The sequence below is a fragment of the Pseudomonas sp. 06C 126 genome (genome assembly GCF_001855215.1).
Taxonomy (GTDB): domain Bacteria; phylum Pseudomonadota; class Gammaproteobacteria; order Pseudomonadales; family Pseudomonadaceae; genus Aquipseudomonas; species Aquipseudomonas proteolytica.
This window is the reverse complement of sequence record NZ_MIFU01000119.1, coordinates 1-57,671: the sequence shown is the minus strand read 5'-3', so window position 1 is coordinate 57,671 and position 57,671 is coordinate 1. Positions and strand designations below refer to the sequence as shown.

Annotated in this window: 43 protein-coding genes and 1 pseudogene (1 of these 44 running past the window's edge); 14 read left to right on the top strand and 30 right to left on the bottom strand. The window is 60.6% G+C overall.

What is annotated here, in order from left to right:
• Positions 1-388, top strand: partial view of a lipid A hydroxylase LpxO gene (gene lpxO / locus BHC62_RS22915; protein WP_070996255.1) — the end only. It extends 512 nt beyond the left edge of the window; only the last 388 of its 900 coding nucleotides appear in the window; its start codon lies beyond the left edge, outside the window; its stop codon occupies positions 386-388.
• A 397-nt stretch (positions 389-785) separates the two neighbouring features.
• Here the strand turns inward: lpxO and ligD are convergent, their stop codons facing one another.
• Both ligD and BHC62_RS22905 read right to left on the bottom strand, forming a co-directional pair.
• Positions 786-3,203 (bottom strand): DNA ligase D, encoded by a 2,418-nt coding sequence (gene ligD, locus BHC62_RS22910; RefSeq protein ID WP_070996254.1) that lies wholly within the window; start codon positions 3,201-3,203, stop codon positions 786-788.
• 24 nt (positions 3,204-3,227) lie between these two features.
• The gene (locus BHC62_RS22905; protein ID WP_029290551.1) at positions 3,228-4,052 is read right to left on the bottom strand and encodes a Ku protein; all 825 of its coding nucleotides are present in this window, start codon (positions 4,050-4,052) and stop codon (positions 3,228-3,230) included.
• A 197-nt stretch (positions 4,053-4,249) separates the two neighbouring features.
• Here BHC62_RS22905 and BHC62_RS22900 point away from each other — a divergent pair, with 197 nt between their 5' ends.
• Positions 4,250-4,567, top strand: coding sequence for a hypothetical protein (locus BHC62_RS22900; RefSeq protein WP_070996253.1), 318 nt, complete (start codon positions 4,250-4,252; stop codon positions 4,565-4,567).
• Positions 4,568-4,586: 19 nt separating this feature from the next.
• Positions 4,587-5,744, top strand: a complete 1,158-nt coding sequence (locus BHC62_RS22895; RefSeq protein ID WP_070996252.1) for a PQQ-dependent sugar dehydrogenase — start codon at positions 4,587-4,589, stop codon at positions 5,742-5,744.
• A gap of 30 nt (positions 5,745-5,774) precedes the next feature.
• Here BHC62_RS22895 and BHC62_RS22890 read toward each other — a convergent pair whose 3' ends face one another.
• Complete coding sequence (locus tag BHC62_RS22890; protein ID WP_070996251.1) at positions 5,775-6,254, bottom strand: nuclear transport factor 2 family protein; 480 nt, start codon at positions 6,252-6,254, stop codon at positions 5,775-5,777.
• A gap of 32 nt (positions 6,255-6,286) precedes the next feature.
• Positions 6,287-6,850 (bottom strand): TetR/AcrR family transcriptional regulator, encoded by a 564-nt coding sequence (locus tag BHC62_RS22885; RefSeq protein ID WP_070996250.1) that lies wholly within the window; start codon positions 6,848-6,850, stop codon positions 6,287-6,289.
• A 124-nt stretch (positions 6,851-6,974) separates the two neighbouring features.
• Here BHC62_RS22885 and pssA point away from each other — a divergent pair, with 124 nt between their 5' ends.
• A complete protein-coding gene (pssA, locus tag BHC62_RS22880; RefSeq protein ID WP_029290564.1) occupies positions 6,975-8,318 on the top strand; it encodes a CDP-diacylglycerol--serine O-phosphatidyltransferase in 1,344 nt (447 codons plus the stop codon).
• Between the two features lie 158 nt (positions 8,319-8,476).
• Entirely contained in the window at positions 8,477-12,316 is a 3,840-nt protein-coding gene (locus BHC62_RS22875; protein WP_256324416.1) for a hypothetical protein, read from the top strand.
• 29 nt (positions 12,317-12,345) lie between these two features.
• Here BHC62_RS22875 and BHC62_RS22870 read toward each other — a convergent pair whose 3' ends face one another.
• The 5 genes from BHC62_RS22870 to efeU form a co-directional block, all read right to left on the bottom strand.
• The gene (locus BHC62_RS22870) at positions 12,346-13,545 is read right to left on the bottom strand and encodes an MFS transporter (RefSeq protein ID WP_029290568.1); all 1,200 of its coding nucleotides are present in this window, start codon (positions 13,543-13,545) and stop codon (positions 12,346-12,348) included.
• Positions 13,546-13,847: 302 nt separating this feature from the next.
• Positions 13,848-14,660, bottom strand: a complete 813-nt coding sequence (gene efeO / locus BHC62_RS22865) for an iron uptake system protein EfeO (RefSeq protein WP_029290570.1) — start codon at positions 14,658-14,660, stop codon at positions 13,848-13,850.
• A 25-nt stretch (positions 14,661-14,685) separates the two neighbouring features.
• The gene (gene efeB, locus BHC62_RS22860; protein ID WP_070996345.1) at positions 14,686-15,975 is read right to left on the bottom strand and encodes an iron uptake transporter deferrochelatase/peroxidase subunit; all 1,290 of its coding nucleotides are present in this window, start codon (positions 15,973-15,975) and stop codon (positions 14,686-14,688) included.
• A 14-nt stretch (positions 15,976-15,989) separates the two neighbouring features.
• Positions 15,990-17,192 carry an iron uptake system protein EfeO gene (gene efeO / locus BHC62_RS22855; RefSeq protein ID WP_070996249.1) on the bottom strand — a complete coding sequence of 401 codons (1,203 nt, stop codon included), beginning with the start codon at positions 17,190-17,192 and terminating at the stop codon, positions 15,990-15,992.
• A gap of 9 nt (positions 17,193-17,201) precedes the next feature.
• On the bottom strand, positions 17,202-18,035 hold the full coding sequence (efeU, locus tag BHC62_RS22850) for an iron uptake transporter permease EfeU (protein WP_070996248.1): 834 nt from the start codon (positions 18,033-18,035) through the stop codon (positions 17,202-17,204).
• 209 nt (positions 18,036-18,244) lie between these two features.
• Between efeU and BHC62_RS22845 the strand changes: the two genes are divergently transcribed.
• Positions 18,245-19,261 (top strand): AraC family transcriptional regulator, encoded by a 1,017-nt coding sequence (locus BHC62_RS22845; RefSeq protein WP_070996247.1) that lies wholly within the window; start codon positions 18,245-18,247, stop codon positions 19,259-19,261.
• A 170-nt stretch (positions 19,262-19,431) separates the two neighbouring features.
• On the opposite strand, the gene BHC62_RS22840 is transcribed toward BHC62_RS22845, so the two are convergent.
• From BHC62_RS22840 to mexE, 3 genes are read right to left on the bottom strand one after another with little or no spacing between them, the layout of a single operon-like run.
• Entirely contained in the window at positions 19,432-20,847 is a 1,416-nt protein-coding gene (locus BHC62_RS22840) for an efflux transporter outer membrane subunit (protein ID WP_070996246.1), read from the bottom strand.
• Positions 20,844-24,023: an efflux RND transporter permease subunit gene (locus tag BHC62_RS22835; protein ID WP_029290583.1), complete on the bottom strand. Its 3,180-nt coding sequence runs from the start codon at positions 24,021-24,023 to the stop codon at positions 20,844-20,846. The genes BHC62_RS22840 and BHC62_RS22835 overlap by 4 nt, the downstream gene beginning before the upstream one ends.
• Before the next feature lie 15 nt (positions 24,024-24,038).
• Entirely contained in the window at positions 24,039-25,286 is a 1,248-nt protein-coding gene (gene mexE, locus BHC62_RS22830) for a multidrug efflux RND transporter periplasmic adaptor subunit MexE (RefSeq protein WP_070996344.1), read from the bottom strand.
• Positions 25,287-25,778: 492 nt separating this feature from the next.
• Here mexE and yddG point away from each other — a divergent pair, with 492 nt between their 5' ends.
• Complete coding sequence (gene yddG, locus BHC62_RS22825) at positions 25,779-26,669, top strand: aromatic amino acid DMT transporter YddG (RefSeq protein WP_070996245.1); 891 nt, start codon at positions 25,779-25,781, stop codon at positions 26,667-26,669.
• Here the strand turns inward: yddG and BHC62_RS22820 are convergent.
• Together BHC62_RS22820 and BHC62_RS22815 are read right to left on the bottom strand one after the other, a co-directional pair.
• The gene (locus BHC62_RS22820) at positions 26,666-27,622 is read right to left on the bottom strand and encodes an arsenic resistance protein (RefSeq protein WP_070996244.1); all 957 of its coding nucleotides are present in this window, start codon (positions 27,620-27,622) and stop codon (positions 26,666-26,668) included. The two genes, yddG and BHC62_RS22820, sit on opposite strands and share 4 nt — an antisense overlap.
• On the bottom strand, positions 27,619-28,710 hold the full coding sequence (locus BHC62_RS22815; RefSeq protein ID WP_070996243.1) for a YafY family protein: 1,092 nt from the start codon (positions 28,708-28,710) through the stop codon (positions 27,619-27,621). The genes BHC62_RS22820 and BHC62_RS22815 overlap by 4 nt, the downstream gene beginning before the upstream one ends.
• 100 nt (positions 28,711-28,810) lie before the next feature.
• Between BHC62_RS22815 and BHC62_RS22810 the strand changes: the two genes are divergently transcribed.
• The gene (locus BHC62_RS22810; RefSeq protein ID WP_083335476.1) at positions 28,811-29,815 is read left to right on the top strand and encodes a hypothetical protein; all 1,005 of its coding nucleotides are present in this window, start codon (positions 28,811-28,813) and stop codon (positions 29,813-29,815) included.
• A gap of 21 nt (positions 29,816-29,836) precedes the next feature.
• On the opposite strand, the gene BHC62_RS22805 is transcribed toward BHC62_RS22810, so the two are convergent.
• The 7 genes from BHC62_RS22805 to BHC62_RS22775 all read right to left on the bottom strand — a co-directional run bounded on the left by BHC62_RS22805 (position 29,837) and on the right by BHC62_RS22775 (position 39,873).
• On the bottom strand, positions 29,837-30,463 hold the full coding sequence (locus BHC62_RS22805; protein WP_029290593.1) for a LysE family translocator: 627 nt from the start codon (positions 30,461-30,463) through the stop codon (positions 29,837-29,839).
• A gap of 95 nt (positions 30,464-30,558) precedes the next feature.
• Positions 30,559-31,791, bottom strand: coding sequence for a carbohydrate porin (locus BHC62_RS22800; protein WP_070996343.1), 1,233 nt, complete (start codon positions 31,789-31,791; stop codon positions 30,559-30,561).
• Positions 31,792-31,899: 108 nt separating this feature from the next.
• A complete protein-coding gene (locus BHC62_RS22795) occupies positions 31,900-34,305 on the bottom strand; it encodes a glucose/quinate/shikimate family membrane-bound PQQ-dependent dehydrogenase (RefSeq protein WP_070996242.1) in 2,406 nt (801 codons plus the stop codon).
• A gap of 550 nt (positions 34,306-34,855) precedes the next feature.
• Positions 34,856-37,321, bottom strand: a complete 2,466-nt coding sequence (locus tag BHC62_RS22790; protein WP_083335474.1) for a TonB-dependent siderophore receptor — start codon at positions 37,319-37,321, stop codon at positions 34,856-34,858.
• A 97-nt stretch (positions 37,322-37,418) separates the two neighbouring features.
• A complete protein-coding gene (locus BHC62_RS22785; protein WP_070996241.1) occupies positions 37,419-38,381 on the bottom strand; it encodes a FecR domain-containing protein in 963 nt (320 codons plus the stop codon).
• Entirely contained in the window at positions 38,378-38,893 is a 516-nt protein-coding gene (locus BHC62_RS22780) for a sigma-70 family RNA polymerase sigma factor (RefSeq protein ID WP_029290602.1), read from the bottom strand. Before BHC62_RS22780 ends, BHC62_RS22785 begins: the two co-directional genes overlap by 4 nt.
• A 416-nt stretch (positions 38,894-39,309) precedes the next feature.
• Complete coding sequence (locus BHC62_RS22775; protein ID WP_070996240.1) at positions 39,310-39,873, bottom strand: recombinase family protein; 564 nt, start codon at positions 39,871-39,873, stop codon at positions 39,310-39,312.
• A 317-nt stretch (positions 39,874-40,190) separates the two neighbouring features.
• Here BHC62_RS22775 and BHC62_RS22770 point away from each other — a divergent pair.
• A pseudogene (locus BHC62_RS22770) lies at positions 40,191-41,257 on the top strand (fatty acid desaturase).
• Between the two features lie 131 nt (positions 41,258-41,388).
• Positions 41,389-42,534: a serine hydrolase domain-containing protein gene (locus BHC62_RS22765; protein ID WP_070996239.1), complete on the top strand. Its 1,146-nt coding sequence runs from the start codon at positions 41,389-41,391 to the stop codon at positions 42,532-42,534.
• 50 nt (positions 42,535-42,584) lie between these two features.
• On the opposite strand, the gene BHC62_RS22760 is transcribed toward BHC62_RS22765, so the two are convergent.
• Positions 42,585-43,982, bottom strand: coding sequence for an MFS transporter (locus BHC62_RS22760; protein ID WP_070996238.1), 1,398 nt, complete (start codon positions 43,980-43,982; stop codon positions 42,585-42,587).
• 129 nt (positions 43,983-44,111) lie between these two features.
• Between BHC62_RS22760 and BHC62_RS22755 the strand changes: the two genes are divergently transcribed.
• A complete protein-coding gene (locus tag BHC62_RS22755) occupies positions 44,112-45,002 on the top strand; it encodes a LysR substrate-binding domain-containing protein (protein WP_070996237.1) in 891 nt (296 codons plus the stop codon).
• 37 nt (positions 45,003-45,039) lie between these two features.
• Here BHC62_RS22755 and BHC62_RS22750 read toward each other — a convergent pair whose 3' ends face one another.
• The 6 genes from BHC62_RS22750 to BHC62_RS22725 all read right to left on the bottom strand — a co-directional run bounded on the left by BHC62_RS22750 (position 45,040) and on the right by BHC62_RS22725 (position 53,050).
• On the bottom strand, positions 45,040-45,702 hold the full coding sequence (locus tag BHC62_RS22750) for a hypothetical protein (protein WP_070996236.1): 663 nt from the start codon (positions 45,700-45,702) through the stop codon (positions 45,040-45,042).
• A 200-nt stretch (positions 45,703-45,902) separates the two neighbouring features.
• Positions 45,903-48,428 (bottom strand): TonB-dependent siderophore receptor, encoded by a 2,526-nt coding sequence (locus BHC62_RS22745; protein WP_070996235.1) that lies wholly within the window; start codon positions 48,426-48,428, stop codon positions 45,903-45,905.
• A gap of 100 nt (positions 48,429-48,528) precedes the next feature.
• Positions 48,529-49,470, bottom strand: a complete 942-nt coding sequence (locus tag BHC62_RS22740; protein ID WP_029290611.1) for a FecR domain-containing protein — start codon at positions 49,468-49,470, stop codon at positions 48,529-48,531.
• On the bottom strand, positions 49,467-49,952 hold the full coding sequence (locus BHC62_RS22735; protein ID WP_070996234.1) for a sigma-70 family RNA polymerase sigma factor: 486 nt from the start codon (positions 49,950-49,952) through the stop codon (positions 49,467-49,469). The genes BHC62_RS22740 and BHC62_RS22735 overlap by 4 nt, the downstream gene beginning before the upstream one ends.
• A gap of 311 nt (positions 49,953-50,263) precedes the next feature.
• Complete coding sequence (locus BHC62_RS22730; protein ID WP_070996233.1) at positions 50,264-51,676, bottom strand: amidase; 1,413 nt, start codon at positions 51,674-51,676, stop codon at positions 50,264-50,266.
• Between the two features lie 84 nt (positions 51,677-51,760).
• A complete protein-coding gene (locus tag BHC62_RS22725) occupies positions 51,761-53,050 on the bottom strand; it encodes an MFS transporter (protein ID WP_070996232.1) in 1,290 nt (429 codons plus the stop codon).
• 97 nt (positions 53,051-53,147) lie between these two features.
• On the opposite strand from BHC62_RS22725, the gene BHC62_RS22720 reads away from it, so the two are divergent.
• Positions 53,148-54,131, top strand: coding sequence for an Lrp/AsnC family transcriptional regulator (locus BHC62_RS22720; RefSeq protein ID WP_070996231.1), 984 nt, complete (start codon positions 53,148-53,150; stop codon positions 54,129-54,131).
• A 28-nt stretch (positions 54,132-54,159) separates the two neighbouring features.
• Positions 54,160-54,699 (top strand): ATPase AAA, encoded by a 540-nt coding sequence (locus BHC62_RS29105; RefSeq protein ID WP_029290620.1) that lies wholly within the window; start codon positions 54,160-54,162, stop codon positions 54,697-54,699.
• 7 nt (positions 54,700-54,706) lie between these two features.
• Here BHC62_RS29105 and BHC62_RS22710 read toward each other — a convergent pair whose 3' ends face one another.
• Together BHC62_RS22710 and BHC62_RS22705 are read right to left on the bottom strand one after the other, a co-directional pair.
• Positions 54,707-55,705 carry an NADP-dependent oxidoreductase gene (locus tag BHC62_RS22710; RefSeq protein ID WP_070996230.1) on the bottom strand — a complete coding sequence of 333 codons (999 nt, stop codon included), beginning with the start codon at positions 55,703-55,705 and terminating at the stop codon, positions 54,707-54,709.
• A 60-nt stretch (positions 55,706-55,765) separates the two neighbouring features.
• Entirely contained in the window at positions 55,766-56,554 is a 789-nt protein-coding gene (locus tag BHC62_RS22705) for an SDR family oxidoreductase (RefSeq protein WP_070996229.1), read from the bottom strand.
• A 178-nt stretch (positions 56,555-56,732) separates the two neighbouring features.
• On the opposite strand from BHC62_RS22705, the gene BHC62_RS22700 reads away from it, so the two are divergent.
• A complete protein-coding gene (locus tag BHC62_RS22700; protein ID WP_070996341.1) occupies positions 56,733-57,308 on the top strand; it encodes a TetR/AcrR family transcriptional regulator in 576 nt (191 codons plus the stop codon).
• The last annotated feature ends 363 nt before the right edge of the window (positions 57,309-57,671 follow it).

The window sequence follows — 57,671 nt, the reverse complement described above, 5'->3', positions numbered from 1 at the left end:
ACCCAACGATCCAGGCTGCTACATCAATGTGGACGGTGAGAACTACTACTGGCGTGACGGCGAGGCGGTGATGTTCGATGAGACTTACATCCACTACGCCGAAAACACCACGGCGCAGAACCGCATCATTTTGTTCTGTGACATAGAGCGCCCGATGAAATATCGCTGGGCGGCGGCGTTCAATCGTTGGTTCAGCCGCAACGTCATGGCCGCCGCCGGCTCGCCCAACGATGCCGGGGACAAGACTGGTGGGTTGAACCGCGCGTTTACCCGCCTGTACAAGATCCGCCTGCGGGGCAAGGAGCTGAAAAAGCGCAACCGCACCCGTTACTACCTGGAAAAGTGGGCGATCTTTGCCGGCCTGGCGGCGATTTTCATACTGATCTGATCGTCATCCCCTCGCGTCAAACAGACCTCCCAGCCGCCTGAAACCGACTATCAGCCGCTGGCTTTCTGTGGCGAGCGGGCTTGCCCCGCGCTGGGTGGCGAAGCCGCCCCAAGAGCCTCACTACGTTGTGCCAGGCACACCGAGGTGGCCGGTTTTAGGGCCGCTTCGCAGCCCAACGAGGGTGTAGCCCCCTCGCCACAGTGGGCGTTGCGGCAGCTTGGAACTTACTGTGGATCGCAGGTTTTGTGTGGCGAGCGGGCTTGCCCCGCGCTGGGTGGCGAAGCCGCCCCAATAGCCTCACCACGTTGTGCCAGGCACACCGAGGTGGCCGGTTTTAGGGCCGCTTCGCAGCCCAACGGGGGACAAGCCCCCTCGCCACAGGTGTCTGTAGGCTTGCTTAGGGCGAGGGCGGCTGCGCGCCGAGTTTCTGCCACATCTTCTTGCCGATTCGCTGGCGGTTGGCATAACCCGCCCAGGGATCGGCTTTCAGGCCATGCAAGCGTTCCTCTAGATTAGCCACGTTCCACTGCTGGGCGCTGCGTAGGCTGGCGAGTTCCTGTCTACTGATCGGCACCGAAACCGGCAACCCCGGGCGGGCGCGTACCGAATAGGCGGCGACGGTGCTGGCGCCACGACCATTGCGCAGGTAATCGATAAAGATCTTGCCGATGCGGTTCCCGGGGCCGCTGGTGGCAGTAAAACGCTCGGGCAATTGCTGGGTCATGAACACCGCGATGGCCTTGGCGAAGGCTTTCACTGTCTCCCAGCCATCCCGGCGCGCCAATGGCACGATCAGGTGTAGCCCTTTGCCTCCGCTGGTCTTGATATAGGCGGCCAGGCCCAACTCATCCAGCACCGACAGCACCAGTTGTGCGGCTTCGAGCATGCTTTTCCAGGGCAACGCCGGGTCGGGGTCCAGGTCGAGTACAAACAGGTCCGGAGTCTGGATCTTGTCAACCGTTGCCCCCCAGGTGTGCAGCTCAATGGTGCCCATCTGTACGGCGCCGACCAGTGCCGCCACGGTGTGGATTTCCATCAGGCGCGCATGGCCGGGGTCCAGGTTCGGGTCCAATTGAGTGATATGGGGGACGGCCAGGCGCTCGCTGTGTTTTTGGAAAAACTGCTCGCCTTCGATCCCTTCGGGCGCCCGCAGTAACGCGACGGGGCGGTGCCGCAGGTGGGGCAGGATCCAATTGCTGATGCTCTGGTAGAACTGCGCCAGTTGCGCTTTTTGTGTGCCGCTGGCCGGATCAATGATTCTCTCGGGGTGGCTAATGCTGATCTTCGACGCACGGTTTTGGGGGAGTACTTGCTCGCGCACGATCTGCTCCGGGGGTTTATCGCTGCGCAGGCCCACAAAGGCCGCCTGGCGCACCAGGCCTTCGCGGGTCCACTCGGCAAATTGCACTTCGGCCACCAGTTGCGGCCTTATCCACCGCACGCCGCGCGCCTGGCTACCGCTCAAGGGGTTGGCCAACGGTGAGGATTGCCGCGCAAGGGGCTGCATTTTTTTATACAGCGCTTGCAGGGTGGCCTGGTCGAAGCCAGTTCCCACGCGCCCGGCATACAGCAGGGCGTTGTCAGCATGGACGGCCAGCAACAACGCCCCGAAGCCGCCGCGCGATCCCTGGGGCGGGGTGTAGCCGACGATCACGAACTCCTGGCGCTGGCGGCATTTGAGTTTTATCCAGTCGGCGCTGCGCACGCCGCTGTAGGGGCTGCCGGCGCGCTTGCCGATCACGCCTTCGAGCCCCAGGCTACAGGCGCTTTGGAGGATATCGCGATGATCTGCCGCGAAAGCCTCGGAAAAGCGCAGCAACGGGCTCTTGTTGCCATCCAGTACCGCCTTGAGCGCTGCCCGCCGATCCTGCAGCGCTGTGCCGCGTTGGTCATGGCCGTGCAAAAACGGTGCGTCGAACAGGTAGTAGACGAGGTCCTGGCTGTGACCGCTGTCAAAGGCCTGCTGCAACCCCTGGAAATCCGGCAGTCCATCGTGACCGAGGCTGACCACCTCGCCATCGAGCCAGCAGTCCTTGAGTTTCAGCGCCTCGATTGCCTTGACCTGGCGGGGCAGGCGATCGCTCCAGTCGTGGCCGTTGCGGGTGAACAGGTGCACGCGGCCTGCGCGTACCCGCGCCAACATCCGGTAGCCGTCGAATTTGATTTCGTAGTGCCAGTCGCCCGCCGGCGCACGGTCCGCCAGAGTCGCCAGTTGCGGCGTCAGTTGGTCGGGCAGGGCGGTTTTTGCCTGGCCTAGCGCCGCACCGCCAAAAACGCTCTTGGGCTGGGCCTGGACAATGTCGTAATCGCTGATCGAACGTGCCTGTTGATCATTCTCCTTGATCAGCAGCCATTGCTCCTTGTCGCCGCTGCCCTTGAGCCGGGTACGCACCAAGGTCCAATCCCCAGCGAGCTTCTCGCCGACCAAGGTGAACTTCAGTTTGCCGGCGGTGTAGGCCTTGTGCGGGTCCTCATGGGGTTGCCAGATGCCACGGTCCCAGACAATCACATCGCCTGCGCCGTACTGCCCGGCGGGGATACTGCCTTCAAAGCCTGCGTAGCTCAACGGATGATCTTCCACATGCACCGCCAGGCGCTTTTGGCTGGGATCCAGGCTCGGCCCCTTGGGTACGGCCCAGCTTTTAAGGACACCATCAAGTTCGAGTCGAAAGTCATAGTGCAGGTTGCGGGCAGCGTGTTTCTGCACCACAAACGCCAATGCGGACGGCGCGCGCCGGCCAGGGCTCGACGATGATGGCTCCGAAGTGACCGCGAAGTCGCGCTTGCGTTGGTATTCACTCAGTGGCTTGGCCATGGCACGTTCCTCTGGGCTGCCGGCTCAGGAGGCCTTGGTGGTTTTTTTGCGCGCAGCGGGTTTACCGGCCAGGCTGCGCTTGAGCAGTTCCGTGAGGTCGAGCACGTCTGCCGACTTGCGCTCGTCTGCGCCGTCTTGTGCCTCAACGGTTTCAATCTTGCCGGCCTTGGCCTTCTTCTTGACCAGGGCCATGATCTTGTCCTGGAAACTGTCGCGGTAGTTCTCCGGTTGCCAGTCGGCACTCATGTCTTCTACCAGGCGCCTGGCCATGTCCCGTTCGCCCTTGGCCAGGGTTGGCTTGGTCACGTCCTCGCCCAACTCCAGTTCGTCGAGGTCGCGTACTTCGGCGGGCCAGCGCAGCATCACGAGCACCAGCGCCGATTCCAGGGGCATCAGGGCGGCCAGGTGTTGCTTGGTATGCAGCACCACGTTGGCCAGGGCAACCTTGGCGGTCTTGTGCAGGGTTTCCCGCAGGAGGGCGTAGACCTTGCCGCCGCGTTTGTCGGGGGCCAGGTAGTAGGGCGTGTCGATGTTCTGCAGGGGGATCTGGTCGCTGTCGATAAACGCGATGATCTCTATGGTTTGCGTGGCCTTGGGGTGGGCGGCGCGAATTTCATCTTCGCTGAGCACCACGTAGCGGCCTTTCTCATAGGCCACGCCCTTGACGATATTGTCTTTGGTGACCTCCTTGCCGGTGGTCTTGTTGATGCGCTTGTAGCCCACCGGGTCCATGCTGCGCTTGTCCAGCCAGTCGAAATCCACGCCCTGGGCAGACGTGGCCGACACCAGCGACACGGGGATGTGAACCAAGCCGAAGCTGATTGCGCCTTTCCAGATTGCCCGTGGCATAGGAGTGCTTCCTGATGGGGAATGGTCTTCAGGTGACCCGCAGCGGCTGGCAAAAGTTTCGGTGGTCGGCTGGCTGGAAGCGCGGCGTTGGAAAAGCCGTGTTACACCTGCCCGGAAAGTATTTAGTTACCAAACCCGAACCCTGCGCGTAGCGTGCTATCGAATGCAGGTATTCCTCGCCCCAGAGAGGCTTTGTCATGAACAGCCGTACGCGCAGCCTTGTGGTGTTGGCCCTGGGCCTTGCCTTGAGTGGCGGGGTGCAGGCCCAGAACCTGCCCGGCAACAACAACCCGTATAACAGCCCGATCAAGCGGGCCAACCCCAACAGCATGCAGGGCACCCAGCCCAATACACCGGCGACGCGTGGCACCTATACCGCGCCGGTGCCTCGCCCGCCGACCCTGGAAAACGGCGGCATCGGCAATCGTTATCCGCAGCGTGATGCCGCTCCCGCACGTCCTGCCACCCAGCCCTCAGCCCCGACGCAAGATGCCAATGGCAATCGTCGGCCCTGAATAAAAGGAACCCCACGGTATGTTTCTACGCACAACCCTTTTAGCGACCTGTTGCGCCAGCGCCCTGGCCACCGCGCTTCCGGCGCTTGCCGGCGATACCCGGCAGTTTCCCAGTGAGCAAGGCAGTGTCACCGCGACGGCTATCGTCAAAGGCCTGGACCACCCATGGGCAGTGGCGTTTTTGCCAGACCAGCAAGGCTTCCTGGTCACCGAACGGCCGGGTGCGCTGCGCTTTGTCAGCCGTGACGGCAAATTGTCCGCGCCGCTCAGCGGCGTGCCGCAAGTGTGGGCCAAGGGGCAGGGCGGTTTGCTGGATGTGGTGCTGTCACCGGATTTCAAGGAGGACCGGTTGGTCTACCTGTCCTACGCCGAAGGTGGCGGCCAGGGCGGCACGGCCGGTACGGCGGTCGGGCGTGGCCGTTTGAGCGATGACCTGAGCAGCTTGAAGGACTTCCAGGTGATCCTGCGTCAGGCACCCAAGCTTTCGACGGGCAATCACTTTGGCTCGCGCCTGGTGTTTGACCGCGATGGCTACCTGTTTGTGACCCTGGGCGAGAACAATGATCGCCCTACGGCCCAGGACCTGGACAAGCTACAAGGCAAGGTCGTGCGGATCTACCCGGACGGTCGCGTACCGGATGACAACCCGTTTGTCGGCCAACCCGGGGCCAGGCCGGAGATCTGGTCCTATGGCCAGCGCAACCCCCAGGGCGCGGCGCTGAATCCCTGGACCGGCACCCTCTGGGAAAACGAACACGGCCCGCGCGGCGGTGATGAAATCAATATCATCGAGCGTGGCAAGAACTACGGCTGGCCCCTGGCGACCCATGGCATCAACTATTCGTTGTTGCCGATTCCCGAAGCCAAGGGCAAGACTGCCGAAGGCACGGTCGCCCCCCATCATGTGTGGGAAAAGTCACCGGCCATCAGTGGCATGGCGTTCTACGATGCCGACCGTTTCAAGGCTTGGCAGCACAACCTGTTTATAGGCGCCTTGGCCAGCCAGGAGCTGATCCGCCTGCAGTTCGATGGCGACAGGGTGGTCCACGAAGAACGCCTGCTGGGTGAGTTGAAGGCGCGCATCCGCGATGTACGCCAGGGCCCGGATGGTTTCCTGTACGTACTCACGGATGAGGCTGATGGCGTGTTGTACCAGGTGGGGTTGAAGCAAGATTGACTGGCACTGCAGGGGCCGGCAAGCCGGCTCCTACAGCCCCAGCTCGGACAGCCCCGGATGATCGTCCGGGCGTCGCCCCAGGGGCCAGTGGAACTTGCGTTCGCTCTCCTTGATGGGCATGTCATTGATGCACGCATGCCGGTTGGACATCAGGCCGTCCTGGTCGAACTCCCAGTTCTCGTTGCCATAGGAGCGGAACCAGTTGCCGGAATCGTCGTGCCATTCATAGGCATAACGCACGGCGATACGGTTACCGGTAAAGGCCCACAACTCCTTGATCAAGCGATAGTCCAGTTCCCTGGCCCATTTGCGTGTGAGGAAATCCTTGGCTTGCTCACGGTTATGGGCGAATTCGGCGCGGTTACGCCATTTCGTGTCCAGGGTGTAGGCCAGCGATACGCGCTGCGGGTCACGGGAGTTCCAGCCGTCTTCGGCGAGACGGATCTTTTCAATGGCCGATTGTTCGGTAAAGGGCGGCAAGGGCGGACGCACTTGTGCATTGGCGGTCATTTGATTACTCCTTTGGATTGTCAGTCGTTAATTCAAAGTGCCAATAACAATTGCGCCATGCATTGCGCATTATCAGCGGCAGTTTCATCGCCCATTATCAGGGCCATGGTGATGGCGCCATCGACCAGGATCAGCAGTTGCGCGGCCTGTAGCTCCGGGGCCGGGGTGCCATGGGCGTTGCACAATTCAAGCAGGTACTCGAACAGTTTCTGTTTGTGCGCCTTGGCCAACAAACGGACCGGGTCTTGCGGGTTGCCGGTCTCGCCGCTGGTGTTGATAAAGGCGCAGCCGCGAAAGTCCGCAGAGGCGAACCAGGCCTTGAGCGCGCTGAACACGCCAAGCAGGCGCGCACCGCTGTCTGGCGCTTGTTCGACCTCGCTGCGCAGCCACTGCAGCCAACGCTCGTCGCGCCGCTGCAGGGCGGCGATTACCAGTTCATCCTTGTTGGCGAAGTAGCGGTAGATGCTTTTCCTGGAGACACCGGCGGTTTTCACCAGTCGTTCCATGCCGGTGGCCGCAATGCCGTGCCGGTAGATTAACTTTTCGGTGACATCCAGAATAATGTCGCGGGTTTCAGTAGTGGTAATATCGTTCATGCCGCCAACAGTAGAACGATCGTTCTTCATGGTCAATGAATTATTTTCCATGGTTCGTGGGCAGACCTGGGCACCCCCATGGTGTAAGCTCTCGGGCTCTTCGGATTCGATCATTGCGAGCCCTATGCCGTCGTTATTCAAACGTTCCCTGTTGCCCAAGTTGCGCGGTTTCCCCCTGGCTACCGATGCGATCGAGGTGCTGTCCGGCGCTGCCGAGTTTCGCCGCTGCCTGCTGGAGAAAATTGCCCAGGCCCAACACCGTATCTATATCGTCGCCTTGTACCTGCAACAGGACGAAGCGGGCCAGGAGGTGTTTGACGCGCTGCATGCCGCCAAGGCGGCACGGCCTGAACTGGATATCGTGGTGATGGTCGACTGGCTGCGCGCCCAACGCGGGCTGATCGGCGCGGGCAAGCAGCCGGGCAACAGCGCCTGGTACCAGGCGATGACCCAGTCACACTCGACGCAAGTGCCGGTGTATGGGGTGCCGGTACAGACCCGCGAGCTGTTTGGCGTGCTGCATCTTAAGGGCTTTGTGATTGACGATAGCGTGCTGTACAGCGGCGCCAGCCTGAACAATGTGTACCTGCACAAGTTCGACAAATACCGCTTCGACCGTTATCACCTGATCCATAACAAGCCACTGGCCGACTCCATGCAGCACCTGGTGGAACACGGCCTGGTCGCCTCCAAGGCGGTCCACCGCCTGGACCTGCCCAACCTGCCCACCACTCGCAGCCTGCGCAATGACATTGGCGACTTGCGCAGCCGGCTCAAGCACGCGACCTATGACACCACGGCCGGTCAGGCTGGCATTGGCGGGTTGTCGGTCAGCCCGTTGCTGGGGGTGGGCAAGAACAACCCGCTGAGCCGGGTGATCTGCGAGCTGATCGCCAGTGCCCAGCAGCAATTGACCATCTGCACCCCGTATTTCAACCTGCCGCTGCCGGTGACCCGGGAAATCAACCGTGCGTTGGCCCGTGGGGTGAAGATCGACATCATTGTCGGCGACAAGACCGCCAACGACTTCTACATCCCGCCCAGCGAACCGTTCAGGATCATCGCCGCACTGCCGTATCTCTACGAAATCAGCCTGCGCCGCTTTGCCAAGCGTCATCAGCGCATGATCGACAGCGGCCAGCTCAACCTGCACCTGTGGCGCGATGGGGATAACACCTATCACCTCAAGGGCATGTGGATCGACGAGCGCTATACCTTGCTCACCGGCAATAACCTCAACCCCAGGGCTTTCCGCCTGGACCTGGAAAACGCCTTGCTGATCGATGATCCCCAGGGCCAGTGGCTGGCGCCACGGCGTAGCGAGCTTGAGGAAATTTTCCGGCACGCCACACGGATCCAGGGCTACCAGCAGTTGGAAACACTGGTGGATTACCCCGAAGCCGTCGGCAAGTTCCTGCGCCGGGTCAGCCGGGTCCGGGTCGAGCGCTTGTTGTATCGGATCCTGTAACTGACCTGCCATTTTCTCGGCACACTTGAAACACTTAGCACAGTCTTTGGTGTATTCGGACTCTTCCTATAACCCCTCTAGGTTGGGTCTTGTAGCGTTGCATTGACAGTTCTTACGGAAAAGAACTCTCGCCCTCCATTAGGTGAAGAGAACTGGAAATGTCGACACACAGTGTAAAGAGTGCAGGCACGCCGTTTAACGTTGTGACAGGTGCAGGGCAGGGCTATCGACAGCCTGAGCCGACAGCCTCGATGCCGTCGTCCGAAGCGCCGTCTGCGCCCGAAGGCCAGGACTGGCCAGCATCCGAGCAAACCCCACACAACCCCTCGATGCCTGGCAGGCTGACGCAAGCAAGGATCGAGTTGGCGGCGCAGCGCAAAAAACGCGACGCGACGCCATTGCCTGCTTTTCCATCGTCCGTCGATGCGGCGAAAGGCGATGAAAAGCTGCAGGACACCCTCACTCATTGGGTGACCACCGGCAAGCTGAAACGCAAACCCATCCCCGACAATGCTTCGATCAAACCTTACGTGGACCTTTATCGCGACGCGGTGAACGAGCCGGCGGTGCAGGACTGGCTTGCGAGCAAAGGCTTCAAATGGTCGACCGTGCGCATCGACCGCGACGGCGTAGAGGGCATAGTGATTCGCGATGGGGTCGAGACCAAGCAGCGATTTACCACCAGCGATGGGTCTGGTTGGTGGGAAGTGAGTGGCAAGGTCAGGGCGGCTGTGCGCTACCTGTCTCCCAGCGATCTGGGGATTCTGCTACCAGACCCGAAAACGGGCGACTTTAATCACGTTGACGTCATTCTCGATTTTTACGGCGTCAAGACACCTAACGAAAGCGGCGGTGCCGCGCAGCTTGGCAGGCAGCTTACAGAGGACGGCTGGCCCGGGATTTCCGAGCAAAAGCGCACCGATTGGCGTGAGCAGTTCGACCAACTCGTGCAGCAGAGCCGCGACCAGGATGTTCGTACGCGCCTGGCTCCCCAGCTGCAGGCGCTGGTCGATGCAAAGGCTGAGGGCGCCGATCTTGACCTGACTGCGCAGGCTGTGGATATCGACCCCCAGTCGAGCCTGGCACAGAAAAGCCATCAGCCACGGGCGAGTTTTGCTCAGTTCCTGGCATCCCCGGCCTTCAGAACGTTCGTCGATAAAATCGGTTTTGGCCAGGGCGATCACGTTTACCGCATTCGCGACGGGCAGTTGGAACTACGCGACCGCGCCAATCATTGGACTAATCTGCAAGCCTTTCTCGATGACGAGATCAGCAAGACCCTGGTTGCAGGCAGTGCAGAAGAAAAGGCGCGCATTCTCGAACTGAATGCCAACTTCAACCAGTTGGTGGGCATGAGCAAGGAAACCGGCGACGCCCTGTATTCCATCCCCCAATATGACCTGCGCCAGGTCCTGGAGTATTGCGGGTTGGGGTCTCCTGGCTCCGTCGCGCAAGCACGCGTCGCGCTTGGCTGGCTGAACAATCAATTGCCTGCGGCGCCGCTGGCGGCGGACTACGCGAGTCTAACGCCCTATAGCTGGGGACCAGGGGCGTTGTCACCCAACGACCTGACGGTGCTCAGAACCCAAGCCGCCGGGCCGGGTTCGGTCACTGAACTGTTGCGCGATTTTGCGGACGGGGCGGACCTGCCCGCCGACCCGGATTTGCGGCTTCGGACGTTCTTCGACTCGCCCCAGGCCATTGCCAAGGCGCAGCAATTGGCGGGCGTGCTGAATATGGCGGAGGTCGCCGGTGGCGCGCCCCTGTCCAGGGCTTCTCGCCACCAACTGCTGGCTGCCGCGATCAAGGCCAGTGTGGCCGTCGATGTGCCCGGCGCGCCCGGCGTAGTTGCCGGCTACGAGATCTATCATCCCAGCAACCTGGGGCGCACGATAAATCAGGTGCGCGAGGAGATAGAAACGCATTTGATTGACCACAAGGCGGTCAGCGCCAGCGCTGCGCCGTTGGTTGCCCACCTGTTGCTGGCACAGGCTGCCCCTGAGTTTCTGATCAAGCCGACGCCCAGTGTGTCGACACTCGCACCTCAAGCACTGATGTTGCAGCCTGGGCAGGTGACCATCGGCTCGACCGCCTGGCTGAACCTGCGCCTGGGCACTGCCATGGCTGAAAAACTCGGTGGGGCGGGCAGTTCGCGGGCGCTGACTATCACCCAAGCCCTGGACCTGAGCCGACTCGATGCGACAGGGCCTGCACAGGCAGAGTTAATCAAAAGCCTTGGCGCCCAGCCCTTGCTGGACTGGGCGGTGATGGCCGGAATTTTTCCCAAGTCATCCGATGGGCGCTACTCGCCAGGGGATTATCTGGCTGCCACACAGGCATTCACCGACCGGGAAAACCGCACTCGCGAGGCATTCAATACCCTGACGAGCGAGCCACCCACTCAAACAAGTCTTTTAGTGCAACAGTTGGCGAAGCTGTTTCCTGAGTTGACCGAGGACGAGATCCGCAATTTCAAGCTTGAGCTGGATACCGACGTGCCTTTTGACCCAAGGCAACACGGGCATCTTCAGACCCGTCAGCCCTACTTGACCGAAGTGATCCTGACTCAACAAGCTGAAAAGGATCCGCTGGTTGCCTTTGGCGATTGGGTGAGCCGTCTTTTTGGTGACGAAAAAAAGTACAAATTTATTCACCCTAAAATTTCCCAGGAAACCTTTAACGAAAGAATCAAAAAACTGCCGCCAATCACCCCGTTGGTCGCACCGGCCGTGGACCAATACATTGCCGATACCCGTAGCGCCCAGGCCACGGTGATCCGCCTGATGATCGCCAATGCGCCGCTGGAGGTACGCCGGGCGTTTGAGGTCGGCAAGCTGGAGTTCTTTACCTTGCGCGAGGAGACCGGGCAACCCGTGGAGGACGATCAGGGCGAGCACTCCAAGGTGCAGGAGAAAAAGGGCAGGCATGGCCTGTTGATGCGTTACGAAACCGGGGCGACGACCCCGAGATTCGGCTACTACGAAGTGTTTCCAGGCTCAATGAAAATGATCCGGCGTGACGATCTGAGCTACAGCCTTGGGCTAAATGGCGTGACCCAAAAAGGCAGTGTGCCCTACGGGCCTTTTGCCTTTGTCCAACGGGATTTTCGTCATGCAAAGCTGGAGAAGTTCGACTTCCAGGCCTATTCCCAGGGCACCGAGCCGCGTCCGGGAGTAGATTCCAGGGTCATTATCGAGAAGGCTCGCGAGCCGTTGCCCGGTCAGGTCTTGTCGCAGTGGCCCGGCCCCGCGCCGGTCTATGTCCCCAACAGTTGGGCTTCGACAAGAACACGCGATATCACCAGGACCGTGCTCGACAACACGTTCGAGGACAAGCGCGAGTTGCTGCTGGAGTACGCCAATCAACCCACACGGCTGCAGAAGCGCCGCAGCTACCCTTTCGATTCCGGCAAGATCCTGACCCAGGAGAACCTTAGAGCGGTCCTCAGTCTTATCCCATTTGTAGGTGCGGTTGCGGACATTGCCGATGGCAATATCAAGGACGGTCTCAAAGGGCTGTTGATCGACTTTGCGTCATTTGCAGCGACAGGCGGCTTGGCTGCAGCCAGGTCATTCTTCAAGGGGATCAAGGCGGTTGTGCCCTATAGCGGTCGCGCATTTGGTCAGGGCCTGAAGGAGAGCGGACTGCTGGTGCGCAGCATATTCAACCCTCTGGACGGCAGCGTCGATGTACTCAAGTCCGCGCTTAAAATCACAGAACGCAGCAAAAGGGTGTTGTCAGGGGAGTTGATGGGGGTCGGCTCAGGCATTTATCTGCCTACCACCGCCTTTGAAAAGTGCCGCTGGGGGCTGGGTGCCTATGAGACGCTGCGTGGCAAGCCGCCTGCTGACCCACAACGGGTAGGTCAGTTGGGCGTGAGTCAACAGTGCGCGGTCTACGCCGTGAACATGAACAGCAAGTGGTATGCGATCAACCCGGCGACCCTTAAACCTACTGGCGCTCCCCTTGAGGACTTCACGCCAGAGAGTCAGACGTGATAACCGCTCAGGGGAGGGCTGCCAGTCGTTCAACGCGGTGCCGGCCAGAGCGCAATGAGCAGCAGCAGGGCGGCGGCTACCAGGTAGGGTAGTCGCGGTTCAACGGCATAGATCAGCGTCCCGGCCAGAGGCCCGACTACCACCCCCAAGCCTTGTGCTGCACCGACCGAGCCTGCGGTGGCGCCTTGTTCCGAGGCCTCCACCGCGTTGGCCGCGAGTGCGGCGAACGACGGGAAGATCCAGCCCATGCCGGCCGCCGAGACGAAGAAACACAGCCAGAGGATCCACGCCGTATCCGCGAACATGCTGCCGGCAAACCCCAGGGCAGAGACGATAGCGCCGACGCGGATCATCCGCAGGGGCGGCCATTCCAGTTTGCGCACCAGTAACTGCGAGCAGATCAACGCCAGGCCCACCATCGTCAGGGCAATCCCGGCGGTTTGCGCGGCGTCGGCGGGGTTCATCTGCAGGCGGTCCAGGGCGAAAAAGCCCACGGTGATCTGGGCGATGGACACACACAGCATGGCGGCAAACGCCACCACCAGTGGGCGCCGCAAGCGTGGGTCCGAGAGGTTGACGGCCTTGGGCGGTTGCTTGAGGTGCAGCTCCTGGCGCGGCAGTTTCAGCAGCAACACCACAAAGCCCAGCATCGGCAACAACGCCATCGCATAAAACGGCAGGCTCAGGCTGTAGCGGGCCAGCAGCGCGGCAATTGCCGGCCCCAGCACCAGGCCGCAGGCGTTGGCCGCGCCCAGCGAGGCCATGGCCTTGGCGCGGTGGGCCGGCTCGATATTGTCGGCGATCAGCGCATAACCGCCCACCGGGATCGCCGCGTAGAACACCCCGATCAACCCGCGCCCTAGCACCAACCCGATAAAGGCCAGCATGGCCGAGGGCAGCAGTTGCAGGGAGGCGTCGATAAACACGCACAACGCCCAGTACGCCAGAGTGAAACCACCGGTGCCCAACAGCAGCACCCGGCGCCGCCCCAGCCGGTCACTGGCCTGGCCCCAGGGCCGCGCCAACAGCATCCAGATCACCCCGGACACGGTAACGGCCGCACCCGCTTGCCAGGTCGCCAGCCCCAGCACCCGGGCGATGGGGCCGATCAGCGAGACAAACGCCATCATCGCCATGGTGCAGGCCATATTGGCGATCAGCAGGGGGCGCAGGTTGAATGACACTGAGGTGGGCAAGGCAGCATCAACGCTGGCGGCCGAATCGGGCATGGGAAATCTTCCGTGAGTGGGATCGATTGAACGTTATAGGTAAGACGGTTAAACGCATAGCGCGATTAGCCCCAATGATGAAGATCTACAGCTGTGCTGTGTGAGCACGGGCTCACCCGCGAAAGCTGTGGTGGCAGGTGTACCGCTATCGCAGGCAAGCCAGCTCCCACCTTTGATTTGCGGTGTGGCCACAATTTTCTGCTTCGCTGAGATCCCCTGTGGGAGCGGGCTTGCCCGCGATAGCGGTGTGTCAGGCACAGAGCCGCCACAGGCACGCCGTCATCGCATTTTAGCCAGTGCTGTCAGTTCAGGCCCAGTTTGCCACGCAGGGTCGACAGGTCTTCGGCCAAGGTGTTGACCGGGCCGACCAAGGCCTTGCGGTCGTTTTCCTTGACCTTGTCATAGGTCTCAAAGCCACCATCAGCCGTTTTGTATTTGGCCAGGATGCTGTCCACCGTGGCGAAGTTCTTGTCGACCTTGGCCAAAAACGCCTTGTCCTGTTGCTCGATCTGCCCACGGAACAGGTCGACGATTTTCTTCGCCCCGTCGATATTGCCCTGGAAGTCATACAGGTCGGTGTGGCTGTAGCGGTCTTCTTCGCCGGAGATCTTGGTGGCGGCTACTTCTTCGAGCAATGCGGCCGCGCCGCCGACGACTTTTTCTGGCGGGAAGGTCAGGCCGGCGACGCGGGTTTGCAGGTCCTTGACGTCCTTGTTCAAACCATCGGCCAAGGCGTCCAGGCCCTGGGTGCTGTTCTCGGCAAACAGGCTGTATTCGAGGCGGTGGAAACCGGTGAAGTCCTCGGCCTTCACGCCTTTTTCGTGATCGTCGACCCGTGAGTCGATCGAGGCGTCCAGGTCGCTGAACAACTCGGCGATGGGCTCGATGGACTCATAGTGCACGCGGGTAGGGGCATAGAGTTTTTTTGCGGTGGCCAGGTCGCCTTTTTTCACCGCGTCGGTAAAGGCCTGGGTCTGGGTGACCAGTTCATCGATCTTGTCGGTGACATAGATCTTGTAGTCCGACACCGGCCCCACCAGGTCCAGGGGCGCCGTCGCGGCAAAGGCTGCGAGCGGAGAAAGGGTCAACAACAATGCAAGAGACGACTTCTTCATGGGACGGTTTCCGCTGGGATGGGGTTTAGGTGTTGGCAGTGCTGAGCAGCAAGGTGCGGCCGATGAAATCCTGCGGCCCGGTGACGCCTGGCAGCGTGAAGAAGTACCCACCGCCCACCGGCTTGAGGTACTCCTCCAGCGGCTCGCCATTGAGCCGGGTTTGCACGGTAATGAAGCCTTTTTCCAGGTCGGCCTGGTAGCAGATAAACAGCAGGCCCATGTCCAACTGGCCGTTCTTGTTGACGCCGTTGGAGTAGTTGAACGGCCGGCGCAGGATCAGGTTGGCCTGGGTTGCAGCGGTGCGCGGGTTGGCCAGGCGGATATGGGCGTCGAGCTTGGTCAGCTTGCCTTCTGGGTCTGTGCTGTAGTCGGGCACCTGGGCTTCGTTGTGACCGCCCATGGGCGCGCCGCTGGTCTTGATCCGGCCAATGATGCTTTCCTGTTCCTGCAAGGGCGTGCGGTCCCAGCGCTCGACGAAGTTGCGGATGATCCGCACCGCCTGGTAGCTGCCATTGGCGGCCCAGGCGGGTTCGTCACTGCCGGGCTGGACCCACACCAGTTGATCCATGGCCTTGGCATCGTTGGAGTCTGGGTTGGCGGAACCATCGCGAAAGCCCAGGAAATTACGCGCACTCTGTGCCGGTTGCCCCGCCCGGGCAGGCGCCTGGGGCGGCACGCTGCCTTCCTGTTTCCAGCGCACCAGCAGCAGGTCCGGAAGATTTTTCACGATATCGCGCAGGGCGTGGATGTTGGTGTCAGGGGTGTTGGAGCTGAACTGCAGGCTCAAGTCGCCATGGCACTGCGCAGGTTCCAGGGCGTCATTGGGGAAGCCGACCATGCGGCTCAGGCGCTTGGGCTTGGCGCCGGCCAGGCCGAAACGTTCGTCGAACAGCGACTCACCCACCGACACGGTAATCGTCAGGTTATCCGGGGTGACCACCGGGCCAAGGATCCCGGAGTCAGTGGGCGGTAGTTTCGGATCGACTTGTGGCACCGTACCGCCGGTCATCAGGAAACCGATACGCTCGTTGAGGGTGCGAAACAGCCGCTCCAGGTCTTCGCGGTCGCTGGCCAACACATCGAACGCCACCAGCATGCCGCAGGCCGGGCGCGGGGTGACAATGCCGCTCTGGTGCTTGCCGTGGAAGGCGTGGTGGTCCTGGGTTTTTTCGCTGCTGGGGGCGGCGGTGACCTGGGCCGCGCCGGCCGCCATGGCCGGGCAACTGAGGCTACTGCCGGCAATCGCCGCACCGGTGGCGGCCATGCCCAGCAATACGCGGCGGCGCTGGGCGTTGAACTGTTCTGAATCACTCATTTGTTCGGTCGTCTTCACTTAAGGCCTGTGAGGCCAAGGGCTGGGTCGATTCCATCGAGTGCGGCGGCCAGAGCCTTGGCCTTGTCGGCGATCTGTTGGCGCTGATCGGCGGTAACGCTGTCATAGGTGCGGTAGTTGCCATCGACCTGCAGGCCGTCGAGTTGCCCGGCGAAGGCGCTGATCGCGCTATCGATACCTGGCAACAGGTCGGCAGCGGACTTGGTCAAAAGCGGACGCATCAGCTCAACCACCTTGCGCGTCGCCGCCAGGTTTGCGGCAAAGCCATTGAGGTCGAGGTGGCTGTAGCGTTCCTCTTCGCCACTCGCGGCGCGCACGTCGGCCAGGCTATTGAGGTTGCGCACCAGGATGCTGACCAGTTGCTCGGGCGGCAGTGACTGCGCGAGCAACTGCTGCTTGAGGGCGGTGACATCACTTAGCAAGCGCTGGGCAATCGGTGCCAGGCTGTCGAGGCTGTGCTGCGCGAAGAGGCCGTATTCCAGGCGATGAAAGCCGCTGAAGGCCGGGTCCTGTTCGCGTTTTTCGAAGTAATCGGCGCGGGCATTGATCGCGTTGTCCAGCTCGGCCAGGCGCTGGGCTGCCGGGGCCAGGCGCTGGTAAGCCTCGCGTGCTGGCAGGTACAGGGCCTGGGCTTGGCTCAGGTCGCCCGCAGCAATCGCTTGTTCGAGGGCGCTGACGGCCTTGATCAAGGCGCTGCCCTGGCTATTGAGGTACACGCGAAACTCCGACAGCGGGCCGATAAAGGCCACCATCGACGGCTTGGCTTTGGCCTGGGCGTCGGACTCGGCGGTGGGGGTTACCTGCAGGGTGCCGCGTGGGTTGCTCAACAGGCCGCAGGTGATGGCGTAGTCGCCCGGCAGCAGGTTGGCGTTGATCACCTGGCTCAGGCCGGGGGCGATGTTTTCACGTTCTTCGACCACCAGTACGCCGTCGAGGATTTCCCACTCCACTGCGCGATCCGAGCGATTGATGATGCGAAAACTCGCACGACCGGCCGGCACCGTCAGGGCGTTGGGCTCGCAGGCGTGGGCGTGGATGATCACGGCGATTTCGTTGTGATTGACCTGGCGCTTGGCAGCGGCCAACTGCGAGGCGTAGTAGAACAGGCCACCGGCGGCGATCATCACGATCACCGAACCGGCTAGCGCCCAACGCAAGGCGCGAGGTGGCGAGGCGGGGGCAGGGGCTTGGTTTGGCAAGGGACGACCTTACTGGCTGGAGACGGAAGAGGAGGTGGCTGGCGCGGCGGGCATAAAGAACATCACCAACGCCAGCACCAGATAAGTCAGGTAGGCACCCAGGGTGCTGACGGTCGGTGCGTCCTGATAGCCAAACATGCCGGCCAGTACCGAACCCAGCGGGCCATCCATCGGCAGGGTGGCGCTGAAATCGAACAGCACGCTCTGCCAGTGGTTCCACACCCCGGCTTCATGCAGGGCCTGCACCGAGTTGGCGAGGATGCCGGCGGCTACTACCAGGATGAACAGCCCGGTCCAGCGAAAGAACGCGGCGAGGTTCAGGCGCATGCTGCCGCTGTAGATCAGGAACCCGACGACAATCGCCAGCACCAGGCCGAGCAGGGCGCCGATGGGCGCTGCCGGACCTTCGCTTTGCTGGAACACCGCGAGCAGGAAGAACACGGTTTCCAGGCCTTCGCGGGCCACGGCAAAAAACACCATGGCGATCAGCGCAATCACTTGGTTGCGCGAGCCGGCCAGCGCGTGATCCAGGGATTGATGCAGGGAGTGCTTTATCGAGCGCGCGACTTTACGCATCCAGAACACCATGGAACTGAGAATGCCCACGGCCACCAGGCCGACAATGCCTTCGAACAGTTCCTGCTGCTTTTGCGGGAACTCGGCGCTGACCAACTCCAGGCCACCGCCGACCAACAGCGCCAGGGCGGCGGCCAGAAACACGCCAATCCATACTGCCGGCATCCATTGGCCACGGCCGGTCTGTTGCAGGTAGCTGGCGATGATGCCAACGATCAATGCGGCTTCAATGCCTTCGCGCAGCATGATGAGAAAGGGAACGAGCATCGGGCACCGCAACGTAATTAGTTAGGGTGCTAAGTTGTAACATAATGATACTCATTGCTAAACAGAGGATCTTGACGTTTCCTGAACAGCCGCTGAACAGCCCTCTATCTCCTGGCTTCTGCAAGGATTGATGAAATGCCAGGCCTCTCTGTTCCTTCCAGGCCAGCACACTCCTACAATGGCCGACCTACAAGATTGAGCCCTTGCCCATGTCGGAAAAAGACACAATCTCCATCCACCTGGTTCGCGAAGCCTTGTTGCAAAGTTGCGCCCCCGGTGCGGCGACGCGAGAGGCCCTGAACAAGGTAGGGATCGACCCAGCGTTGCTGGAGCAGCCCGCCGCCCGGGTTCCGGCCCTGGCGTACGCGCGGCTCTGGCGCTTGCTGGCGCGCCGCCGGGATGATGAGTTCTTTGGCATGGACCCGCGCAAGTTGAAGTCTGGCAGCCTGGAGTTCCTGTGTGGCGCCGCTATGGCCCAGCCCACCCTGGGTGAAGCCCTGGAAACCGGCCTGAGCTTCCTGTCGCTGATGCTCGAACACCTGCCGGCGCAATTGGTGCGCCAGCAAAGCCTGGCGGAAATCGTCTTGCTGGAACACGAGCCCGAACCGCGCCGGGCGTTCACCTATTTTTGCTACTGGATGATCGTCCACGGCGTCGCCTGCTGGCTGGCCGGGCGGCGCATTCCGATCCTGGCCATCGAATTGCGCAGTGCGCAGCCGGCCTTTTGTGATGATTACCAGGTGATGTTTTCCGACAACCTGCGCTTTGATCGCACCCGTACGCGGATGATCTTTTCGGCAGACTGCCTCGACCTGCCGGTCAAGCGCAGCCCCGAAGAACTCAAGCGTTTCCTGGCCCATGCACCGGCCAATATCCTGGTCAAATACCGCGACCCCGACAGCCTGGCGATGCGCATCAAGCACGACCTGCGCCAGCGCCCGGCCCAACACTGGCCGGAAACCGAAAGCCTGGCCCAAGAATTATGCATGTCCGCCTCGACCCTGCGCCGGCGCCTGGCCGAAGAAGGGCAGACCTACCAGGGCCTCAAGGACAGCGTGCGCAAGGAACTGGCGGTTGTCTGGCTGGCCGAGGCCGATATCAGCTTCGCCGAGATCGCCAGCCGCCTGGGTTTTGCCGATGTGAGTTCGTTCTATAAGGCGTTTCGCAAGTGGTCGGGGTCCAATCCTGGGCATTACCGTAGCTTGATTCTTACCGACGCCAACTAAGCCGTCGGCACTGCGCAGTCTGCATGGCAACAGAGCTTCTGTGACAAGGGGGACAAGCCCCCTCTCCACAAAAGCCGCCGCAAACACCAGAGCAAAAAAAAGCCCCGTGACCGAATGGACCACGGGGCTAAAAATTGGCTGGATGCGACCAACCAAAGGAGCTCTTTACATCACTTGAGGGTGGCGACCACCGTGTCTGGCTGCCAGCCACCACCCAATGCCTTGTAGATCGCCACGATGCCGCGATACAGGTCTACTTCGGCCAGGGCCTGGGCGTCTTCGGCCGCCAGGCGTTCACGCTGGGCGTCGAGCAGCACGAGGAAGTCGGCGGTGCCTTCGCGGTAGCGGATCTCGGCCAGGTCGGCCGCAGCACGGCTGGATTCGCTTTGGCGGATCAGCGAGATCAGGCGCTGTTGGCGTTTGCCGTAGTCGCTGAACGCGTTCTCGGATTCTTCCAGCGCTAGCAACACTTGCTGCTCGTACGTCGCCAGGGCGCCGTCGGCCTCGGCATCGGCGCCGCGCAATCGGGCGCGCACGCTGCCCAGGTCAAAGGCGGCCCAGGTGATGCTCGGGCCCAGGGCCCAGGCATTGGCGGCAGACGAGCCGATCTGCGAGCCCCGGCCGGCGGTAAAGCCAAGGAAGCCACTGAGGCTGACCCGAGGAAACAGGTCGGCCTTGGCCACGCCGATACGCGCGGTGGCCGCTGCCAGTTTGCGTTCAGCGCTGAGAATGTCCGGGCGCCGTTGCAGCAGTTGCCCCGGGTCGCCAATCGGCAAAGCCTTGGCAATCGCCGGCAGGTCGGCCGGGCTCAGGTCCACAGTGAGTTTGTCCGGGCGCTGGCCGAGCAGGGTGGCGATGCGGTTGCGTTCGCGCACTTGTTCGGCCTGCAATTGCGGCACGCTGGCTTCAACCGCCGCCAGGCGTGCGTCGGCCCGTACCACGTCCAGTTGGTCGCCGACGCCGGCATCGCGCAGGCTTTCGGTGATGGTGCGCGAATCCTGCTGGTTCTTCAGGTTGGCCAGGGCGATTTTTTCTCGCAGTTGCGCACCGCGCAATTGGCCGTAGGCGTCCACCAGTTCGGCAATCATGCTGACTTGCAGTTGATAGAGGTCGGCTTCGGCAGCTTGCTGGTCGGCGTCGCTGGCCTCCAGGTTACGCTGGATGCGGCCAAACAGGTCCAGCTCCCAGGCCATGTCCAGGCCCAGGTCATAGCGCTCGCTGTTGACCCGGCGGGTGGTCTGGCCCGGGATCTGCCCTTTGGCCAAGTCGCTGCTGGCGCGGCTGGTGATGGTGGGCATCGCGTCATTGCTGGCGTCATCCCGAATCGCCCGGGCGGCCCGCAGGCGGGCAAACGCTACGCGCAGGTCGCGGTTGCCGCTCAACGATTGCGTCACCAGCTGGTTGAGGATCGGGTCCTCGAACTGCTGCCACCAGATGCCTTCGAACTTGGCGTGGTCGTACTGCTTGGCATCGGCGGCGGCCGTGATATTGGCCGCCTCCAACTGCTGGGTTTTATAGTCCGGGCCCACGGCACAGGCGGCGAGCGCCAATACCAACAGGCTCGGCAAGAACACTTTCACACTCATTGCTGTGTCTCCAGCTTCAAGGCCTTGGCCGCTTTGCGTGCATCGCTGCGCTCCACATAACGGCGGATCAACACGTAGAACACCGGCGTCAGCAACAGGCCGAAGAAGGTCACGCCGATCATCCCGGAGAACACCGCCACACCCATGGCGTGCCGCATCTCGGCACCCGCGCCGCTGGAGAACACCAAGGGCACCACGCCCATGATGAAGGCGAACGAGGTCATCAGGATCGGCCGCAGACGCAGGCGGCAGGCTTCCAGCACCGCAGCCAGCGGGTCGAGGCCTTCTTCCTGTTTGTCCTTGGCGAATTCTACGATCAGAATCGCGTTCTTACAGGCCAGGCCCACCAGTACGATCAAGCCGATCTGGGTAAAGATGTTGTTGTCGCCACCGGACAGAATCACCCCGGTAATGGCCGACAACAGCGTCATCGGTACGATCAGGATTACCGCCAGTGGCAGGCTCCAGCTTTCGTATTGGGCGGCCAGTACCAGGAACGCCAGCAGTACGCAGAGCGGGAACACGAACAGCGCGGTATTGCCCGAGAGGATTTGCTGATAGGTCAGGTCCGTCCACTCGTAGGTCATGCCGTTGGGCAGTTCTTCCTTGAGCAGTTTCTCAATCGCCGCCTCAGCCTGGCCCGAGCTGTAGCCAGGGGCCGCGTTGCCGTTGATTTCGGCGGTGATAAAGCCGTTGTAGTGCATCACGCGGTCCGGCCCCGAGGTGTCGCTGACCTTGATAAAGGTCGCCAGCGGGATCATTTCGCCCTTGTTGTTGCGCACTTTCAGCTGGCCGATCTGGTCTTCGTCGAGGCGGAACTGCTGCTCAGCCTGCACGTTGACTTGATAGGTACGGCCGAAGCGGTTGAAGTCGTTGGCATACAACGAGCCCAGGTAGATCTGCAGGGTGTCGAAGATGTCGCTGATCGCCACGCCGTGGGTCTTGGCCTTTTCACGGTCGATAGCCGCATCGACCTGGGGCACGTTGACCGTGTAGCTGGTGAACAGGCCAAACAGTTCAGGCACGTTGTGGCTCTTGGCGATGACGTTCTGCACTTCTTTGTACAGTTCTTCGTAGCCAAGGTTGCCGCGGTCTTCGACTTGCAGGCGGAACCCGCCAATGGTGCCCAGGCCCTGTACTGGCGGCGGCGGGAAGATCGCCATGTAGGCTTCCTGGATATCCGCATACTTGCCGTTCAGTGCCCCGGCAATCGCCCCGGCGGACATGCTCGGATCCTTGCGCTCGCCGAAGGGCTTCAAGGTCACGAACACGATGCCGCTGTTCGGGCTGTTGGTGAAGCCGTTGATCGACAGGCCCGGGAAGGCGATGGCGCTTTCCACGCCGGGCTGTTTCAGGGCGATGTCGGACATGCGCTTGATCACGTTTTCGGTGCGGTCCAGGCTGGCGGCGTCCGGTAACTGGGCGAAAGCCACCAGGTACTGCTTGTCCTGGGCCGGTACGAAACCGGTCGGCGTATGGGCAAACCCGAAGAAGGTCAGCACCATCAGGCCGCCATACACGAACAGCGCGATACCGGTGCCGCGAATCACTCGGCGCACGGTGCCCACATAGCCATGGCTGGCTTTTTCAAAAAAGCGGTTGAATGGACGGAACAGCCAGCCACCGAAGAGCTTGTCGAGGAACCTGGAGAACCGGTCCTTTGGCGCGTTATGGCTGCGCAGCAACACCGCCGCCAGGGCCGGCGACAGAGTCAGGGAGTTGAATGCCGAGATCACGGTAGAGATGGCAATCGTCAACGCAAACTGTTTGTAGAACTGCCCGGTCAAGCCGCTGATAAAGGCGGCCGGAATAAACACCGCACACAGCACCAGCGCCGTGGCAATGATCGGCCCGGTCACTTCGCTCATGGCTTTTTCCGTGGCCGGGAAAGGCTCCAGGCCCAGCTCGATGTTACGTTCGACGTTCTCCACCACCACGATGGCGTCGTCCACCACGATCCCGATGGCCAGCACCAGGCCGAACAGCGACAGCGCATTGAGTGAGAACCCGAACAGGTGCATCACCGCAAAGGTACCGATCAATGACACCGGCACCGCGACCAGGGGAATGATCGACGCACGCCAGGTCTGCAGGAACAGGATCACCACCAGAACCACGAGGATCAACGCCTCGAACAAGGTGTGGACCACCGCCTCGATCGAGCCACGCACAAACACGGTCGGGTCGTAGGCGATGCGGTAATCCATGCCTTCAGGGAAGCTCTTTTTCAGCTCCGCCATTTTGCTGCGCACATCGTTGGAGATGTCGATGGCGTTGGAGCCCGGCCGCTGGAAAATTGGAATCGCCACCGCCGGCTGGTTGTCGATCAGGGAGCGCAAGGCATATTGGCTGGAGCCCAGCTCGATGCGCGCAATGTCCTTGAGGCGCGTGATCTCGCCGTTGTCGCCGGCGCGAATCACGATGTTTTCGAACTCTTCCTCGGTGACCAGGCGCCCCTGGGTATTGACCGACAACTGGAAGCTGGTGTCATTCGGCGCAGGCTGCGCGCCCAGGGCACCGGCGGCCACCTGGCGGTTTTGCTCGCGAATCGCGGTCACGACATCGCTGGCGGTCAGGTTGCGCGAGGCGGTCTTGTTCGGATCGAGCCACACCCGCAGGGAGTAGTCGCCCATGCCGAACAGCTGCACATCACCCACACCACCCAGGCGTGCCAACTCATCCTTGATATTGAGGATCGCGTAGTTGGACAGGTAGAGCATGTCGTAGCGCTGGTCCGGGGAGGTCAGGTGCACGACCATGGTCAGGTCGGGGGAGGCCTTGTCCACGGTGATACCGATGCGCGTCACTTCTTCAGGCAGTTTTGGCTGAGTGCGCGTCACACGGTTTTGCACCTGCACCTGGGCGTTATCCAGGTCGGTACCCAGGGCGAAGGTGATGGTCAGGGTCAACTTGCCGTCGGCGGTCGACTGCGAGGACATGTAGAGCATGTTCTCGACGCCGGTGATCGCCTGCTCCAGCGGTGAGGCCACGGTCTCACCGATGACTTTGGGGTTGGCGCCCGGGAAGTTGGCACGCACGACCACGGTCGGCGGTACCACTTCCGGGTATTCGCTGATCGGCAACTGGAACAGCGAGATCGCGCCGGCGATCAGGATCAGCAGTGAGAGCACCGCTGCGAAGATCGGCCGTGATATGAAGAACTTGGAAAAATTCATCTTGTGTGTAGTCCCTTAACCGCGTGGAATCGCGACACTGGCGAGCTTGGGCGCGGCTTTGTTGTCCGGCGTCACTTGCTCCAGGTTGCTGGCTTCAAGCGCTTGTCGTTGTTGGGCCAAGGCGGCGAGAGTGGCCTGGCTGGCCATCGGGATGGTTTCCGGGGCGACCGGCGATCCCGGGCGCACCCGCTGCAGGCCCTTGACGATAATGGTGTCGTCCTTGCTCAGGCCGCTGCGTACGATGCGCAAGCCTTCGATCTTTGGCCCCAATTCAACGGCGCGGTAGGCGGACTTATTGTCGCCATCCATCACCAGTACGAATTTCTTGCCAAGGTCGGTGCCCACGGCCTCGTCGGTGATCAGCACGGCGGAGTAGGTGCCGCTGCCCACCAACTTGAGGCGCGCGTACAGGCCTGGGGTGAAGCGCCCGTCGCTGTTATCGAACACGGCGCGGCCACGGATGGTGCCGGTGGCCGGGTTGACCTGGTTGTCGACAAAGTTCATCTGGCCCAGGTGCGGGTTGCCCTCTTCGTTGGACAGGCCCAGGTACACCGGGGTGGTCGCGCCGCGACGGCCCTGGCGCGCCAGTTCGGTGTACTTGAGGTACACGCGCTCATCGGCGTCGAAGTAGGCATAGACCTTGTCGGTGGAGACCACGCTGGTCAGCTCGGTGACGTCGGCGGTCACCAGGTTACCGGCGGTGATCGCGGCGCGGCTGACACGGCCACTGATGGGCGAGGTGACGCGGGTGAAACTCAGGTTCAGGCGGGCCAGGTCCAACTGCGCCTGGATCCCGGCCACGGCGGCGCGGGCTTCCTGGGCGGCAGTGGTACGGGAGTCGGCCAGCTCGGCGGAAATCGCATTGCTCTGGCGCAGGCGCTCGCCACGCTGGGCTTCGTTGTCACTGCGCGATGCCGCGGCTCGGGTCTGTTGAAGTTGGGCTTCAAGGCGCCGCACTTCGGCCTGGAATGGACGTGGATCGATCTGGAACAGCAGGTCGCCTTTCTTCACCAGCGCGCCTTCGGTAAAGGCTACCTGGTCGATCTGGCCCGACACCCGTGGGCGGATCTGTACGGTTTCCGGGGCTTCGAGGCGGCCGGTGAACTCGTCCCACTCGTTGACGGGTTGCTCCAGCACCTTGGCAACGCTGACTTTGCTGGCGGGCATGGCGGCCGCTTGCTCGGGGGCCTTGCCGCATGCGCTCATCACCAGCACGGCCAGAAGGGCCAGGGGATAGCGCAAATGTTTGAGTGACTGTTCCATGAGGTGCATCCGCCAATGTATTTGAGATGGGCGGATCATGCTCGGCGGTGTGCTATCTCACGAATCGAATGAAACAAAGGTAACTATCATTCGGAATGATATAAGCCTGGGGAAAGCCCTCTAGCATGGGGTTTTCGTTAGGGTGCTATCAATCCCATTGATAGCAAAACACCTTTGCGCGATCTGCAGCCAATCTCGAGTGCCTACCCTGAAGATATTCCCTGTGGGGCTGCGTCAGTTCAGCCAGAAATGCATTAACTGACCCATCGCCATCGCAGGCGAGCCACCTTCGTTCTGTGGTGTAGCCGAAATATCCAGCACCACCAAGATCCCCTGTAGGAGCGGGCTTGCCCGCGATGGCGCCCGCTCAGCCAGACAAGCATCAACTGACCCACCGAGCTCTCATAAGGCGACAAGCAATACCCCAGCGTGTACCGTTGCGGCCTTTGTGCCGCAGGTGCTGTGGCTGTGGACATTCTTAGAGAGGCATCCATGCAGATCAGGGGAGAGCGGGCCGCGACGGTGTGTGGTTTGGTGGCAATCCTTTTATGGAGCACCGCCGCCGGGTTGATCCGCAGCGTCAGCGAGGTGTTCGGGCCCCTGGGCGGTGCGGCGCTGATCTATACGTTGGGTGCGGTTCTGCTGGTGTCCTGGCTCGGACGTCCACGCTTGCGCGCCACGTCCTGGCCTTACTTGATCATGGGCAGCGGGTTGTTTGTGGCCTACGAGGTCTGTCTGTCTCTGGCCCTGGGCTTTGCCAGCAGTCGCAACCAGGCCATTGAATTAGGTGTGGTGAATTACCTATGGCCGTGCCTGACGGTGCTACTGGCGATTGTCATGAATGGGCAAAAGGCGCGCTGGATCATCGTGCCGGGCAGTGCGTTGGCGTTGTTTGGCATTCTCTGGGTGGTGAGTGGCGATGGCCTGGCATTGGCAACCATCGTCGCCAATGTGCAATCCAACCCGTTGAGTTACAGCCTGGCCCTGGGTTGCGCGATTACCTTTGCCTTGTATTGCAACGTCACACGGCGCTACGCGGGTGGGCAAAACCTGGTGGTGCTGTTTTTCATCCTCACCGCAGCGGTGCTATGGGTCAAATACGGCTTGAGTGCCGAGGTGCTGCCGGCTTTTAGCCTGGGCAGCAGCCTGGAATTGCTGGCCACGGGCGTCGCCATGGCGGGTGGTTATGCCCTGTGGAATATCGGCATCCTGCGCGGCAACCTGACGTTGCTGGCGACCGCGTCCTACGGCGCGCCGGTGTTGTCATCGGCCTTCGCCGCGCTGTGGCTGGGCGCCCACCTCACCCCGCAATTCTGGCAGGGCGCGGTGCTGGTCACGGCAGGTTCGCTACTGTGCTGGCACGCGACGCGCGAGCAGGCCTAGGCCCGCCAGACCAGGGCCGGAATCACGCGGATATAGATCAGCTCACAGACCAACTCGATCAATGTCTGGGTGATGATCGCCGCCGCAGCCAGCATGCGCATGTCTTCCGGCAAGGCCAGCGCCAATGGCAGGACCACCAGCGAATTGCGCGTGGCACTGCTGAAGGTGACTGAACGCGCCGTGGCCGCCGGCAGCCGGAAGGCCCGTGCCGTTAGGGCGCCAACCACCGGTGCCAGGAGCATAAAACCCAGGTACACCGGGATCACTGGCAACAACTGCTCGATCTGCTGCGCCACGAACGCGATCTGCGAGCCAATCACTACCAGCAGCACCGTCGCCATGGCCGGCACCGGCATCCACGCCCAGCCCTGGTTCCAGCGCGCAATATGGGGTGAGCGCCGGGCCCCGGCACACGTCAGTACCGCCAGCAGCAGAGGTATGGCGATCAGCAGCACAAACGCCTCGACAAATGGCCCGAGGGTGATCGTTACCGCAGCCTCACTGGGAATAACTGTCAGGTACAACGGCAGCAGCGCCAGTTGTAGCAACAGCAGCAAGGGCGTGGCGGCCAGGGTCAATCGGGCATCGCCTTTGCCAATATGGGTAAACACCACCACGTAGTCGATGCAGGGCGTGAGCAGCACCAGCAGCGCGCCGATCAGGATCGCCGGTTGATCATGCAGGCCAAGGGTAAGCGCCCAGACGAGCAGGGGGATCAACACAAAGTTGGCCACCAGCAACGCTGCGATGAAGCGTCTGTTGGCCAGGCCCTGGCGCAGTTGCAGAAACGGGATTTGCAGGAACATCGCGTACATCAACACCGCAATCGCCGGAGTGACGAGGCCGCCCAGGCCCTGCGCAGCCTGAGGGGCGAGCAAGCCGCCGACGGCGGCGACGATGACCACCACGAAGTAGATCGCGATCTGGTGCTGCTCCAACTGGTCTCGGTTCACGGCGTGTCCTTTGGCGCGGGTTCATTGCTGGCGTAAAGCGTGACGGCGCGCAACAGAGTCTGGTGTACGTGGGTGCGCAGGGTGGCCGGGGCCAAGACTTCAATATCCGCCGCATTGCTCAGCAAAAACAGGCGCAGGCCCTGGGTGTCGTAGAGGCTGCAACTCAAGTCCCAATGCTGGTCACCCTGGGGCACGATCACTTGGTCGTCGGTCAGCGGGTTCTCGCTCAAGCGGTTATGCAGATTGGCACTCAGGCGCAGCTTGAGCGGCACCGGTGCCTCGCCATGGATGGTCATCAGGTGCTTTTGCGCGTCCAGCGAATTGACGTCGTAATGCGGCGGGCCAGGCACATCCAGCCAACTGGTCTTCACCGCCAGCATGCGATGCAGCATCAGCGCACACAGTGTGCGCGGCCCGTTGCTGCTGTACTTGCCACGCTGATCTGCAGGCACGTACCCGGCCGGCCAATGCTCCTGCTCCACATACGCAGACAGATAGACATTGGAGTCCTGATAGGAGAGGGCCAGGGGTTTCAACAAGTACCGACATTCGACGCCGCCTGCGTCCCTGGGCAGGTAGGTCACTTCCAGGGACACGTCTTCGAGGATCGCCGTTTGAATCGTGGCCAGGTGCGCGGGGTCGTGCTTGCCCGGCTGGAGCAGGGTAAACCGCGTGCCGCTGGTGATGCGTTGGGACCAGGCCAGGGGGCGGGCCGAATGCTTGGTCATCTCCGACGCCGCGTATTCGCGCAGTTCACCGAGCTGTTCGGTATGGGCGTTGAACCCGAAACGCTGGGCATGCTCGAAAATCGCTGCCAGGGTCATGGCTTCTGTGGGAGAGAGCGTCAGGTCAAAACTCTCGCGGCCGGACTTCCAGTATTTGGCCTTTTTATCCGGGCCTTTTTCCCCCACTGCCACCAGTTCGGTTTCGGTCAGGGCTTCAAGATCACGCAGGGTGGTTTTGCCATGGAGGCTGAAGTCATCGAACCACTTGCACAGCGCTGTATGGATGTCTGCGGTCTTCATCGACGTGCCGCTGCGCTGGAGAATCTTGCGCAGCGCGGTGCGGCGTCGGTGATAATTGATCATGGCCGATACTCAAAGACAAAAAGTGGGTTTATTCGCTGGGACTATGTGCTCGCTGGCAAGCAAACCCGCGATTTAGAGCGCCAGCCCACAGGAGCATTTCATGAACTGCAAAACCTATCTAGCCCTGCCACACGTTATTGCGTTCACGCGCTGGTTGGCCTCGGAGCTCGAATCCCCGGTGCTGTTCAAGCATCAGTACGTCAACCGCAAAACCGGCGTGCATTGGTCGTGCAGCAGCTTGTACAACGCATTCGAACACTATCGCTGGAACCATCCGGGCAATGCGCGCCTGGACTTTGCTCCAGGTACCAGTGCGCTCAGCAACGGCAAGGCCCTGGCAGCCTTGGGTAAAGACCTGGTGGCGGCTGCCGGCGACGACGCTCGCAGCGCAGCAGCGGCAAGTGATGTGATGCGCTGGGGTGGTGTCACGGCGCACAACGTGGACTGGTTGCAGACAAACAAGGTTGGCCTGGCGAGCATGCTGCAAACCATCGTGGCAGCGCTGGACGCCGGTGATGAGCGTGCATCGGTGTTGCGCTCCGACCAGTTGCGCTTCAACGCCGGGATGACCAAGGTGTATTCCCTGCTGTGCAAGGACTTCATTATCTATGACAGCCGCGTGGCCGCAGGCCTGGGCTGGTTGGTGGTGAAATACTGCCATGCACACGGCCTGGTAAAAGTACCGCGGGACCTCTGCTTCCCCTGGGCCAAAGCCAAGGAAGACAAAGATGCCCTCGCGCCAAAACGCCGCAATCCCGGCGGCGATGGGTTCAAGTTCACGGGTTTGCGCTCCGGGCACCACCACGCCATGTGGAACCTGCGCGCCAGCTGGTTGCTCAGTGCCGTGCTCAAGCATCCAGACGCTGCCGGTAGCCGCTTCCAGCAGGTGGCGGCGCCGAATGATCCATTGCGTGCCATGGAGGCGGCGCTGTTTATGATTGGCTATGACCTGGGCCAGGAAGCCGAGGCGCCATACCAGGAATACAGCGCCGAGTTTGCCGAGAAGATCCTAGCGGCTGCCCGTGGGAATTTTGTCGAGGTCAGTGCCGATGACCTGATTGCGCAGTTGGATGACATGCTGGCCAAGGCACGGGTGCCAGGCTAGCAATAGCATCTTTAGGCCGGTCTATTTTTGACTGAGTGCCGCCACCGAAAGCCCGGACGCGACGAAGGTCAGTCCGGCGCCCACGTTCAGGCCATTGACCACTTTTGGCTTGCGCTGCAGCCATGTCGACAGCCGCGTCGCAAAAATCCCCATGAGCGCAAAGCCCAGTGCGGTCAACGCGGCGAACCAGGCACCGTAGACCATCATCTGCACGGTGACCGAGCCCAATGACGGGTTGACGAACTGGGGGATGAATGCGAGCACAAACAGCCCCGGCTTGGGGTTCAGCGCCGCCGACAGGAAGCCAGTGAGGAAGATGCTTTTGAGCGGTTGCCGCGCAGCCGGCTTGAAGTTGATCAGGCTGCGCGAGCGCAGGACCTTGATGCCCAGCCATAACAGGTAGCTGGCGCCGATTACCTTGACCACCCAGAAGGCCACGGCGGATGTCTGCATCAGCAGGGTCAGGCCCAGCGATGCCGTAGCCACGTGAAACAGAATCCCGGTGCCTGACGCGATCCCCGAAATGGCTGCGGCCATACGCCCTTGGCTCAGGCCCCTGGCGATTGCCAGCAGATTGTCCGGTCCGGGGGAGAGCACCAATAACAGGCAGGCAGCGCTATAGGTCAGCCAGATATCCAGTGGGAACATTACGACAGTCCTTTCGTCAACGGTTCAAGTCCGCCATCGTGTTCCAACCGGATAACCCGGATCAAGCTTAATTCAACTGCCTGAAAGCTTGCGCTTCAGAACGTCGCCTTCACTTGCAGGCCCAGTATCAGCGCGTTGTCGATCTTCTCCCCGGAAAACGCCCCCGGTTCAATGATGTATTGCACATCCGGGCGCAGGATCAGCCAAGGCGTGGCTTGGTAGCCGTAACTCAGTTCGAGCAACTGTTCGGCACTGTCCAGGTTGGGGAAAGCATTGTCGCTGGCTTCTGCGGCCTGTTGCAGTACATCGCGGCTGCGTGGGTTGGGCACCGCACGGCCATATCCCAGGGCAACGGTGTCCCGTGGCCGGCCGGCGAACGGTTTGTACAGCACCAGGCCGGCGCCGTACCAGCGGCTGAATGGCGACGCTGACTTGCTCGCGGCCGAGTACTGGCCGAACGCATGCAAGGTGCGGCCCTCCGAGGTCTGGGAGTTCCACAGGGCCTGGTCGATCAGCAGATAATGGCCGCCGCGGCCGCTGACGTGTTTATCGCTGCCGATGCGTTGCACGTTGGAGCTGTCGTAGTAATAGCCGAGCTTGTACTCGCCGGGCAGTTCGCTGGCGTGCTTGTAGACCAGTTCGATGGGCACTACGGTGCCGGTGGTGTGCTTGGGCCCCACATGCCAGGCGCGGCTGGAGTTGCCGTTGCTTTGCGGGTCGACATTGAACGCCGCCACGCGCAATTGCCAGGCCGGCGAAAAGTCATACTTCACCCGCGCGCCCAGGTGTGCGTTGGGGTAGTTGGTCCAACCGCTGCCGCCGGACATGTTCAGCGGGTGCCCGCAGAAACCGGCGTTCATGAAGTTGCACAGGATCCCGCTGTCGAGGCCGCCCAGATCGTTGCCCATGGCCATATAACCGAGCTTGAGGTTCAGCGCCGGGGTGAACAGGGTGCGCTCATAACTCAACTCGGTAAGGCGGGTGTAGAGCCCACCGTAGTTTTCCTGGATCGGCAGGCGGTTGCCCACCAGATCCTCGGAGGCGCTATTGCCACGGCGGTCGTTGACCGTCAGTTGGATCTTGTCACCGTTGTGCAGGCCATACAGTTTGCCCAGGTCCAGCTGCACGCCAAGCTTGATGTTTTGCGAGTAACGCGCCGAACGATGCTGGCCGCCATGGGCGTTATAGGCGGTTTCGCCGCTGTAGTCGCCGGTGAACTTGATGCCTTGCTCGTCGAGCTGATGGCGCAGCCCACCCCAGTCGCCGGTGAGGGTGCTGCCGTAGGCGGGCAATATGGCGCCCAGCAGCAGGCTGCCGAGCAAGCGGATAGAGAGAGTATTCAACGCGAGGTCTTCCTGGAAAAATCACACTATCAGTGGGAGCCGGGAAGTCCGGCTCCCACCTTCAAACAGCGGCGCATATGCGCCGCGTGGGGCTCAAGGCAGGGCGTAGGCGATTACGTAGTCGCCACGGTCGGTGGACTGGCGCGCGCCACCGGCCGTGATGACCACATATTGCTTGCCGGTCTTGGGCGACACGTAAGTCATCGGCCCACCCTGGCTGCCCACGGGCAGGCGGGCTTTCCAGGCTTCCTCGCCATTGGCGCTGTTGAAGGCGCGCAGGTAGAAGTCCTGGGTGCCGGCGATAAACACCAGGCCGCCCTGGGTGGACAGGGTACCGCCCAGGGTCGGCAGGCCCACCTTGATCGGCAGGTGCATGCGAATGCCCAGTGGGCCGGTGTCTTCAACCGTGCCAACGGGTACTTGCCAGGCAATTTTCTGGGTTTTCATGTCGATGGCGGTCAAGGTGCCGAATGGCGGTGCCTGGCACGGAATGCCGGCCACCGACAGGAAGCGGTTCTTGTTCACGGCGTAGGGCGTGCCCTTGAGCGGGACCGCGCCCATCCCGGTGTTCAGCGCTTCGCCACCGGAGGAGGCCTGGGCCTTGTTCTGCGACGGGATCATCTGGATCCACAGGCCCAGGCGCATATCGTTGACGAAGATAAAGCCATGCACCGGGTCGGTGGAAATGCTGCCCCAGTTCATACCGCCCAGGGAACCCGGGAAGCTCAGTGACTTATCGGTACCCGGTGCGGTGTACAAGCCTTCGTAGCGCATGCTTTTGAAGTCGATGCGGCACAGCAACTGGTCATAGGGGGTTGCGCCCCACATGTCCGATTCGCTCAGGGTTTGCGCGCCGATCTGCGGCATGCCCACGGACCTTGGCTGGGTGGGGGAGTATGGCTCATTGGGAATATTGGCAGCCTTGACGGGCACTTCTTCTACAGCGGTCAGCGGCTTGCCGGTGGCGCGGTCCAGTACATAGATCTGCCCGGCCTTGGTGCCGATCACCACGGCCGGTACGGTCTTGCCGTCGGCCAGGGTGAAGTCGATCAGGCTCGGTTGCATCGGCAGGTCGAAGTCCCAGAGGTCGTTGTGGACGGTCTGGTACACCCACTTTTCTTCACCGGTGGAGGCGTCCAGCGCCAGTACGGAGGCGCCGTATTTGTGGTTGAGCTGGGTGCGTTCGACACCATAGATATCGGTGGACGAGCTGCCCATCGGCAGGAATACAGTATTCATCAGCGGGTCATAGGACATCGGCGCCCAGCTGTTGGGGGTGCTGCGCACATAGGTACTGTCTGCGGCAGGCGCTTGCTTGTCTTCAGGGTTGCCCGGGTCGAACGCCCAGCGCATTTGCCCGCTGATCACATCAAAACCGCGGATCACGCCGCCTGGCATATCGGTCTGGACGTTATCGGCGACGCGCCCGCCAACCACCACGGTGGTGCCGGCCATCAAGGGCGCCGAGGACAGCTGGTAATAACTGTCCGGCACATTGCCCAGGCCGGCTTTCAGATCCACTTGGCCGTGGTTGCCAAAGCCTTCGCAGAACTCACCGGTATCGGCATCCACCGCAATCAGCCGTGCATCGATGGTATTGGTCAACAGGCGTCGCTGGCATTGCGCACCGGCGGGCACGCTGGCGGCAATGATCGGCGAACTGTTGGCCTGGGTCGGTTGGGCGATTGGCGCACTGGCGTCGAAATAGGCCATGCCACGGCAGCGCTGCCATACCGCTGATTGGGCGTTGATGCTGTTCTTCCACAGCTCTTTGCCGGTATCGGCATCCAGCGCGATCAGGTTGTTATGGGGCGTGCAGATAAACACCTTGTTGCCGATCTGCAGGGGCGTGAGTTGATCTTCGGCGCCGTTGCCGTCGCTGATGGCCACATCACCGGTGCGATAGGTCCAGGCCACCTTGAGCTTGTCGACGTTGCTGCGATTGATCTGGTCCAGGGCGGCAAAACGGCTGCCGCCTTCGGTGTTGCCGTAGTGTGCCCAGTCCTTCTGCGCCTCTGCCGGCGCAACGGGTGTCAAGCCTGGGCCATCGCCGTTTGGTGCGACGCTGGGGTGGGCGACAAACATATTGCCCGCCGCCACGGCCAGCGCCACCGCCAGCACGCCCGCCACACCGTAGGCACCACGGCCTGCGGCCGGTGCCAGCCACGGATAGACCAGCGCTACCGCCAGGCCAATAACGGCGAACATGAACAGCCGCGAAAACAACGGCCAGAACACCAGGCCTACATCCAATACAGCCCACACGGCAGTGCCGAGCAGAAAGGCAGCGAACAACCAGGCACCCGCCGGTTTGCGCTGTGCAATCAACAGACCCGCGATGGCCATGACCACGCCGCCGACCAGGAAGTAGCCCGAGCCTCCCAGACTCAGCAGTTTTGCGCCGCCGACAGCCAAGGCCACGCCGAGCAGGACGATAATGACGCCCAAGCCCAGCAACAGGAATCGAGAGGCGCCAGTGGCGCGGAGTGTGTGTTTCATGTCGAGAAAGCCCGAGGGTGATGGTCCAGGGGGGTAATGATAGCAAGCTAATTAACTGCTTGGTACATTCTATCTGCGCTCAAAAGCAAAAGCCCCGATTAACGGGGCTTTTGCTGGGTGTAGGGCGGCGGGTCAGCTCCCACATTTGATTGTCGGTGTGACGCAAATTTGTGCTTGGCAAAGATCCCCTGTGGGAGCGGGCTTGCCCGCGATGGCGGTGGTTCAGTCACTACATTTGGTGGCTGATAGACCGCTATCGCAGGCAAGCCAGCTCCCACATTTGATTGTTGGTGTGACGCAAATTTGTGCTTGGCAAAGATCCCCTGTGGGAGCGGGCTTGCCCGCGATAGCGGTGGTTCAGTCACTATGTTTGGCGGCTGATAGACCGCTATCGCAGGCAAGCCAGCTCCCACATTTGATTGTTGGTGTGACGCAAATTTGTGCTTGGCAAAGATCTCCTGTGGGAGCGGGCTTGCCCGCGATAGCGGTGGTTCAGTCACTACATTTGGTGGCTGACACACCGCTAGTATCCGAAATCTCCCGCTGCCCCTTAGAAGGAATACTTCGCCGTAACGGTAAAGTTACGTGGGTCGCCAAATACGTCGTACGGGCTCCAGGTCGAGTTGCTGGCGATGCCCTGGTAGTACTTCTTGTCGAAGACGTTATTGATGTTCAGCTGGGTATCCAGATGCTTATCCACCTGGTAACCCGCCATCAGCCCGACCAGGGCGTAGGCATCCTGTTCGATATGGAATTTGCCGAACACGTTGCTGCCTTTGTTGAACGTCGCGCTCTGGCTATAGAGGTTGGCGCCGATGCGCCATTGGCTCATGTCGCCTTGCAGACGGTAGGTGGTATTGGCCTTGAACATGTGGCGCGGGACGTCGGTGTCGAACAGCGTGCCTTCCTTGCTCTTGTCCGCATCTTTTTCGTACTTGGCCTGGGCGAAGGTGTAGCCGGCAGCCACTTGCCAGTTGGGCGTCAGGGCACCGTTGATCTCCAGTTCCAGGCCCTGGCTGCGTACCTTGCCGGCGGCTTCATAGCAGCCGTAGCTGCCGACGGGGATGACCCGGCAGACGCTGGAGTCGGCCACTTCCGCCGCCCGATTGAGCTGGTCGATCTGGAACAGCGAAGCGCTGGCGTTCAGCGCGCCGCCAAAGTATTCGCCCTTGATACCCACTTCGTAGTTTTCGCCGGTGATCGGCTTGATCCCGTTACCTTCGCCATTCTTCTCGGTCTGGGGCTGGAAGATATCGGTGTAGCTGGCATAGACCGAGTGGTTGTCGTCCAGGTCATAGATAACCCCGGCATAGCGGGTGACGTGGCGCACTTCCTTGGTTTTGCCCGAGGTGTAGTACTGATCGTTGGTCTGGTCATAGATCGAGGTGGCGTCGTACCAGTCCAGGCGTGCGCCGAGAATGACTTTCAGTGGGTCGGCAAGGTTCCAGCGGGTGGTCAGGTAGAGACCTTCCTGATCCACTTTGTCATTGAGGGAGTAAACGTCCGGAACGGTTGGTCTAGCCAGGCCCTTGGGGCTGAAGCCGTTGATGTCGGGCACGCCGACGAACACGTGGCCGCCGGTGGCCTCGGTCTTGAGCTGGCGCTTGCTGGCGCCCACCACCAGTTCATGTTGGCGGCCCAATAGCGAGAAGGGGCCACTGGCAAAAAAGTCATAGGTGGACTGGTCGAAGTCACGGCCCTGGTTGAAGATGCGCTGGCGGTAGGTGGCGTCGTTGTTGCGTTCGAGGACGCCGCCCATCATCTTGAATTCGGACCAGTTTTTTGAGGCGCCCAGGTGCAGGCGCCAATCGTTATCGAAGCGTTGATCGAGTTCGACGAACAGTGTCTTGTTGTTGACGTCCTGGTGCGACCAGCTGTATCCGAAAGTCTTGGAGCGGGAGAAACCCATATGGCTGCCATCCGGATTCACCGGCAAGCCGCCCCAGTTGATGTTGTTATTGTCGTTCTGGTCGGACGCCCCCACGGTCAGGGTCGTACTGTCACTCAGGTCGAACTCGCTGATCCCGTAGAACACGCCGCGCTCGCGCCCGGCGTAATCCTGATAGCTGTCCTTGTCGTTGTAGGCGCCGACAAAGCGGCCACGCACGGTGCCGCTGGCATTGACCGGGCCGGAAACGTCCAGTTCGCTGCGGTAGTTGTCCCAACTGCCGGCGCTGCCGGTGATGCTGGCCTGGAACTCCTTGGTGGGACGCTTGCGCACCATGTTGATGGCGGCCGATGGGTTGCCGGCGCCTTGCATCATGCCGGTGGCGCCGCGTACCACTTCGACGCGGTCGTAGGGGGCCAGGTCGGCGGCCGCCACCCAGTCGGCGTTATAGGTGGTGGGCAGGCCATCGAACATCAGGTTGGTGATGGGAAAACCCCGGGCAAAGTACTCGCTGTTGGCCGGGCGCGAGGCCGACAACCGCAGCCCAGGCGTGGCCTGGACGACGTCGTCAAGGCTGCGCATGCCCTGGTCGTCCATGCGCTGGCGGGTGATCACTGTGACCGATTGCGGCGTCTCGCGCAGGGACAATGGCAGCTTGGTCGCGGTCTGCATCGCCCCGGTGGTGTAGGACCCGCTGTTTTCAGTGGTCGACCCAAGGGCCAGGCCGCTGACGGTAGTCGCGCCCAGCTCGACAGCGCCGCTGGCTTGGCTGCGCGGTATCAGCAGGTAGTTGCCGCTGGCATTGCGCGTAACGGCCAGACCACTGTCCACCAGCAGGCGGTCCAGACCCTCATGCACCCCAAAGTCACCCCGCAGCGCCGGCGCGCGCTTGCCCTGCACCAGGGCCGGATCAAAGGGCAGGGTGATCCCGGCCACCTGGGCGAAACTGTTGAGTGACTCTTCCAGCGACCCGGCGGCCAGGTCGTAATGGCGGCTCTCGGCCTGTTCGGCCTGGACGGCAAAGCTGGCCAGCGGCAGGCCAGTCGCGGCGCCCAGCAACAGGCTCTGGAGGGTTAGCGCCAGAACGCTGCGATGCAGGGGGCGAGGGGGAATCAACGCTTGGGACATGAACGGCGAGCTCCTTTCGAATGACGAGGTGTGTTGCCTGTCTGTCGAAGGGCTGGGCAAAACCCGTAAAAGTTTTTGCGATTTTTTCTCATCCGGCTCAACGAGCGACGACACGGGTCCAGAGCGGCGTAAAGCGCTCGATGCGTACCGGCAGCGAATCACTCAGGGCGCTCAAGGCGCGGTCGATGTCATCGAGCTGGAATACGCCCGATACCTCTAACTGCGCGATGGCGGGATCGCAGTGCAACCAGCCATGGCGATAACGCGCCAGCTCGGCGCTCAGGTCCCCCAGGGGCATGCGTTTGGCGACCAATTGCCCACGGGTCCAGGCGCTGGCGTTGAGGGTGCTGACCTGGACACGGTGGCTGCCGTTGGCATCAATCAGGTATTCCTCACCGGCGGCAACCAGGACCGGCTCGCCAGCACCTTGAATGGCCACCACGCCATCCTCGACCCGCAGGCGCGTACCCTGCTGCTCGTCACGCACTGCAAAGGCGGTGCCGATGGCCTGTAACTGCGCATGCCGGGTGCTGACCCAGAAGCTGCGGCGCCCACCGGGATCGGCGCTGTCCTTGCCGGTATCGATGAAAATCTCGCCACGGCGCAGGGTGATCAGCCGACGCTGGGCGCCCAATTGCACGTCCACCGTACTGGCCGTGTTCAGTTGCAGGCGGGTGCCGTCGCTCAGCAGGAACTGCCGCCGTTCGCCCACCCCGGTGGCATAGTCCGCGCCCCAGGGCACCAGCGTGCTTTCGCGCAGTGACCAGCCGGTAACGCCACAGGCAAGCAGCCCCACCCCCAGCAGCTTGAGGGCCTGGCGCCGGCTGTGATGATTGCCGTTGAGGTGCTCGAGGGTATCCAGGGCCACGGTGCCGGGCAGCGCGGCCAGGTTCTGGAAGGTGGCGTCGCTTTTTTGCAGCGCTTGCCAGACGGTTTCATGCAGTGCATCGGCCTGGCGCCAGCGTTGGCAGGCTTCCAGGACCTCTGGGGTCGCGCCGTTGGACTCGATTCGCACCAGCCAGCCGACCGCCTGGTCCAGCACGTCATCTGGCGCGATCATCGTTGCGCCAGGTAGCAGTGGCGAATGGCAGTGGCCATGTACTTCTCCACCGAGCTGAGACTGATGGCCAGGCGCTCGGCGATCTCCTTGTAGCTGAGGCCTTCGAGCCGCGACATCAGGAACGCCATGCGCACCTTGGGCCGCAGGCCATCGAGCAGTGCGTCGACGCGCACCAGGGTTTCCAACAGGATCAGCTGCGACTCCGGTGACGGCACCCCAGCTTCCGGGAGGTGGGCAATGGCTTGCAGGTAAGCCCGTTCGACTCGCTGGCGCCGCACGCGATCTACCAGCAGCCCGTGAGCCACCGTACTCAACCAGGCTCGTGGCTGACGCAACTCCTGCAACCGCTCCGGCTTGCCGAGGATGTGCACAAAGGTGTCGTGAGCCAGGTCCGCAGCGTTGTCGCCATGGCGCAGCCGCTTGCGCAACCAGTCCAGCAACCACGCGTGGTGATCGATGTATAGCGTGCGGATTTCGGCGTGAGGGGCTGAAGGAGTGGATGGCGACGACACGAAAAGCCTCCGCGCGATAACTGGATGCATTTGAGAATTCGTCGCATCTTAGTGTGGGTGTTGGTGTTCAGCAAGCAAAGTTGCTCACAAACCGGATAAACCAACTGGCGCATTTGCGTGTCGGTGCCTGCACGATCATCCGGCGGATGGGAGCTCAAAGCCGGTATTACCCACCGCAAGCCCAAGCCAGTAAACTGCGGGCCGACGTCGAATCAGGGAGAAGGCGCTCTATGTACATAGGTGAACTGGCATAACGTACTCATGGGTTGCCTTATCCGCTGACGATGAAACTGAAGTAGATAAGGCAGGGTAGAGCTTGTCCCAGGGGACAGAGTCAAGTGCGATGGTTATGTGAGGCGGCGCAGGTTTGAATACGCCTGTAGCCACCCACATTTGCACCGCAGGTAACTGGCCCTCTAAGTAGATCTCAAGTACCGATAAAGTGTCTGGCGGCTTATTTCAAAATCACGCGCTAGTTTGGATTTACTTTCTCCAGTGCCGGCGCGGTCAATTAAACTTACAACCTGATTGTCAGACAGTTTTTTCTTTCTGCCTCTATAAGCCCCACGCATTTTTGCGCTGGCAATGCCTATTGCCTGTTTTTCCCTCGTTGCTGCGCGCTCGAACTCTGCGATCAGTTCCATTACCGCAATGATGGGTTCCATGACTTCAAGGCAGTCATGCCGAAAGACCAGGTTTTCGTTCAAAAACTCCAGGGTTACCTGTTTTTCAATCAGCCGGCGAGTGATGGTGCACAGTTGCTCGGTGCTTGAGGTGAGCGATGTCATGCTGTCGACCACCACAGTGTCCCCGCACTGTGTGTAGCGAATCAGCCTTTCCAGGCCAGGGCGATTCGCGGCATGGTCTGCAGGGTCATCGCAAAACACTGCGTCAAATACATCATGGCTCGTTTTTTTCTCCGCGCTACCCTCGGATTCTTGTAGAGAGAGCCGAAAATATTTGATGCGATGCAATCTCATGATGCCTCCTTGGCAATACTTGTACGCAGTTATTTTATCCTTGTACAAACTGTAACTAAATTATTAAAAATTACACAAATGCCTGTAACACTAAGCTCGCCCAAAATACACAGTTGCAAAGAACTGAACTTGTCTTATCATTTTGAAGCTTGGAATGATCCTAACAAGTTTTTCGAAAACAGTCGATTTCATATTTATTGAGTGGCGCGAGTGAGTTTGCCCAATAAAATTGAATGCCTGCTGTTTATCGCTCAGACAATTGACTTGACCGGCTTGACGAAGCTGGTAATTCCCCGACGCAAACAGAGGATGAATGGATGAAAGTCTTGGAAGACACCAGCGGAATTGACCGCCAAAGTACCGATCAGGAAAAGATTGATAATGTCACCCGGCGAATTACCGAACATGGGAACTACCTGCGCAAGCGCTACCCGATCCTGCAGCATCAGGATGCTTTGGGGGCGGGTGTCATGGTGTTTTCCCTGGTAGGGATGGCGGTCACGGGAGGGCTCTACATCAAGGGTTTTATCCCGGGGTGGATGTGTATTTTTATCAATGCTCTGCTGACTTCGTTTATCCATGAAATCGAACATGACTTGATTCATCGGCTTTATTTCCGAAAACAACCCCTGGCCCATAATGCCATGATGTTTTTTTGCTGGTTGGCTCGACCGGGAATGCCCAGCCCTTGGCTAAGGCGCAGTCTGCACTTTCATCACCATAAAGAGTCCGGAACTGATTCGGATGTGGAGGCCTGGATTACCACCAGCGGTAGCCCTTGGGGAATGCTCCGGTTATTGAAACTGATGGATGGGTTTGTATTTGGTTTCCTGAATGCGGTTTTTGCTCCGGGGTGGCGGCAAAAGGTAAGATTGTTAGGCAAGATATTCGACTCAATACACCTTTCGGGCTTTTGTACTGGGGGTGCTGGTATGTGTTCCTCGGTTACCACCTGTATGTCTGGTTTGGTTCAATCGTGGGAGAGGAGGTTAATAGTTCTGCTACGACATTGGCGTTAATGGAAGTCGTCAATAGCGTAGTCGTTATTCTGATCGCTCCCAATCTTATAAGGCAGTTCTGTCTGTTCTTTATCAGCTCCAATATGCACTACTACGGTGATGTTGCCCCGCGTAATGCATTACAACAAACCCAGGTAATGAACCCTTGGTGGTTGTGGCCGTTCCAGATGTTCTGCTTTAACTTCGGCAGCACTCACAGTATTCACCACTTTGTTGTGCGAGACCCATTCTACCTGCGTCAGATGACGGCCCCTTATGCGCATAAAGTCATGGCGCAGGCAGGTGTCAGATTCAATGACTTCGGCACCTATAAACGCGCGAACCGTTTTTCAATGGACCACTCTCAAACGCGTTCGCGGGGTTGAATGTTCCACGCACATTAAATGGTTGAGTTCGCGAGAATAACGTTGTTTTAGTAATGGCCGGCCAGGCAGCAGGATCGTTCCTGCCGCCTGGCAAACCAAGGGCAGTACTTCAAATACCAGGAGTTTGATGCATGAAAGCGCAAGGGATATGTGCCAAGCAGTTTGAAGCGGTCCAGCAAGCCTTCGAGGACATGTTTGATGATCCACAAGAGCGTGGCGCCGGGCTCTGCGTGCAAGTAGATGGAGAGAGGGTTATCGACCTGTGGGCCGGTATGGCGGACCAGGAGGGGTCCAAGCCTTGGACCCGCGATACCCTGGCCAATACGTTTTGCGTGGTAAAACCCTATGTCGCGGTGGCTGTGCTGATGTTGGTCGAGCAGGGCAAGCTGGAGCTGGATGCGCCGGTGGCCCGTTACTGGCCCGAGTTCGCCCAAAGTGGCAAAGCCAAGGTGACCTTGCGCCAGGTGATGAACCACACTGCGGGCCTGCCGGCGCTGCGAGCCCCCGACCATAACCCCATGATGTTTGACTGGGACCATATGATACGGGTCCTGGAGGCCGAGCCGCTGTGGTGGGAGCCGGGCACAGACCTGGGGTATGGCACCACCACCTTCGGCTGGATTCTCGGCGAGTTGATTCGCAGGGTGGACGGGCGCGATGCCTGTGTCTTTATCCACGAAGAGATTCTGGACCCCCATGACCTCGACGTTCACCTTGGCGTGGACGAAAAGCACTTTCACCGTATCGCTCGTTTCGTCAATGCCACAGGCCGGGTCGGTGATCCCTACTCACAGGCGTTGCGGACCGTTCTGAAAAACCAGCCATTGCATATCGCGACATTTGCCTTCACCAACCCCGGCATGGTGCCTAGGCGCACAAATGACCCTCGCTGGTGGGCGTATCGGCAACCGGCGATATGTGGACACGGCACCGCTCACGGCCTGGCCGGTTTCTATAGCGCCTTGCTGGCGGGAAATTTTATCGGTCGCGAACTGCTCAACGAGTTCACCCAAGAGCACAGTCACGGCATGGACCGGACATGGATGCGCCCAATGCGTTATGGATTAGGTTGCATGCTGGAGCAGCAAATCGATCCGACGGCTTCGCTGGCCATGGGCCCCAATGCCTTTGGCCATCTCGGGCTGGGGGGGCCGGTGAGTTTCGCCGACCCCGAAAGTCGAGTGAGCTTTGGTTTTGTCACTACGACTTCGGGTAGCCATACGATGATTGATCCCCGTCCTGGCCGGCTATCGGCTCTTGTTTATGCGGCGCTTTGAAGGGGGCTAATGCTCACCCGTGCTTGATCTTTCAACTGGCGCAGAGGCGTTCATCGTGCAAGCGCCAGCGTGCTGGCCTTGCCCGGCAGGATGAGCGCCGCAGCTATCATGCCGAGCACGACCATGCACGCGGACACCAGAATGGCATAGCTAAAACCCTGTACCGAGCTTCCTCCGCCGGCCAGCACTGCAATGCTCACGGCCACACCCACAGCCAGGCCCACCGCAGAGCCGACTTCCTGGGTCGTGGTCAGCATGCCTCCCGCCAGCCCGTGATCCACTTCAGCCACGCCCTCGATACCGGCCACGGTCCACGCCGGAAACGCGATGCCATAACCCACGCCTGCCAACACCGTGCCGGGGAGGATGGAGAGAGCCCAGGACGTATCCACGGCCAACGACATGCCCAGCAGCGCAAGGCCGGCAATGAACAGGGTCATGCCGCCGAGAATGACTGGCTTGGTGTCTACCCTGGCAATCAGTGCCGGCCCGGCCCAGGCGCTGGAGAGGGTGAAGGCGACCGCCATCGGGAGCAGCCCAAGGCCGGTCTGGGTGGCCGTAAAACCGAGGATTTCCTGCATATACAGCGCAACCACGACAAACGTCGGCCCCAGTGCCGTGTTCGCCAACAGCGACACCAGGTTCGCGCCGCCCGTCAGGCGCCTGCAAAAAATCGGAAGGGGCATCAACGGGTATTCGACTTTGCTTTCGACCCAGACGAACAAGGCCAGTAGCCCCATGGCCAAAGCAATCAACCCATAGGTGACGGGAGACGAAAGGCCGACGTGCTCGCTGTTGGCAAACGCGAACACCAATGTTGCGGCCCCCGCAGCGACCAGAATCGCTCCGCCTATGTCCAGGCGCCTTGCGCCTATTGCGGCATCGCGTTGGCCCACCGGCAGGTTGCCTGCCAGGGCTATCACCAACATACCCACGGGCACGTTGATCCACAGCACCCAACGCCAGCCCATGAGGTCGGTGATCATCCCGCCGAGGATCAGGCCTGCGACGAATCCGCTCGCAGCCACCGCAGTCCAGGCACCCAGGGCTCGATTGCGTGAGGCCTGATCGGGGAAAAGCGCCAGTAGCAACGAAAACGCGGCGGGCGAAAATAAAGCCGCGCCAAAGCCTTGCATGGCCCGAGTGGCGATCAGCATGGCAGGGGTCTGTGAGAAGCCGCCAAGCAGGGAGCCCAGGGTAAAGATCATCAACCCGAGCAGGAACACCCGCCGGCGACCAAACATATCGGCGGCGCGCCCCCCCAACAGCAAAAAGCCTGCAATGGCGACGCCGTACGCGTTGATGACCCACTGCAAGGCGCCGGGCGTAAAGCCGAGGCTTTCCTGGATCTGCGGCAAAGGGATCATGGTGATGGAGAAGTCGAGCAGGGCGACGAATTGCGTCGTGCACAACAAGATGAGGCAGAGCCGCCAACGAGGGTGATTCATAGGGGTATCCTGATTGATATAGTTTTTCTAATGATGTTTAACTTCGCTAAACAAGGCTTATCATCAGACGCCCGTTGGCACAGTGGAAACGATCCTTTTTAGTCGCTGAATTTAGGAAAACTAAACTTCATGGCCACATCCCTTCCTTATCTGGCGTTACGTACCTTCGTTGAGGTAGGCCAGCGCGGCAGTATCAAGGCGGCTGCCCAGGCCCTGAACGTCACATCGGGTGCGGTCAGCCAACAGATTCGGCTTCTGGAGGATCGGGTAGGCATGCCGCTCTTCACCCGTGAGCGCAGCGGCTTGCGTCTTACTGAGGCCGGGGCCAGCGTGCATCCCGCCTTGCTCCAGGCGTTCGAACAGATCCAGGAGACGCTGCTGTCGCTGGAACAAGCCAAATCCTGGCAAACCCTGACGGTCAGTACCGTTGCCACGTTCGCGGCGTCGTGGCTGGTGCCGCGCCTGGGCCGTTTCAACCAGCGATATCCACACATCGAAGTGCGGGTCGAAGCGACGTCCGCCATCGCGGACATGCGCCGGGATCGAGTCGACGTTGCATTGCGCCATGGGCTTGGGGTCTATCCCAACCTGCACGTCACGCACTTGATGGCGCCGGTATTGGTGCCGGTGGCCAGCCCCTCCCTTGTGCCCGCAAACGCGGTGCTCACGCAGCCGCAGGATTGCCTCGAGTACCCTCTGTTGCACGACGCTGACCGCGCAGATTGGCCCTTATGGCTTTCGGCCCATGGCGTCGGCAACGACCCACGTGCCGAACGTGGGAGCGCTTTGGAAGATGACTTCCTGCTTATTCGCGCAGCAGAAGCCGGGCAGGGGCTCGCCCTGGTGCCAGTGGAATATGCGAAAGAGGAAATTGCGGCGGGCCGCCTCGTGCAAGTTTTGGACAAACCTTGGCCTGCACGATTTGCCTACTACGTCGTGACCCGGCCGGAGGCGATGCAACGTGATGAGGTCAAGGCGTTTGTGGAGTGGGTTATCGAAGAGGCCCAGGGCACTAGATAGTCCCAAGCCAAGGGGCCACGAGGCGCAAAAGTGTAAATCAGCGGCTGTTTTCGGCGTTGCGTTCACAACCCGTCACTTGAGGATAAGGTCGACAAACCAGCACCATATCCTCCTTCGGCTCAAAGCTGTGATCAAGCATGCAGCGTTGCGCCTGGGCTGTGCGCCCGATGCTGGCGACCTCCAGATTCGACCCGAGTGGTTTTGGATAGCCGCAGGCGTACATCACTGGCAGCGTTTCCTGATCATTGGCAAGTTCCGCCGAGAAGTGGCGTGATGCACCCGCTTTACGCCAGGTGACCTGCATACTTTCATACCGACCAGAATCGGGTTTTATTGGATAGAAGCCTTTATCTTCGCCATAGGGCAATGCTTCAAGTTGGGCGAGACTAAGCGGATGACCATTTTTTTCTTCGACGCAAGCGGGAATGTCCTTCGCTAATTCACAATACTCAAACCCATCTTTACGCTTGAAACCCAGGCGCTGCATACACTGGAAGTGCAGCACACGCTCGTTTATTGGGTAATGCATCATCGAACTGCCTACCGGGTCTCCACATTCCTCCATAGCCGCCCTGACACCGTCTGTGGTCGTGGACGTGCGTTGCCACCGCGTGAATTCGGCTGACGGCGGACAACCGGTGAGTAACAAAGACAGTGCGATCAGGGCCGGGAGGGTGATGATCTGACTTTTGCGGAACATACTGATCCTTGTTTGCTTGAGGCTGCGTCAATGTGCTTTGAATTTTTGGAATTTCAGGCGCGGTAATAGTCGCGCCACAGAGACATAAGGTGTTTTCAGCATGGCCTCAGGCGCATGAGCTAAATTCGCCCGGGCCTGAACGTACGCGTCGTACCCCCGGTGCCTTGGCGCAGGGGGACGCTGTACTGCCGAGGAACCGCCTAGAAGCTGTATTTCACATTGAACATCACGTTGCGCGGCGCCCCCCAGAACACTGTGCCGTAATTGCCAATACCACTGTAGTAGTGCTTGTCGAACAGATTGTTGACGTTGAGGGTAGCCTTCAGGTCGCGGGTGACATCATAGCCGCCAACCAGTCCCACCAGGGCGTAAGACTTCTGCTCGAATTTGGCGGTTGGGTCTTTGATCTCGTACCAATCCTCGTCGCTTGGCTTAAAGAACGTCGAACTCTGCCAGTAGGCATTGCCGCCCACGGTGAATTTGTGCCAATCGCCCTGCAAGCGGTAGTTGGTTGCCATCTTGAGCAGGTGCTGCGGCTGGTTGGTGGCCACGCGCCGGTCAGCCGCGTTATGGGACTCGGCAAAGGTGTAGCCGGCCATCACCTGCAGGTCATTCAGAAGTTCGCCGTTTACTTCCAACTCGACGCCGCGAGTCGTCACGCCTTTCTCTGCCCGATAGGCACTGCTACCGCTCGGTGTGCTACCGCCGGTGGGTACGGCGAAGTTGTCCTGCTTGAGCTCGAACAGCGCCATGCTGGCATTTAGGCGGTTGTCGAAGTAGGCGCCCTTGATGCCGACCTCATAACTTTCGCCGGTGAGCGGGTCGATAGGTTTACCGTCCGGGCCGAGGCTGTAGGCCTGCGGTTTGAAGATGTCGGTGTAGCTGGCGTAGACCGTGTGGTAGGCATCCAGGTCGTAGGTGATACCGGCATAAGGCACGATTTCGCTTGAGTTGGTGGCGCTGGCCGGAAGGCGGCGACCGATGGCGTTGATCGTGTCGATGTCCCATTTGTAGTCGACGATCCGTGCGCCCAGGATCACTGCCAGCGCGTCGGTCGGTTTAAGGATGGTGGCCGCGAACCCGACTTTCTGCCGTGCTTGGATATTGAAGGTCGACCACCATTCGAAGTCCCTCGGTGTCTCGCCATAGCCATCCCACTGGAATACATCGTCGATGATGCCATTGGTAACCCCGTCGTGGCGCTTGGACGTGGATTCGGTACGGGCGATGCTGTAGCCGAATACGGCTTCGTGCATGCGACCGCCCAGCGAAAACGGGCCGCGGGCATACAGGTCCAGGCCTTTTTCCTTGCTGGTAGTGTTGAACTTGCTCGCGGTGCCGCTGTTATTCACGTAGCCGCTGTCGCGGTCGACGTTGCCGCCGATGAAACCGTGGGAGATGCTTGCGTCGGCCTGAATGGCCTCACTGCTGATGCCCGAGATCAGCTCCCGCGAACGGTAGTCGCGGCTACTGGCGACCCCCTTGAGGACCCAGTCGTTGTCGAAGCTGTGGGCCAACTCCACGAAAGTGCGCTGGGTTTCCTGATTGCGCCAGGTCCAGCGATCGGCAGCGTTGGTGTCACGGTCGAACCTGGCCCTGCGGCCATCTATAAAGAACGCGGGCAGGGCACCGGTGGTGCTGCCGTTGTCATAGTTTTTCTGTATGTCGTGGCCGAGTGTGAGCAGGGTTTTCTCGCTCAAGTCGGCTTCCAGCACACCGTAGAAGGTATTTTGTTCGCCGGTCAGGTAGTCGACATAACTGCGCTGAGACTGCGTACCCGCGACCATGCGGCCACGGATATTGCCGCTGTCTGTCAACGGCCCGGCGAAGTCAAAATCGGCCTGGTATTTATCCCAGGAGCCTGCGCCGACACTGATATGGCCCTGCGCCTCGGCAGTCGGGCGCTTGCGCACCAGGTTGATGACCCCCGACGGATTGCCGGAGCCGTTGACCAGGCCGGTCGCACCCTTGAGTACTTCGACTCGGTCATAGATCAGGCTGTTGCCGATACTGTAGTTGTCGCGCAATGAGCCGCCGTCCGAGGACAGGCTGGGCACGCCATCGAACTGGAAGTTATCCAGCTTGAAACCGCGCGAATAGAAAGTGAAGGCCTCGGAGCTTTCCTGGTTGACGGTGATGCCGGGGGTTTGCTTCAGGACATCGGAGACACTTTGCAGATTCTGGTCGTCCATCTGCTGGCGTGTTACTACGCTGATTGACTGTGGCGTCTTGCGCAGGCTCAGGTCCAGGCGTGTGGCGGCGGCGGTTGCGCCGGTGGTGTAGGAACCACTGCCTTCTGTGGTGACGCTCAAGCTTTGGCCGGTGATGCTGGTTGCATCCAGTTGCAGCGCTGAACCGGCCTGCGCCTGAGGTGCAAGCACCCAATTGTTACCCACCAGCAGGGCCTCTAGCCCGCTGCCAGCCAGTAGTTGGGAAAATCCCTGCTCGGTGCTGAAGCGACCTTTTAGCCCGCGACTCTGCAGCCCCTCGGTCAGCGCTGCATCAAACGATAGCAGCACCCCGGCCTCGCGGGCGAAGCGGTTCAAGGTTGCTACCAACGGCCCAGGGGCAATGTCGTAAACGCGGCTGACCTCTTCGGCATGGGCCTGGGCGTCCGGTGACAGCAGCGGGGCCAGCATCCCGGCCTGCAGCGCGATGGCGCTGCCAAGCAGCAGGGGGGTGAGGTGTGTTCGGCGCGCGTGTGAGTAGATTGTCGCTCTAGACATGACAGCTCCTTAAAATGCCTGTTTGGGCGGTTTTCAGAAGAGCTCGTACGAGAGTGGCCAATCCGACAATGCAACTGAGAATTTCTTTCATTCGTTTGGTTTAAACGGCCGGGGTGAGCCTGACCCAATAGCGCGTCCAGGTATTGACCTTCAGCTTTAGCGCCCCGGCGATTGCCACCAGTGCGCGGTCGGTGTCATCCAACGGGTACACCCCAGCGAGACGCAGCTGCGCTACATCGTCACTACAGCTCAACACACCCGGGCGGTAACGCTGGAGTTCGGCCAGGGCGCGGCGCAGCGGCCAGCCGTCCAACACCAACTGACCATCGCGCCACACAGTGCTGGCAAGGTCAGCCGGACGGGGCTTGGACAGCGGCCCGCTGTTGAACGCCAGGGCCATGCCGGCATCGACCCGCACCTCGTGTTCGCTTGCGGCGTTGTGCACCGCGACAGCATGTTCGATGACGATCAGCTCGGTGCGGTCTGCATGCAGGCGCACGTTGAAGCGGGTACCGAGGGCGCGCATTCGGCCATGCACCGTGTGCACGCGCAACGGGCGTGGGTCGTTAGCGGTGTAAACGGCAATCTCGCCCTCGACCAGTTCTATCAGCCGCTGGTCTGCGCTGTAGCGGATATCGACGGCAGAATCTGTATTGAGCGTCAGCCGCGTGCCGTCCTCCAAGGTCAGGCTGCGGCGTTCGCCCTTGACGGTGCGCACGTCGGCCAACCAAACCGGCGAGTGGCGATAACCCGTCCAGACAGCCCCTGAAACGCCAAGACCCAGCACCAGGCCCTTGAGTAGCGTACGCCGCCCCAGTTCCCCATGGCCTGCGACAAGGGTGTGCCGTGCCAGCGGACCGGGAACACCGGCAAGATCTGCCTGCAACCGCTCAAGGCGCTCCCACGCCCAACCGTGCAACGGCGACTGATCGAGCCAGACCTGCCACTGCCTGCGGTTATCCGCACAGTCACGCGCCGCGTGGAGCCGCGCATGCCATTGCGCCGCCTCGCGCAGGGCTTTGCGTTGATCGGAAGGATTCATAGTTGCGCATCGAAAGCAAACAGCAGGCACCGCTCTGTCGCCTTGGCCATGTACTTGGTCACCGAGCTGACGGACACCCCGAGGCGCCGCGCGACATCAGCGTAGCTCAGGCCATCGAGCTGTACGTACAGGAAGGTATCGCGCACTTTCTGGCCCAGGCCGTCGAGCATGGCGTCCAGTTGCATCAGGGTTTCCAGCATCAGTAGGCGCTGTTCGGGGGAGCACTCCTCGAGGAGCGGCTGGCTGCCCAGAAACTCAATATAGGCCTGCTCCAGGTTGCGTCGGCGCAATTGGTCGATCATCACCCTGCGGGCTACCGTAGCCAGGAAGCTGCGCGGCTCTCTCAATGGTTGGCGCAGTGCGCTGCTGATCAGGCGCACGAACGTGTCCTGGGTAATATCCGCCGCACGATCTGCATCACCTAGGCGCCTACGCACCCAGCCCTGAAGCCATTGGCTGTGGTCGCGATAGAGCGCATGCATATCATCCTGGGGGGAGGATTCGGGCGACTGAGGGTAGGACACCTAGATCTTCCTGGTTACAAGATGCGGATAAGAATGGATCTTAATTATAAGCGGACGAGGAAGGTTTGCAATGCAGTAGAAGGGGGCGATTCAAGTACGCGAATAGGTTGGGGACGCTGCCAGGCCCTCGGCAGTGCTACAGCGTCCTGCGTAGGGAAGGTATGCCCGCACCGTTTCTGCGCGGGCTCGGTCATATACTGGGTGACGCCATCCGCGCCTGAACGAATGCATCTACAAGAATGGTAGTACGCGAGTTTGGCACGCGATGCTTAAAGCCCCCATCGCCCAAGCTCAGGCCTGCGCTCGTCAAGTAACAGCGCAGGTGCCATCGCGCTCGCGATGTTCAGCAAATGCATGTCGGTAAATACCGGGGATAGCAACTGCACGCCAATCGGCATTTGTGCTTCGTCGAATCCGGCGGGGAGGGCGATTGCCGGCGTGCCGAGGTAGTTACTGGCTCGACTGAACTTGCCAATACTGGCGTGATCAGCGTCCTGGTCATCAAGGGGCAGGGCCCCATGGCCGCTGACAGGCATCAATAGAACCCCGGATGAGCCGATCGCTCGGGTGAATGCCTCGGCTGCGTATGCACGCTGTGCAACGGCGCTTTCGTAGGCGTCACGGCTGATATCGGCGCCGGCAAGGATTCGATTGCGTACAACCTTCCAGAGCAGTTGTTCGGGGTCATGTGCAAGGTGACCAAACTCGCGATACCCCTCATAAGCAATGATCATCGAGTTGCACTCGGAAAGCCGACCGATCGCTAACTCATCATCTGGAACCCAGTACTCCAGCGTCCAGCCGGCCGTGCCCAGCTTGGCCAAGGCTTGATCCCACACCCTGCGGGCGCCAATGGACAGGGCACTGGGGAACGCACTCTGGTCCAGTACCAACACTGTGCCCGGCTGGGGTGGCACCAGCTCACTTGCAAGTTCAGCCTGAACGTTCAACCCATTGTCCGTAGAAGGGCTGGCAAGGATGGCGGTAAGTGTGTGGGCATCGTAAACGTCGCGGGCGATTGGGCCCAGCACGTCCAGGCTGGGAGCGAGTGGCACGACACCGTCCAGGCTGATGAGCCCGCTGGACGGTTTGAAGCCGACCAAGTGATTCAGCGATGCGGGAGCCCGTATCGATCCGCCGGTATCACCACCCACTGCAATCGGGACCAGGCCTGCTGCAACAGCAACCGCCGCGCCTGAAGAGGATCCGCCCGGCGCGCGATGCAGCTTGGCGTCCCAGGGGTTCCAGGGCGTGCCTCGGGTCGGATTCTGCCCGGATAAACCGAAGGCAAATTCGGTCATCTGGGTCTTGCCCACGATCACCATGCCGGCCGCTTGTAATCGTTGCGCGACGGTGCTGGTCACGGAGCTGATCGTGGTCAGACGGCTCAACGACCCTGCCGACGCCAGGGTGTTGGCGATCTCGATATTGTCCTTGATGGCAACCGGTACGCCATGCAGTGGACTCAATGTGTGTCCGGTATCGAGCGCGCGGTCGGCGGCATCGGCTGCCGCCAGGGCCTGCTCGGCGAAGACTACAGTGAAGGCGTTAAGCGCACTGCTGCAAGCAATACGGTCCAGAAAGTACTGGGTGACCGCGCGTGAGGTGGTCTGCCGGGTAGCGATCAGATGGGCAATCTGCAGGGCAGTCTGGAAACAAAGGTCTTCGGATGGTTCGCGCATAATTTCTATCTAAGATATGTGGGTCGGTATCCCCGTGTTCGACCGTCGTTCACGGGGATCGCATCGCGGTGTCCGAGCCAGTGGCTATTTCAGTGGTTTCCCGGCTGTTTCTGGCATTTTGATGAACGTAATCAGGGTGAGCGCGGCGCCCGCGAGCACGTAATAGAAGAACCAGCTCTCTTGACCGTGGCTCTGCAGCCAGGTCAGCAGATAAGGCGTGGTACCGCCGAGCAATGCCACCATCAGGTTGTAGGGCGCACCAATGCCGACGGCGCGAACGCTGCTGGGGAATTGTTCAGACATGATTGCGGGCGCAATCGAGGTATAAAGCGCGTAGAGCAACAGGCCGAACAACTCCACCATCAGGATCGATGAGAACGTCGGCTGCATGCTGGTGATAATCGGGTAGAAGAACAGCAGGTAACCCAGGGCAAAAGCGATCAGTTGCGGCTTGCGCCCGAACTTGTCCGAGAGCATGCCGAAGAGTGGGTGCACGAGCATGAACGCGACCATTGCCACCGTATTCGCCGCAAAGGCTGTGGAGGACTCCACGTGCAGTGCTCGGATGGCATAGGTCGGGATGTAGATGACGAACAGGTAAAAGGCAAAGGTGCTGAGGATCGAAAAGCCCACGATCCGCAGGGTTTCGCGCGGATAATCACGCAGCAGGGTGCGCAGCGGTTGCTTCTCTACCTTCTTGGTTTTTTGCGTTGAGGCTTCTGCTTCAGGCACCGACATACGCAGCCAAATGCCTGCGATACCGCCCAAGGCGCCGAGCAAGAACGGAATGCGCCAGCCGAACTCCCTCATCTGCTCGTCGGTGAGGACGGTGGTCAGTGCCCAGCCAATCGCCGAAGCGGTCAGAATGCCCGCAGCGGAACTAAAGAATACAAAACTCGAAAAGAAGCCGCGACGGTGGTCTGGCGCCAACTCGGCAAGGTAAGTAGAGGCTGACGCGTATTCGCCGCCCAGCGACAAGCCTTGCATCAGTCGCGCGATTACCAGCAAAACCGGCGCCAGCAGGCCGATCTGCTCGTAGGTGGGGGTTATGCCGATCATCAGGGAGCCGCCGGCCATCAGCATGATGGTGACGCCCAGCGCTGATTTGCGGCCATAGCGATCAGAGTAGATCCCCAGGGCCCAGCCACCGATGGGACGCATGAAGAAACCTACGGCGAAAATAGCGAAAGTCGCTAGCAATGACGCCGTTTCGTCAGTTTTCGGAAAGAATTGGGTAGAAAAGAACACCGCGAACGACGCATAGATCGTCCAGTCAAACCACTCCACCGCATTGCCAATGCTGCCAGCAGCAATTTTGCGCGCGGTTGATACCTGCGGCTTTGCCGCGTGGGACGTTTGAGTCGCATAATTCATTGGCTTGTGCCTTTGGGTTTGAATTGTAATTATTTTTAGACATGTGCGGCCTTGTTTTGTTTTAATTTAGCCACTTGAGCGAAGGTATTGTAAGAATATGGTCTCGTCAACCGTTGATGCGGATGAAAAAAGACATGTTGCGCTGGATGAAACGGATCTGGCCTGCCTGATTGCACTGCAAGCCAACCCTCGTGGCACCTGGCGGGATCTGAGTGCCTGCTGCGATGTGGCGGAGCGTACGCTGTCGCGGCGCCTGCAACGCTTGATGGACAGTGGTTACATCCGGGTCATCGGCGAGCTCGATCCGGTTGTCGTCGGGAGCGGCCCGGTGCTGCATGCATGGATCCGGGTAGCCGACGGGCGCCAGCGGGAAGTGGCGGAGCATCTGGCGCAGTTGCCGCAGACCCAGGTGGTCATGGCGACAACGGGAGAGTTCGACATCTTCACCGAGATCAACTTACCCAGTGTGGAAGCGCTTTCTGACATGGTGGTGCAGGAGTTGCCGCTGGTGCCTGGGGTAAGGCAGGTGCAAACGCAAGTGGTACTCAGATCGTTCAGGCGAGCCAGTCGCTGGCGTATCGATGGTTCGGTGCCGACTGAGCCGGTGCTGGCCGGGCCGGTAAGCCTGAGTGCTGACGAAATGCGGCTACTGGGCGCGTTAATGCTCGATGGAAGGGCCAGCCTGGGCGTGCTTGCTGAAACCTGCGGCGTCAGTGAGCCCAAGGTCCAGCGCATGCTAAGTGGGCTGGTCGACAGTAATGCCCTGACATTTCGCGTGGAACTGGAGCCTCTGTTGGTGGGCTACGGGGTCGAGGCGATTGTGTCGCTCCAAACCCGACCGGGTGCGGCAGAGGGTATTGCCCAGGCGCTGGCAAAGGATGAACACACGCGTTGCCTGTTTGGTACCAGTGGCGGTTCGCAGTTGTTTTGGCATGTCTTGTGTCGTGATATTCATGATCTGTGGAGCGTCTCAACCACGCGGATGGGCGCCTTGGAGGGGATCATTTCTTGTGAGACCAATACGGTGGTAAGAGCCTACAAAAGAGCGGGGCGCGTGCGTCGAGGGCTTATGGTTGAGTAGTGTTGCGGCCCATCGACAAGGAGTTTGTATGCAACGGGTGATGATTGTGGGCCAACCTGGGTCTGGCAAAAGCACGTTGGCGCGTAAGCTTGGCCAGTGCACCGGATTGCCAGTGGTTCATATCGACACTATCCACTGGCAGCCAGGATGGGTTGAACGAACCTGGGACGAGAAGACGCGGCTTTGTCTTGAGGTCGAGGCCCGCGATAACTGGATATTCGAGGGTGGCCATTCAGCCACGTGGGACAACCGAGTGGCCCGTGCAGATCTTTTGATCTGGATTGATCGTTCAGCGCCGCTTCGATTCTTGCGCGTCCTGCTCAGAGCGCTGCTCCATCGCGGGAAGTCTCGGCCTGACTTGCCCGAGAACTGCCCCGAAATGCTGGCGAACCTGCCGGAGTTTTTTGCATTCATGTGGCGGACGAAAAAATCAGCGCGGGCAAAGATGCAGCACCTCGTGGCAACTGCACCAGCCGCTTGCCGTGTGGTTCATCTGCGGTCCAATCGGGACACCAGGATTTTTCTCGCAAGCATTGGAAGTTCGACTGGCCCGGCTCCGCGAGATTGATCGGCGCTTACCTCATTGTCACGGTGACTTTGCCTCTCGATCTGCCCTGTTCGACGTACCGCAGCGCCTTGGCTATGGACTCAAAAGGGAACGTTCGGTCAATGACCGGCTTGATGACACCTGTCTCGATAAGCGAAGTGATTTTCTGCAGTTGTGTCCCGTTGGCACGCATAAACAAAAATGCATAGTTCACCCCCTGTTTGCGCGCTTTCCTGCGAATGCCGCTGCTCAGCAGGCGCATCACTTGCCCCAGCACCCAGGACAAGCCTTGCGCTTGGGCAAATTGCGCAGTCGGCGGCCCCGAAAGGGAAATAAGCTGTCCGCCCGGCTTGAGCACCTTGAGCGACTTCTCCAGTAGCGCGGTGCCGAGGCTGTGCAACACCACGTCGAAATCGCGCAACTCGTGTGCAAAATCCTGATGTGTGTAATCAATCACCACATCCGCCCCGAGTGCTTTCACCCATTGGACGTTCGCCGTGCTGGTGGTGGTCGCGACGAAGGCTCCGAGGTGTTTGGCAAGTTGAATGGCCAGCGTGCCGACACCGCCGGATCCGGCATGAATCAGCACCTTTTGGCCTTTTTTCAGTTGGGCGGTCTCGACCAGCGCCTGCCAGGCCGTCAAGGCGGCCAAGGGGATGGACGCCGCTTGGGCCATGTCCAGGTTCGCCGGCTTTAGCGCGAGGGCGTTTTCGTCCACGGCGATCAGTTCGGCAAACGTCCCGATCCGCGCCTCCGGGGGACGTGCGTAGACTTCGTCGCCCGGCTTGAATCGCTCCACCGCCGCGCCTGTGCGAATGACCACTCCGGCCAGGTCGTTGCCCAGTACCAATGGAAAGGTATAGGGCAGGATCAGTTTGAAGTCCCCCGTTTTAATCTTCGAGTCCAACGGGTTCACGCTTGTCGCATGCACCTGGATCAGCACGTCGTGCACACCCACCGCAGGGTCAGGCATGTCGCCAATCATTGCGCTCTGCTTGCCGTAGCGTTCGATAAAAAATGCCTTCATGTTGCAGCTGCCCTTGTCGGTGGATCGAGAGTGGGGTGAGGCCGGCCGGCTCGATAATAGTCAGACTTGCGTCAAATAGCGTTGCGCCACGGTGGACTGCCTGATTTGCGACAAAAGGCCCTGACGTGCGGTTTGCAGGGTATCCCAGCGCTCGCCTTCCTGCAGCGCGGGAATGCTCACCGGTTCGCGACGATCGAAGCCGACCAGCGCCGCATCGACCAAATCACCCACTTCCATGATTTCGCTCAAGGTATTGATGTCGATACCGGCGCGGTCCCAGATCTCTGTGCGGGTGGCGGCTGGCAATACGGCTTGCACGTAAACCCCCTGAGGCGAAAGCTCCAGGCTCAGGCCTTGGGAAAGGAACAGCACAAACGCCTTGGTCGCCCCATAGACCGACATGCCGAACTCCGGTGCCAGCCCCACCACGGAGCCGATATTGATGATCGCGCCTTCACCTGCTTTGGCCAGGCGTGGTGCGATGGCGCTGGCCAACCGCACCAACGCGGTGGTGTTGAGGGCCACCAGTTGCGCAACACTATCCGTGCTTTGCTCGATGAACGTGCCGGACTGTGCGGCGCCGGCATTGTTGACGAGGATGCCAATGCGCGCGTCATCACGCAGGCGCGCTTCGACGGTGTGCAGGTCGCTGAGTTGAGTCAGGTCGGCCTGAAGCACTTCAATGGCGACGCTGTGTTCGCCACGCAACGTCGCAGCCAGCGTTTCCAGGCGCGAATGGTCGCGAGCGACCAACACCAGGTCGTGCCCGCGTTGGGCGAAACGCTCGGCGTAAACCGCGCCGATGCCAGTGGACGCACCAGTGATAAGAACGGTAGGGCGAGTAGTCATGATGTGGGCTCTTGGTCTGGAATATGGATTGGGATTGCTGCAGCGATAAACCTGATTCGGTGGGCATGTCGCTGGCATTTAGGATGATGATCGAAATCTAAGCTGTCAACAGTTTTGATTATGATCAGCATCTATGTATGATCGGCTGATGAATTTCAGCGGTGCAGAGGTATCGAATATGCGAGTGTCCAAGGTCCAGGCCCAGGCAAATCGGGAGCACATTGTCGAAACAGCCTCAAAGGTGTTTCGCGAGCGCGGTTTTGATGGTGTCGGCGTGGCCGACCTGATGGCCGCCGCCGGTTTTACCCACGGCGGTTTCTACAAACATTTTGGCTCGAAGGCTGACCTGATGGCGCAAGCGTCGGCCAACAGTCTTGCGCAGTCATTGGCCAGCGCCGAAGCCATGAGCGTGAAGGATTTCATTGACGTGTACGTGTCCAGGGAGCATCGCGACGGGCGCTCCACGGGTTGCACCATGGCAGCGTTGTGCGGTGACGCGGCGCGTCAGTCCACCGAGTTGAAATCGGCCTTCGCTGAAGGTATCGAGCACATGTTGCAAACACTCGGTGAAAAATACCCGACCGGGCCGGATGCGGCGCCGGGGGAGGCGAGGGTGAAGATGATCGACCTGCTGGCGCGCGCGGTCGGTGCGATCATGTTGTCGCGCGCCTGTCCTGACGACTCGGCGTTGGCCGATGAAATTCTGGCGGTATGTCACACGCAAATGAGCGAATCATTACCTACTCAGTCGTAGGCTCATTTCGTCTTTGGCCCATACCTTTCAAAAACAGCTGTTTGGCCAATTGCCCTGAATTAAGGGCCAGTACTGACCTGTGGCGAGCGGGCTTGCCCCGCGCTGGGCGGCGAAGCCGCCCCAATAGCCTCACCCCGTTCTGCCAGATATATCGAGGTGGCTGGTTTTGGGGTTGCTACGCAACCCAGCGGGGGACAAGCCCCCTAGCCACATGGGGGTGAACAGCTGGCTTTTCGTGGCGAGCGGGCTTGCCCCGCGCTGGGCGGCGAAGCCGCCCCAATAGCCTCACCACGGTCTGCCAGATATACCGGGATGGCTGGTTTTGGGGCTGCGTTGCAACCCAGCGGGGGACAAGCCCCCTAG

Excerpts from the sequence above, each read along its gene's own strand:
- ligD (WP_070996254.1), bottom strand. The coding sequence starts at position 3,203 with ATGGCCAAGCCACTGAGTGAATACCAACGCAAGCGCGACTTCGCGGTC.
- BHC62_RS22905 (WP_029290551.1), bottom strand. The coding sequence starts at position 4,052 with ATGCCACGGGCAATCTGGAAAGGCGCAATCAGCTTCGGCTTGGTTCAC.
- BHC62_RS22900 (WP_070996253.1), top strand. The coding sequence starts at position 4,250 with ATGAACAGCCGTACGCGCAGCCTTGTGGTGTTGGCCCTGGGCCTTGCC.
- BHC62_RS22895 (WP_070996252.1), top strand. The coding sequence starts at position 4,587 with ATGTTTCTACGCACAACCCTTTTAGCGACCTGTTGCGCCAGCGCCCTG.
- BHC62_RS22890 (WP_070996251.1), bottom strand. The coding sequence starts at position 6,254 with ATGACCGCCAATGCACAAGTGCGTCCGCCCTTGCCGCCCTTTACCGAA.
- BHC62_RS22885 (WP_070996250.1), bottom strand. The coding sequence starts at position 6,850 with ATGAACGATATTACCACTACTGAAACCCGCGACATTATTCTGGATGTC.
- pssA (WP_029290564.1), top strand. The coding sequence starts at position 6,975 with ATGCCGTCGTTATTCAAACGTTCCCTGTTGCCCAAGTTGCGCGGTTTC.
- BHC62_RS22875 (WP_256324416.1), top strand. The coding sequence starts at position 8,477 with ATGTCGACACACAGTGTAAAGAGTGCAGGCACGCCGTTTAACGTTGTG.
- BHC62_RS22870 (WP_029290568.1), bottom strand. The coding sequence starts at position 13,545 with ATGCCCGATTCGGCCGCCAGCGTTGATGCTGCCTTGCCCACCTCAGTG.
- efeO (WP_029290570.1), bottom strand. The coding sequence starts at position 14,660 with ATGAAGAAGTCGTCTCTTGCATTGTTGTTGACCCTTTCTCCGCTCGCA.
- efeB (WP_070996345.1), bottom strand. The coding sequence starts at position 15,975 with ATGAGTGATTCAGAACAGTTCAACGCCCAGCGCCGCCGCGTATTGCTG.
- efeU (WP_070996248.1), bottom strand. The coding sequence starts at position 18,035 with ATGCTCGTTCCCTTTCTCATCATGCTGCGCGAAGGCATTGAAGCCGCA.
- BHC62_RS22845 (WP_070996247.1), top strand. The coding sequence starts at position 18,245 with ATGTCGGAAAAAGACACAATCTCCATCCACCTGGTTCGCGAAGCCTTG.
- BHC62_RS22840 (WP_070996246.1), bottom strand. The coding sequence starts at position 20,847 with ATGAGTGTGAAAGTGTTCTTGCCGAGCCTGTTGGTATTGGCGCTCGCC.
- BHC62_RS22835 (WP_029290583.1), bottom strand. The coding sequence starts at position 24,023 with ATGAATTTTTCCAAGTTCTTCATATCACGGCCGATCTTCGCAGCGGTG.
- mexE (WP_070996344.1), bottom strand. The coding sequence starts at position 25,286 with ATGGAACAGTCACTCAAACATTTGCGCTATCCCCTGGCCCTTCTGGCC.
- yddG (WP_070996245.1), top strand. The coding sequence starts at position 25,779 with ATGCAGATCAGGGGAGAGCGGGCCGCGACGGTGTGTGGTTTGGTGGCA.
- BHC62_RS22815 (WP_070996243.1), bottom strand. The coding sequence starts at position 28,710 with ATGATCAATTATCACCGACGCCGCACCGCGCTGCGCAAGATTCTCCAG.
- BHC62_RS22810 (WP_083335476.1), top strand. The coding sequence starts at position 28,811 with ATGAACTGCAAAACCTATCTAGCCCTGCCACACGTTATTGCGTTCACG.
- BHC62_RS22805 (WP_029290593.1), bottom strand. The coding sequence starts at position 30,463 with ATGTTCCCACTGGATATCTGGCTGACCTATAGCGCTGCCTGCCTGTTA.
- BHC62_RS22795 (WP_070996242.1), bottom strand. The coding sequence starts at position 34,305 with ATGAAACACACACTCCGCGCCACTGGCGCCTCTCGATTCCTGTTGCTG.
- BHC62_RS22790 (WP_083335474.1), bottom strand. The coding sequence starts at position 37,321 with ATGTCCCAAGCGTTGATTCCCCCTCGCCCCCTGCATCGCAGCGTTCTG.
- BHC62_RS22785 (WP_070996241.1), bottom strand. The coding sequence starts at position 38,381 with ATGATCGCGCCAGATGACGTGCTGGACCAGGCGGTCGGCTGGCTGGTG.
- BHC62_RS22775 (WP_070996240.1), bottom strand. The coding sequence starts at position 39,873 with ATGAGATTGCATCGCATCAAATATTTTCGGCTCTCTCTACAAGAATCC.
- BHC62_RS22765 (WP_070996239.1), top strand. The coding sequence starts at position 41,389 with ATGAAAGCGCAAGGGATATGTGCCAAGCAGTTTGAAGCGGTCCAGCAA.
- BHC62_RS22760 (WP_070996238.1), bottom strand. The coding sequence starts at position 43,982 with ATGAATCACCCTCGTTGGCGGCTCTGCCTCATCTTGTTGTGCACGACG.
- BHC62_RS22755 (WP_070996237.1), top strand. The coding sequence starts at position 44,112 with ATGGCCACATCCCTTCCTTATCTGGCGTTACGTACCTTCGTTGAGGTA.
- BHC62_RS22750 (WP_070996236.1), bottom strand. The coding sequence starts at position 45,702 with ATGTTCCGCAAAAGTCAGATCATCACCCTCCCGGCCCTGATCGCACTG.
- BHC62_RS22745 (WP_070996235.1), bottom strand. The coding sequence starts at position 48,428 with ATGTCTAGAGCGACAATCTACTCACACGCGCGCCGAACACACCTCACC.
- BHC62_RS22740 (WP_029290611.1), bottom strand. The coding sequence starts at position 49,470 with ATGAATCCTTCCGATCAACGCAAAGCCCTGCGCGAGGCGGCGCAATGG.
- BHC62_RS22735 (WP_070996234.1), bottom strand. The coding sequence starts at position 49,952 with ATGCATGCGCTCTATCGCGACCACAGCCAATGGCTTCAGGGCTGGGTG.
- BHC62_RS22730 (WP_070996233.1), bottom strand. The coding sequence starts at position 51,676 with ATGCGCGAACCATCCGAAGACCTTTGTTTCCAGACTGCCCTGCAGATT.
- BHC62_RS22725 (WP_070996232.1), bottom strand. The coding sequence starts at position 53,050 with ATGAATTATGCGACTCAAACGTCCCACGCGGCAAAGCCGCAGGTATCA.
- BHC62_RS22720 (WP_070996231.1), top strand. The coding sequence starts at position 53,148 with ATGGTCTCGTCAACCGTTGATGCGGATGAAAAAAGACATGTTGCGCTG.
- BHC62_RS29105 (WP_029290620.1), top strand. The coding sequence starts at position 54,160 with ATGCAACGGGTGATGATTGTGGGCCAACCTGGGTCTGGCAAAAGCACG.
- BHC62_RS22710 (WP_070996230.1), bottom strand. The coding sequence starts at position 55,705 with ATGAAGGCATTTTTTATCGAACGCTACGGCAAGCAGAGCGCAATGATT.
- BHC62_RS22705 (WP_070996229.1), bottom strand. The coding sequence starts at position 56,554 with ATGACTACTCGCCCTACCGTTCTTATCACTGGTGCGTCCACTGGCATC.
- BHC62_RS22700 (WP_070996341.1), top strand. The coding sequence starts at position 56,733 with ATGCGAGTGTCCAAGGTCCAGGCCCAGGCAAATCGGGAGCACATTGTC.